Genomic DNA, 56644 nt, shown 5'->3' with positions numbered 1-56644 from the left:
GCGGCGCGGTCGGTGATCGAGCGGGCGGGCTGTGCCGGGTCGCGCAGCTTCGGGTCGGCGATGAGGCAGACGGTCAACTCGTCGGGCAGGGCCGCCACCAGGGGCCGGTAGGCCTGGATGTCGCCGCCGACGGGATGCACCAGGCACAGCACGTCCGGGCCGGCACCGCGCTGCCACACCTCGACGTCCACGACGGCGGACGCGCGTGTGCCGGTGTCGAGGTGGCCGAGGATCTCGTCGAGGCTCACCCGGTGGCTGAGCCGGGAGAGGTCGATGTCGGTGCCGAAGCGGCGTTTCACCTCGTCGATGAGTTCCAGGAGGGTGAGTGAGTCGGCGCCGAGGTCGTAGAGGGCGGCCTGCGGGTCGACGGTGTCCACGCCGAGGAGGTCGAGGAGGATCTCGGTGAGTTCGGCGGTGGGATCGGTGGGGACGGGCTGCGCGGACGGCTCCGAGTGCGCATCGGGCGCGGAGGGCGCCGAGGACACAGCTCGCTCGTCGGGTGCCTGTTCGTAGAAGTAGCAACTCTCCGACAGGGGTGTGGTGTTGACCATCAGGTGCGGCAACTGGAGATGCAGGGCCCGCTCGAAGACGGCCGCTCCGTCCTCGGGGGTGAGTGCCACCTTGAGGTGTTCCTGGTGGCGGGCGTCGGTGGTCAGGGCGTGCTGCGCCATGCCGACGTCCCGCCACGCGTCCCAACCGATGCTCATCCGGACGGTGGTGGCGTCGTCGCCAGAGGGAGCGTGGTGCGCGTAGGCGTCCAGGCAGGCGTTGGCCGCCGCGTAGTCGAACTGTCCGACGCCCCCGAACCGGGCCGCCATCGACGAGCAGTAGGCCGCGTAGTCCGGGTCGTGCTCGGCGATGAGCCGTTCGACGAGCAGGGCGGCGCGCAGCTTCACGACGGTGGCACGCCGTGCGGTGGCGGGGTCACGGCGGGCGAGGAGTCCCCCGGCGGCCGTTCCGGCGGCGTGGACGATGCCGGCGAGGCCGTCGAGGTGCGGGGCCAGCCGGTCGGCGACGGCGGTCAGGTCGTCCGTGGCGAGGTCGGCCGGGACCAGGGTGACGCGGTCCTGGTGCGGCCGTAGCGCGGGCGGTGTCTCGGTGCCTCGGGCGACCAGGACCACGCGGTTGCTGGGGTGTTCGAGGAGGCGGGCGGCGAGGGTGGCGCCGATGCCTCCGGTGCCGCCGAGCACCAGATGGGTGCCGGGTGCGGCCGAACGGACGGCGGCCGAGGGGGACTTGGGGACCTGGACCGATTGAAGGGTGCGCCGCCACCAGAAGCCGTCCCGCAGCGCGGTCGCCGGTTCGGTGGTCGTGTCGTCCAGGAGCAGGTCGGGGAGGTGTGCCGCCCAGTCGGCCGGGCGGGGTCCGGGCAGGTCGATCCAGCGCAGCGTCACGCCGAGTTCCTGCCGGGGCACTTCGAGGGCGGCGGCGAGCAGGCCCGCCTCGGGGGTGTGTACGGAACCGGTGACCGGCTGTGCGCCGTGGGACAGCAGCCAGGCGCGGGGCCTTACGGCGTCGGGGACGTCGGCCAGCGCGCGGGCGAGCGCGGCGACCGTGTCCAGGCAGGCGAACTGAGCTGCCTCCAGGGCGTGTTCGTCGAGGCTGCCGTCGAGAACGAGCGGCAGTGCGTGCAGCCAGTCGACGCCGGGTCCGGTTTCCCGGGTGAACTGCTCCAGCAGCGCCGCGAGTTGCCCGGAGTCGGCGGGATCGGCCTCGTAGCGGTCCTCGTCGAGACGAGTGAACGTCTCCCCGGCTCGCACGGTCACGACGCGGGCGTAGTGCCGTTCCAGGAACCGCCACGAGGTGTCGCCCATGTCCGCCGGTGCGACCACCACGGCGGTGCGCCGCGGCTCGTGCGTTCCGATACGGGCCCGCCGCAGGCGCGTCCACTGCGGCTGGTGCAGCCACTGGTCGGCGGGCAACCGCCGCGGCCCGACCGGCGGTTCGGGCTCGTCGGCCGGGGCCGCGATGGGCTGGCGCGGGAAGTCGTACTCCGCCGTCTCGAAGGCGGGTGGCGGAAAGTCCCAGGGTGCGGAGGCGGGGCCTTCGGGCCGGACGAGGGTGTGCCCGGACGTCCAGGCCTCGGCTCGGTCGTACGCGTCCCCGGCCTTCGCTGGCCCGGTCTGCGGCTGTGTGGCCACGACTTCCGGCGCTTCGAGCCACGCGACGGCGGAGGTGACGTCCGGGCAGACCGCCGCCGCCCGGTGCGCGAGCGCGGGCCGTCCAGCCTGGAGATGGCGCAGGACCTGCGGATAGGTCTCGGGGTGCGCCTTCAGGTAGGCGGCGATACGGCGGCCGTCCGCGCGTACGGCGGCCTCGGAGCCGGCGGACAGCACCAGGCACGGGACCAACTCGTCCACGTGGTCGGCGACTTGCTCGGCGTCCTCGTTCTCCAGCAGAAGATGGGCGTTGGTCCCGCCGATGCCGAAGCTGCTGACGGCGGCCACGCGGGGACGGTCCCGCGGCCAGGGTTCGGCCGTGACCGGGATACGGAAGGGGCCGTCGTCGATCTCCGGGTTGAGCCGGTCGAAGTCCGCCGTGGGCGGGACGATTCCGTGGTGCACGGCGAGCACGGCGCGGACCATGCCGACGACGCCCGCGGCGGCGCCCAGATGTCCGATCTGGCTCTTCACCGAGGACAGCGCCACGCGTGAGTCGTCGGTCAGGCCGTACGCCTGGCGCAGTGCGGCCGTCTCCACCGGGTCGCCGAGGCGGGTGCCGGTGCCGTGGGCCTCCACATAGCCGATGTCGGCGCCGGTGCGGCCGCTGCGGTGGAGGGCGGTGCGGAGCGCGGCGCGTTGTCCGGCGAGGGCTGGGGCGCTGTAACTGAGCTTGTCCGAACCGTCGTTGTTGATGCCCGAGCCGGTGATGACGGCGTAGACGGTGTCCCCGTCCCGGCGGGCGGCGGAGAGTGGCTTGAGGACCACGACGCCCGTTCCACTGGCCCCGACGGTGCCTGCGGCGTCCGCGCTGAAGGGCCGGCAGTGGCCGTCCGGCGAGAAGATGTGCTGAGGCCGGTAGGTGTAGCCGTCGGTCAGGTCGGTGTCGACGAGGACACCGCCGACGAGCATCACATCGGCGTCTCCCTGCCGGAGCAGCCCGGCGGCGACATGCACGCCGACGAGCGAACTGGAGCACGCGGACTGCACGGTGAACGCGGGTCCTGTCAGGCCGAGATGGTAGGCGGCCTTGGTGGCGAGGAAGTCCTTCTCGTGGTGCAGGGCGAGCCGGAAGGTGTCGGGCAGGGCGGTCCGGTCGGCCTCGCGCAGCATGTTCTGGAAGTAGGTGTTCTCCCCGCAGGCGGCCAGCAGTCCCACGCGGTCGGCCGACGGGTCTCCGATGCCGGCGTGGGCGAGTGCCTCGACGCAGTTCATCAGGAGCTGCCGCTGCTGGGGGTCCATGAGCCGGGCCTCGTGCGGGCTGATGGTGAAGCGGCCGGGATCGAAGTCGAGCATCCCCGCCAACTGGCTGCGGGCGCCGACCCGTTCGTCGGAGGTCGGGAAGTGCTCGATGCCCCGTCGGCCGGAGACGACCAGATCCCAGAAGGCGGCCAGGTCGGGGGCGCCGGGCAGCCGTACGGCCATCCCGACGACGGCGATGGGCTCGTCGGCCCGCTCCCCCGCCGGTAGGTGGGCGATCACGGCGGTCGCGCGCGGGCCCGCCGTCGTGCGTTCCTCGATGAGGCGGGCCAGGGCGCGGAGGCTGACGTGCTCGAACAACTCCGGCACGGTGAAGGCCAGTTCGCCTTCGCCGGCGCAGCGGAGCTGGAAGCGCATCAGGTCCAGGCTGGTGGCGCCCGCGTCGAAGTACCGCTGGTCCACGCCGATCGTCTTGCCGGTCACCGTCTCGAACAGCGCGGCCAGTCGCCCTTCGAGCGGTGTCAGGGGCGGGGCGGTCGCGCCGGCCGGGCGCAGTTCGCGGCCCTGGGCGGTGAGGGCCGCCTGGCGGTCCAGCTTGCCGCTGGGTGTGCGGGGCAGTTCGGTCAGGCGGCGGAAGCGGCCGATGCGCACATAGGCCGGCAGCAGTCGGGCCAGATGATCCGTGAGATCCGCCAGGTCGGGGTCGTCGCCCCGGCATTGCAGACACGCCACCAGCCGGCCGTCCTGCACCGCCGCGACCGCGTGGGTCACCCCTGGGTACAGCAGCAGCGCGGCCTCGACCTGTCCCAACTCCAGCCGGTGACCGCCGAGTTTGACCTGACTGTCGTCACGGCCCGCGTAGTGCAGCAGGCCCTGTGCGTCGAAGCGGGCCAGGTCGCCGGTGCGGTAGAAGGTGCCGAGGTCGGGGTCGTCGGTGAAGCGGTCGGCGTGCGGTGCGCTGTCGCCGACGTAGCAGCGGTGGGCCATGAGGCCGCCGATCCGCAGCTCGCCGGTGACACCGGGCGGGACCGGGTGTCCGCCTTCGTCGACGACGCGCAGGATGGCGTTCGAGACCGGCCGTCCGATCGCGGGGCGCAACGGCCAGGCGGCCGGATCGCCTCCGAGGCAGAGGCTGCTGACGACGTGCGTCTCGGTGGGGCCGTAGTGGTTGAACAGGCGGGCGTCCGGCAGGCCGTCGAACCAGCGGCGGATCGCGTCGGTGCACACCAACTGCTCGCCCGCCGTGATGACTTCACGCAGCCGGGACGGGAACTGCCCGGTGCGCACTCCGTGTTCGGCGAGGAGTTGCAGGGCGACGTACGGCAGGAAGATCCGCTCGACTCCCCCGGTCTCCAACTCCCTGAGCAGGGTGGGGACATCGTGCCGCCAGGCGGGTTGCACCAGGCGCAGGAGGCCGCCGGAGCAGAGGGTGGTGAAGATCTCCTGGAAGGAGACGTCGAAGGACAGCATGGAGAACTGCTGGGTGACGGCGGGCCCGGCCAGGCCGCCGTCGGTGCGCTGCCAAGTCAGCAGGTTGCACAGGGTCAGGTCGGAGACCTGGACGCCTTTGGGCGTGCCGGTGGAGCCGGACGTGAACAGGGTGTAGAGCGGGCGGAGGCCCTGGTGCGTGCGGAGTCGGGGTGCTGTGGCGGTGGGGCTGTCGGCGAGGGTGAGGAGATGCCGGGGCAGGGACGCGGGCGCGATCGCGTCGAGGATGTCTTCGTCCTCGGGTGCGACGAGCACGCACAGGGGGTCCGCCTGGTCGAGGACGTGCCGCAGCAGGTGCGGCGGGTAGGCCGGGTCGAGCGGTACGACGGTGAGGTTGAGGCGGGCAGCCGCCAGGAGCGCCACGATGTGTTCGGCGGAGGGCTGGAGGTAGAGCGCCACGGCCGCCGGGGTGGCGGGGTCCGCCGGGAGGCGGGGGGCGAGTGCGGTCGCCAACTGGGCTGCCTGGGCGTCGAGTTCGGCGTAGGTGAGGGTGGATTCGCCGGTGGTGACGGCCGGGGCGTGTGGGGTGTCGGCGGCCTGTCGGGCGAAGGCGTCGGCGACGGTGGTGAAGTCCGGTGTGCGCGTGGGGCCTCGGCCGTGGTCGGGCAGGGTGCGGCGGTAGTCGGCGACGAGTTCGTGCAGGGTGATGTCGGCGTCACCGGTCAGGTGGTCGAGGGTCTGGCGGAAGAGAAGGGTCGCGGCCTGGGCGCGTTCGGCGCCGATGTCGTCGCGGTACTCCCACCGGCAGTCGAACCCGCCCTCGTGTTCCACGACCGACAGCGTGAGCGCGCACTTGGCACCCAACGGCTCGGGCCACACCGGCCGCACCTCACAGCCGTCCAGGCGCAGTGCCGAGAAGTCGGTGTTCTCCAGGACGAAGAGGTAGTCGAACAAGGGGGTCCGCTCGCGGAAGGCGCCGTCCGCGAGGACGTCGGCGAGGGCGACCTCCTGGTCCTGGAGCACGGCGTGAACGGCATCGGCGTGGACGGCGAGTTGTGCGCCCAGGGAGCGGTTCGGGTCCGTCGGAAGGTCCAGGAGCACGGTGTTGGCGAACATGCCGACCGTGTCCGCGAATTCGGGCCGGGGCCGGTTCACCACCGGTGTGGCGACCAGCGGACGGCCTTGTCCGGTCACGCCGTACAGGCTGGCGGCGAACGCGGACACCAGCAACTGGAAGCGGGTCAGGCCGAGTTGTGCGGCGCGTCGGTCCAGTGCGCCGCGCCGGACCAGGTCGAGCGAGGTGCGCAGTAGGCGGGCCCGTGGCACGAGGGGGGCCGGCAGTGCAGGGGACGGTTCGCCGTCGCGACCGTAGTGCGAGCGCAGGCGTGCGCGGCGGCCCTCGTAGCCGGGGCTCGTGTGCCATGTGCGTTGCCAGCGGGCGAAGTCGAGGGGGGTGAGCGCGGGTGACGGCTGGGTTCCGGCGGCGGCGCGGGCGTCGGTCAGGTCGTGGAGGAGGAGGTTGAGGGACCAGCCGTCCACCGCGACGTGGTGGAGGTGCAGGAGCAGGAGTCCGCCGTCGGGCTGTGTCACCCAGGCGGCCCGCAGCATCCGCGCGTCGCCGAGGTCGAAGCGGTGCGCGAAGAAGCGGTCGGCGGTGTCCTGCCACTCCTCCCCCGGGCGGCCTTCGAGGTGTTGCCACGGGTCGTAGGGATCGCCGACCTGCTGGACCAGCCCCTCAGGGGTGGGGACCAGCCGGGTGCGCAGGGCCACATGCCGTTCCACCATGGCGCGCACCGCGCGGTGCAGGCCGGCCGTGTCGACGCTGCCCCGGACGCGGAAGGCGAGCGGCACGTCGTAGGCGCGGTCCTCGGGATTCCGCTGATGGAGCAGCCAGAGGCGTTCCTGCTCGCCGGTGGCCGGAGCCGACGGCTCACCGGAGGGGCCGGGCACGGGCGGGTGTTCGCCCACGCCCGCCCCAGGGGCGTGTACGGCGTCGGCGAGGGCGGCGAAGTCGGCCCGCAGGACGAGGTCGTGCGGGAGGTCGACGGCGAAGCGGCTGAGGATCTCGAAGCGGAAGCGCAGCGCCTTGAGGGAGTCACCACCACTCGCGGCCCAACGGTCGCCGGGGCGCAGGCCGTTGACGGCGAGGATGTCCTCCGCGACGGCCAGTACGCGCCGTTGCTCGGCGCTGACGGGCGCGTCGTCCTCGGGCGTGCCGCGCCACGGGGCACCGGCGTCGCGCAGGAGGGCCGCCCGGTCGACCTTGCCGTTGGCGTTGCGCGGCAACTCGGGGACGAGGTACGTGTGGTGGGGCCGCATGTACGAGGGCAGGGCGGCGGCGAGGTGGCGGTCGTAGGCGTCGTAGGAGAGGTCGTCGTCCGGGACGAGGAAGGCGAGCAGTTCGCTGCGGTCCGACGTGTCGCGGCGGGTGCAGACGTAGGCCTGGCGGACGGCGGGTTGGGCCAGGATCTGGCGCTCCACCTCGCCGGGTTCGATGCGGAAGCCGCGCACCTTGACCTGCCGGTCGGCCCGGCCGACGTAGGTGATCCGGCCTTCCGTGTCCTGGCGGACGAGGTCGCCGGTGCGGTACCAGCGCTGTTCGCCGCCGCTCTCCTCCCGCAGGCGTACGAAGCTGCGCCCTGTCTGTTCCGGGAGGTTGCGGTAGCCGCGGGCCAACGCCGGTCCGGACAGCAGGAGTTCGGCGACCTCGCCGGGCTCGGCGGTGCGGTCGTCCTCGGTGCGCAGGAGGGTGCCGGTGCCGGGGAGCGGGGTGCCGATGGGGATGGTGTCGCCGTCGACGTCGCGTGGGATGGGGCCGCAGAGCGCGAAGGTCGTCGCTTCCGTCGGGCCGTACACGTTGTGCAGGACGGTGGGGGCGGCGGGGTTGGTCGCGTACCAGCGGCGGATGATGCGGGCGTTGAGCTGTTCACCGCCGACGAGGACCTGTCCGATGGTGGCGAAGCAGTCGGGTACCTGCTCGACGACCGCGTTGAACAAGGCCGTTGTGATGAACAGCGTGTCGACGCGGCGCTCGGTGAGCGCTTCGGCGAGCCGGTGCGCGCTGTGGGCCTGGGTGTCGTCGAGCACGACGCAGACGCTGCCGGTCAGGAGCGGGACCCACACCTCGAAACTGAGCGCGTCGAAGGCGGGGTTGGCCAGGCAGGCCATGCGGGCGCCGGGCCGCAGGTCCAGGTATCCGGGGCGGGCCAGGCGCAGTATTCCGTCGTCGGTGACCTCGACGCCTTTGGGGTGTCCCGTGCTGCCGGAGGTGTAGAAGACGAAGGCCGTGGCGGTGTCGCCGGGGTGCACCGGCGGTACAGCGGGCAGGTCGGTGTCGTCAGCGCCGAGGAGCAGGTGGGAGTCCAACGCGGTGATGCGGCCCGGCAGTTGGGATGTTTGCCCTCGCTCGTGCACGACGGCGACGGCTCCCGAGTCGTCGAGGATGTGACGCTGCCGGTCGGGCGGGCTGAGCCGGTCGAGGGGGACGACGGTGGCTCCGGCGCGGCGGATGCCGAGCATGACGCAGATCAGCTGCCAGGAGCGGGGCAGGTGTACGGCGACCGCGTGACCGGGGCGAACTCCGGCCTCGTGCAGCCGGGTTGCCACTCGGCCGCTGAGCTGTTCGAGTTCCGCGTGGTCGAGGGTCCGGTTGCCGTCCTCGACGGCGACGGCGGAGGGGGTGCGGCGGGCCTGGGCCAGCACGGCCTCGGCGAGGGAGGCGGATCGCGAAGGGGCCGGGGAGATGCCGGAGGCGGGGCGGAGGTCCATCACGCCTCCCGTATGGAGAGGGTCGACTGCGCTTCGTGGTGGGCCAGTTCGGCGGCGAGCAGCGTGGCGACCTGGGCCGCTCCGGCGCCTTCCAGGATCTCCCAGTGGTCGCACTCCATCGTCTCGACGCGGTACTCGCCCTCGGCGCGGCGCCGCCAGAACGCGCGGACCTCGCCGTGGAAGGGCGTGTCGTCGCCGTCCGGGACGGCCTGGGCGAGGATCAGCCGGGCCAAGGAGGGCGCCGGGAGGTGTTCGCGGGCGGTGAGGCGGTTGTGGTTGTAGAGGTGGAAGTAGCGGTCGACCTGGGCGTCGTCGATGCCGGGGTACATCCCGTTGAACCTCACGAGTTTGTCGCGGAACTCGGCCGCGTCGACGGCGCCGATCTCCGCGCGGGCGGATGCGTCGTCGGTGGCCTGGGTGTCGAGGAGGACGACGCTGACGGCCCGGTGTCCGGCGCCCGCCAGCAGGCGTCCCATCTCGTGGGCGACGAGCCCGCCGTAGGACAGGCCGGTCAGGACCAGGGGTTCGTCGCCGAGCGGTTCGATGAGGCGGAGGTACTCCTCGGCCATGGCTTCGACGCTGGGCAGGAGGTCCTCGTCGGGGTTCACGCCCGGGGACTGGATGCCGTACAGGGCGACGGTGTCGGGCAGGAGGGTGGCCAGGGGCAGGTAGCAGAAGGCGGTGCCGCCCGCGGGGTGGACGCAGACCACGCGCGGGCCGCTGCCGTGGCGGAACTCGATGAGGCTGCCGGGGGCGGGGGCGGTGCGGTCCTCGCGGAGCAGGGCGGCCAGGGTCTCGATAGTGGGGCGGGTCATCACCTCGCCCACCGGGAGGCGGCGGCCGAAGGTCTCGGTGACAGCGTGGGCCATCTTGATGGCCGAGAGTGAAGTGCCGCCGATGTCGAAGAAGTTGTCGCTGACGCCGATGTCGGGGTGGAGCAGGATCTGCTGCCATATCCGGTACAGGCCGTGTTCGATGTGGTCGCGCGGGGCGGCCGTGTTGACCTGGGTGGAGGTCGACTCCTGGGCCAGGCGCAGGAGTTGGGGCCGGTCGAGTTTTCCGCTGCGGTTGAGCGGCAGGGTGTCGAGGTCGAGGAAGGCGGCGGGGATCATGTAGTCGGGCAGTCGGCGGGCGAGGGCGGTGCGCCAGTCGTGGGCGGTGCGGGTCGGCGCGGTGCCCCGGCCGATGCCGGCGATCAGGCGGGGCTGGCCCGTCGCGTCCCGGTCGACGAGGACGGCGGCCTCACGGACGCCGGGCAGGGACATGAGCGCGGCCTCGACCTCCGCGGGTTCGATGCGGAAGCCGCGGAGTTTGACCTGGTCGTCGGCGCGCCCCAGGTAGTGGGTCTGGCCGTCGGGCAGGCGCCGGGCGAGGTCTCCGGTGCGGTAGATCCGTTCGCCGGGCATGAACGGGTCGGCCAGGAACCGTTCCTTGGTGAGGTCGGGGCGGCCCAGATAGCCGCGGGCCAGCGAGGCCCCGCCGAGGTACACCTCCCCCGCCACGCCGGGCGGGACGGGTTCCATGCGGCTGTCGAGGATGTACATACGGGTCCCGGGCAGCGGACGCCCGATGGGGCACGACCGCTCCAGCGGGCCGGGGTCGTAGTAGGCGGTGCTGTAGAGCGTCGCCTCGGTGGGGCCGTAGCCGAAGCAGATCCGCAGGCCCGGGAGGTGCTGTGTCATGCGGTGCAGCGCGGCTTCGGTGAGGGACTCGACTCCCGTGAGCAGCTTGCGCAGCGGCAGTCCGCGCAGTCGTACGGCCGGGTCCTCGTCGATCCACTTGACGTAGGCGGGCGGCAGGAACGCCTGGGTCACGGCGTGTCCACGCATCCACGCCAGTAACGCCTCGGGGTCGCCGCGCAACTCCTCGGGGACGATGTGCAGTTCACCGCCGGTGGTCAGCGGCAGCAGCAGTTCATGGATCGAGGCGTCGAACCCGATGCTGGACCAGGCCGAACCGACCTCGCCGGGGGCGGTGGCCATGCGGGCGTGCCAGCCGGCGAAGAGGTTGAGGACACTGCGGTGCTCGACCGCGACGCCCTTGGGCCGTCCCGTGGACCCGGAGGTGAAGATCACGTAGGCGAGCCGGTCCGGCGCGTGATCGACACCTGTGGGTGGCCCGTGCCGGGTCGCCCCTTCGGCTTCTACGGCGCTCAGGTCGAGCCATTGCGGTGGGCGGTCCGCGCTGTCGTGGTCGCTCAGGACGACGGGGCAGGCCGCGTCCTCGACCATCGTCGCGAGGCGCGCGGCGGGCTGGCCCGGGTCGAGCGGAAGGTAGACGGCGCCGGCCTTCAGGATGCCCAGGATGCCGACGGCCAGGTCGCGGGACCGCTTCGCGTGCAGGCCGACGACGTCACCGGGGCGGACGGAGCGGGCGGTGAGGGCGTGCGCGAGGTGGTTGGCCCGGCGGTCGAGAGTCGCGTAGTCGAGCGAGTCGTCGCGGTCGACCACGGCGGTGTGTGCGGGGCGCTCGCGGGCCTGGGTCTCGAAGAGTTCGACGAGTCCGGTCGCGGTGGGCGGGAAGGGACCGGAGGGCGTCGGCTGCGGGACGGCACCGTGGTGCGGGGTGCTCGCGTTCGGGGCGGCGCAGTCGTCGGGGGCGATCGGCTGCGTGGCGTCGCCGTCCAGCAGCACCCGTCCGCGTTCCTGCGGCGTCATCAACTCCAGCGCCCTGACGTCCCGTTCGGGATGCCGGGCCATGTCCGTGACCAGATGCCGAAGATGTGCGGCCCAGCGTTCGGCCGTGTCGTGATCGAGGAGCGCCGCCGCATAGTCGAGGTGCCCGGATATGCGGCCGTCGGACTCGGTCGCCGAGACGGCGAGGTCGAACTTGGCCGGGGCGTGGGCGATCGGCAGTGGCTGGGCGTCCACTCCGGGCAGGTGCAGCAGGTCCCGGCGTTCGGGCACCCAGGCCATCATGGTCTGGAAGAGGGGCGTACGGGAGGCGCTGCGGGGCGGGTTGACCAGTTCGACGATGCGCTCGAAGGGCAGGTCCTGGTGCGCGAGGGCCTCGCGGACGGCGGCGCGGGTGCGGGTGAGGGCCTCGGACACGGTGAGGGAGCCGGACAGATCGATGCGCAACGGGAGGGAGTTGACGAGGAAGCCGATGAGCCCGGCCGCTCCGGGGCCGCGCCGGTTGGCGAAGGGGCTGCCGACAACGATGTCTTCCTGTCCGGAGAGACGCGACAGGAGAATCACCCAGCCTGCCAGTACGGCGACGAAGGAGGTCGCCCCGTGCCGCCTGGCCAGGCCCCGGAGTGCGGTGGTGGTCTCGGCGTCGAGGCTGAACTCGGCCCGCCCGCCCGCGTAGTGCTGTTCCGTCGGCCGTGGGCGGTCGGTGGGCAGTTCCAGGACGGGCGGCGCGTCGTCCAGCGCGCGGAGCCAGTACTCCTCCTGGTCGGCGAGCGCACCGTCGAGGACGGCCTGCTCCCGGGTCTGCGTGTGGTCGGCGAACTGCACCGCGAGCGGGGGCAGCGGGTCCGGGGCGCCGACCGCGAACGCCCCGTAGAGCACGCCCAGTTCGTCCATCATGACGTTCATCGAGGCGCCGTCGTAGATGCTGTGATGGAACGTCAGCAAGAGTGCGTGGCGTTCGGGGCCGAGGATGAGAAGGCGTCCGCGGCCGAGTGGCCCGGTGTCGAGGTCGAACGGCCTTTGTTCCTCGTTGAGTTGGCGGGCCGCCACCCCCGCCTCGGGGTCGTCGTCGGTGGTGAGGTCCTCGACGGTCAGCGCGAATCCCCCGCCCGGTGGGTCGATGTGCTGGCGTACGTCCCCCTCCGCGGCCACCAGCCTTGTCCGCAGCGTCTCGTGACGGTCAGTCAGGGCGTCAAAGGCGCGGGACAGCAGCACGGCATCGAGCCGGCCGGTCAGGGAGAAGGCGATCGTCTCGTTGTACGCGGTGTTCGCGCCCGGGAGTTGGGCCAGGAACCACAGTCGCCGCTGGCCGAAGGAGGCGGGCCGGATGCGGGGCGCTCGCTCGGCGCCGCCCGTGGCCGTCCCGGTGGACGCGCGTGGAGTGGGGACAGGGTGGGGGGTGGTGTGCACCGGCGATACCTGACCTTCCCATCGGTGTGGGGCGGGGTGACATCGAGCGCGCGGAGCCGGGATCACCGGACTGCCGTCGGCCGTGAAGGGGCGGGCTCGCCATCGAGCGCGCGTCGTGGTGGGGGGCGGGGCGCGGGCCGACGGCCGGGATGCGCGGGGCGCCGACACCGCGGAACCGTCACCTCGGGACGGGGCGACACGTCAGGTGGTTGACAGGGGGCGGGTCCACGGAGCGAAGAGGCCTGTGGCGGCCAGGCGATTCGATAATTCGATTCCTGAAATTACTGGCCAATTACCTGGTCACGTCTTTTTTCTGCACTCCCGGATTCCTTTCCGGGACTCCGTGACGTGGTCGTAATCATCAATCACGGGCTCAGGACATGTCAATACTCGACATTCCGCAACACCTCACAGAACACCCACATCGAAAAAGAGGCCCATGAAACTCCCATATGGGAATAATGGTTCCACAACCTCACACGTTTTCCCCTGGAGTTCGACGAAACACCATTGCGCGCAAAGAGTGCTCCATGTTCCGGCGGACCTCACCCGGTCAAGGGGTACCGGCCTGGGCTTCCTCTTGCGGTACGGCGTATCCGGGCACGGAAGGCCAGCGCACAGTCAGTACCACGGACTCGTCCTCCGCGGTCCAGGAGTGATCCACTCCGTGGCCCCAGACGACATAGTCGCCCTGTTCTTCCAACAGCACGCTTCGACCGGGGAACTCCAGACGGAAGCGACCTGAGATCAGGACCAGGAGAGCTGCGCGCACTTCGCCCTTCACCCACTGCGCCCGCTGTTCGCCACGCGGGTGTACGCCCCATTTGACCTCCACAGCATCACTGTGGAGGGGACTGCCTTCCTCCTTGAAGTGCCCTAGCAGCCACCCCCGGTCCAGTGCCGCGTCTTTGCCCGCATTACCCACGTACACGCCGTCTTCCATGCGCCGGAACGCTAGCAGCCAGCCATCGCGGCGGTGACAGGGTGCCAGGCACCTGTGCGCGCCTGCCGGAGTTCCCGCCGCATTCCGGCCGGCCTGGGCTCCTTCTCACCCGGATCAGTCGGCGCGATCCGCCTCGGCCTCGCGACTCCCATGCGGTGGCACCGTCCCTGGTCGGCGGACAGGACCTGCCCTGCTCACCGGATGGCGTCGACCAGCAGATTCCCGGCCACGGCCGCTCCATCGGTGCGGATTCTGGCGCCCAGAGCCTTGGCCCGAGCCTGTGTCTCAGGTGCCAGGGCCGTCTTGAACGCGACACTCAAGGACTCCGTCGTCGGAGTCGGACTGTCAAGTGCCGCACCGAGGTCCAGCGCTGCCACCTGACCGGCCCAGTAGGGGTTGTCCGCCAAGGGGAGAGGTACCACCACCTGCGGCGCACCCGCCCGGGCGGCCGTCTGTGTCGTGCCCGCACCGCCGTGGTGGACCACCGCGGCCACCCTCCCGAACAGACGCTGATGGCTGACCTCGCCGATGGCGAAGCAGTCGTCCCGGTCGTCGCCCAGGTCCAGGTCCGCCCAGCCACGTGAGACGAGTACGCGGTGACCCTGGGCGCGGATCGCCTCGACCGCCCTGCGGGCGATGTCGGGGGACGGGCGGATGCTGCCGAAACCCACGTAGACCGGCGGTGCGCCCGCGTCCAGGAACGCCACCAGGTCGGCCGGCAGCGGGCGTTCGTCCGGCAGCGTCCACGCGCCCGTCTGGATCACGTCGAGGCCCGGGGTCTCCCGCCACGGCCCCAGGACCGGATCCGCCGCCAGCCAGGGCCGGTCGGTGAAGACGTGATCACGGACGTTGTCCACCGGCGGCAGACCGAGGGCTGCCCGGTGGCCGTTGAGCGGCTCGGCGAACTGCGCGTTCACACTGGCGGCGTCCAGCTCCCACAGCGTCGGATTGTCGTTCGCCTCCGGCTCCGGCCAGCCCGGCCGCGGTGGCGGCGCGTGGTACGGCGACGGCAGATTGACCGCCGAATAGCTCGTGTACACGTAGGGGATGCCCGCGGCCTCGGCCACGGACCGCGCGGCGATCTGCGCCAGGCCCGCCACCACCATCGCGTCACATCCGTCGAGCGCCGCAGGGAAGATCTCGAACTGCGCGTCGAGCATCTCGGTCCGGTACCGGGCCAGATCCGCCGCCGACGGCAGAGTCGTCCCGCTCATCAACGCGCGCACCGGTGGCCCGACCGGCACCAGTCGCACCCCGAGACCTGCCAGCCGCTGGGCGAACTCCTCGTCGGGCGGGGCGCACATGCGCACCTCCACGCCGAGTTCCCGCAGCCGCACCGCGAGTGCGACCAGCGGTTCGACATCGCCCCGCGTCCCGTACGTGGACAGCAGCACCCGCATTCGGCGTCCTCTTTCGTTCGGTCTTCCCGTACGTTTCGGCCCGTGCCCGCCCGGGCTGCGAGCGGTCCTCGCCGACGGCGAGGGTTCGGCGGCAGCGGGTGCGCGGCAGCAGTGTACGTCGCGTGATCCAGAACGCGGCAGTAGTCCTCGGACGCGGGGGCACCGTGATCCGCGCGCGCCTCGTCCTCGCCCGGACGCACAAGCAAGTAGGCCCCGCCGTACCGGACTTGGCAGCGTTCTGCACCGGCCGGGCGCCCATTCCGGAGCGCCGTGCGGTGGTCGGTCCGCCGCCTGGTGAAGGGGGGTCCCCTTCGAACGTCGGTGACCGGCGGCCGGCTTCATCCCGCTCATGGGTCAACTCGGCTGTTTCGACGCCGACTTCTTCTTTGTCGGCAGCGACGAATACCCACGGGACACCTTGGGGACAATCTCGTCGATCAACGTTCGCTCCCTCTCCCACGGGGCCGTCCCAGATGGCTACGGTGAGCGCCGGCGTTCCTTCCAGACCGACGATGTGTGCGGCGTCGATCTTGGGCCGTCCCCACCCGTACGCGGCGAAGTGCGCAAGGTTCCCGATCGTCAACCCAACCTGAGAGCCCCTCAATGCATAGTTCGTCCGTGCCCATTCCCGACGTTTCGATCATCTTGCCCTGCGCCGGATTCGCGACGCGCTTCGGGGCGCCCTACTCGAAGGAGCTGCACTGCCTGGCTCCCGGGGTCACCGTGCTGGACCGCAGCCTGGAGACCGTCGTCGATCTGGCCAAGAGCGGACTCAACGTGCGCCTGGTCGTCGTGTTCGGTGCACACAAGCTGGACACGGTGAGTTATCTCGCGCGGTACGCCGAGACCTTTCAAATGGTCTTCGTCTACCAGGACCATGCGCTCGAACCCGATCTTGACGGCGCGATCCGTTCTGCCCTGCCGATGACGCAGGGGCCGGTGGCCCTTGTCCTGCCCGACATCGTTGTCTCCGGTGCGGGGAGTGCCGGCAGTCTCCTCGCCGCGTTGCGGCAGGCGGAGGTCACGGGTTGGAGCGTTGTGGCCGCCGAGGAGCGTGACCCCGACACCCTCCGGCAGATGGGGGCGCTGGCCGTGGTCGAGGGGGACGGCATCATGACGGTCCGGGCGGCCACCGACAAGCCATCGGATCCGTCGGGGTACAACGCGTTCTGGGGCATGGTGGCAGTCGCCGAAAAGGAGGCACACCGGTTGCCCGACGTGGCGAGCAAAGGTGCGGACAGCCCACTGCCCGGTGCGGCCGCCGTTCTCGTGGAGCGAATAGTCAACTACAACACCACCACGGCCTGACTCCCGGGGCGGCGGCGAACTCGTGCGTGGGCGGCGCCGCTTGCGCTCGGCTCTCCAAGGAGTGGACCGACGTGGCCCGATCCACGCGGGGGACGACCGTTTCATCGTGGGCGAGTGCATCGGGAGCACTGTTCGCTCGGGTTGCCGCCGCCGTGCGTCACGGCGGGGCGAGCACCGGGACAACGGCCGTGTGCTGACCCGCGCCAGATGACGGACAGCCCTGCGGGGTCGACCGGGCGGCTCCGCAGGGCATCGGTGGCGCAGCCGGGTGCTGCCCGCCCCTGGTCTTCGTGTCCCTGTCGGCCGCGTACGCGACATCCCCGACCCCCGGGACTCGCGCACCAAGCGGCTCGGCGACCCCCGCAATTCAGCACCGGTGACGCCGACGCCGCTCGACTCGGTCGGCCGGGAGCATCCGCCGTGCTGGGTGCGAACAGCACGGGTTCGTCGGGTCAGGCAACAACTCGTACCGTCGCCCCGGCGCCTTCAGCGCCGATGGGCCCGCGCGGGGTGATCGCCTCCTCGGCCGGACCAGCCTGACCAACCCACCCCATCACCGCGCCCGGCGATCACCGGGGTTTCCTGCCACGGTCGCAGCGATCCGTCACACCCTCGGGGCGTCCCCGCTCTCCATCCGGATGAGCCGCTCGTCCGGGATGACCGCCACGCCCAGGATCTCGATCATCGCCTCCGGCTGCCACAGCGCGGTCGTGCCGATGCCGGCCATCGCCGGGTAGACCGGGCCCGCGAGCTCGCGCCAGACCTTGCCGATCTCCTTGCCGTGGGCCTGGTAGTCGGGGATGTCGGTGAGGTAGATCGTCAGGCTCACCAGGTCCTCGGGGATGCCGCCGGCCGCCCGCAGTGTGGTGAGCACGTTGCCGAACGCCTGCCGGAACTGCTCGACGATGCCGCCGGGGACGATCCGCATGTCCGCGTCCAGGGCCGTCTGCCCGCCCAGGTAAAGCGTGTTGCCGCTCAGCGTGCCGTGCGAGTAGCCGCTCGGGGCGGGGAGCGAGGGCGGGTTCACCGGGATCGGAGTCATGGCTGGGTGCTCCTCGGGGTGGGTCGGACGGGCCGGAGGAAACCGGCGGATCAGCGGATCAGGTGGGTCTGGTGAGCCGGGTGAGACGGGTGGATCCAGCGGACCGACTGGCTGACGCGGCCAGCCTAACTCATCTATTGACTGTTTTCGACGGTCGTGAAAATGTCGCTATACAGCAGCCCGGTCACACGCACGGCCAAGCCACCGCCGCAGCCCGGCCGCCCCGGATGGCACAGTCCGCCTCCACCCCGAGGGAGACCACCCATGAAGCTCGCCACCGTGTCCCACGGAGGCCGCACCACGGCCGCCGTCCTCGACGGTGACCGCTGGCGGGCGCTGCCGGCCGACGACCTCTCCGCGCTGCTGGCGACCACGGCGACCGACCGCATCCCGGACCTCGCGGGGGCCGAACTCCCGGGCGCCACCGCCGTGTTGCCGCTGCCCACGCCACGCAAGGTCGTTTGCTGCGGTCTCAACTACGCCGACCACATCACCGAGATGGGTCGCGAACTGCCGGCCCACCCGACCCTCTTCGCCAAGTTCGCCGACACGCTGACCGGCCCCGAGGACGACCTGTTCCTGCCGCCCGGCGTCGACGTGGACTGGGAGGCGGAGCTCGCGGTCGTGGTCGGCGCCGAGATCCGGGACGCGGACCGGCATACGGCCGAACGGGCGATCGCCGGCTACACCATCGCCAACGACATCAGCGTGCGCGACTGGCAGAAGCGCACTTTGCAGTGGTTCCAGGGCAAGGCATGGGACCGCACCACCCCGATCGGACCGGTGGTCGTCACACCCGACGAACTCGACCCGGTCGCGGGCGTCGACGTGATCTGCCGGGTCGACGGCGTCGAGCGGCAGCGAGGAAACACGCGCACGCTGGTCTTCGACGCCGCCGACCTGCTCGCCTATGTCTCCACCTTCACCGTCCTGCGCCCCGGCGACCTCGTCCTCACCGGCACCCCCGGCGGCGTGGGGTCGGGCATGACCCCGCCGGTCTTCCTCGCCGACGGAGATCTCGTCGAGACGGAGATCCCCGGTATCGGCACCCTGCGCAACCGCTTCCGTCTCACCGACTCCAGGAGCTGATCATGGAACCCGATTTCTCCAAGTACGTCCTAGAGGGCGACAACTCGTCGTACGCCAACGCGTCAGGCCTGGTCGTCCCGGTCGTGACGCGCGGTGGTCTGGAGGTCGGCGCCACGGGTCAGTCGGCGGGCGCGACCCGGATCTCGGGCGTCTCCGCGCAGCACACGCCGGCCACCAGGCTGTGGTTCGGGAAGGTGAGCAACGAGTCGGGCTACCGCTCGGTGCCGCATCACCACGGCGAGGCGGAGACCGGGGGTTATGTCCTCTCGGGCCGGGCCCGGATCTATTTCGGTGAGCGCTTCGAGGACTATCTCGACCTCGCGGAGGGCGACTGGGTCTTCGTCCCGCCGTTCATGCCGCACGTCGAGTGCAACCTCGACCGCAACAACCCGCTGACCTGGATGACGACCCGTACGCCGGAGAACATCGTGGTCAACCTCGCCGAGGTGCCCGACGCCGAGCTGCGCGACTGGCTGGACCGGCCGTGACCGACTCCCGCGCCACCGGCGCCGGCCTCCGCACCGTCCCGACCTCGGCGGCCTTCACCGCCGCGATCACCCTGACGCCCGCCGAGCCCGAGCACTTCGACCTCGCCTTCACCGCGACCACCCAGCCCTGCCCGTGGCCGAAGGCCTACGGCGGTGACATGGTCGCGCAGGCCACCGCCGCCGCGATGCGCTCGGTCGAGGGCAAGACGCTGCACTCGATGCACTCCTACTTCCTGCGGCCGGTCGACATCGGCGCCGAAGTCCGTTATGAGGTCGAGCTGTTGCGCGACGGCCGCGGCTACGCCACCCGGCAGGTCCGCGGCTTCCAGAACGGCAAGCCCGTCTACACCTGCCTCGCCAACTTCGCGGCGGGCGAGCCGGGTGCCACCTTCGCCGCCGAGCCCCCGGCGGGCGTACCGGACCCCACCGAACTGCCCAGCTCCGCCGCGTACTTGCGCGACACCACCGCACCCCGGGGCACGATGACCGAGGCATCCGAGGAGTACTGGAGCGGCGGCCGCAGCTTCGACATGCGGCACGTCCCCGGGCCCGTCTACCTCACGGTCGAGGGCGAGCGCGTCCCCCAACAGGCGCTGTGGGTAAGGCCGTTCGACGCGCTGCGTCCCGTCGAGGGCCTCACCGACGAGCAGCGCGACCTCGCCGCGCTCGCCTACGTCTGCGACTACACGATCCTCGAACCCGTCCTGCGGATGCTGGATCTGCCGTGGGCGCTCCCGGGACTCGTCACCGCGAGCCTCGACCACGCGATGTGGTTCCACCGGCCCGCCCCGGTGGACGGCTGGCTCCTCTACGCCCAGGAGGCCGTCGCCGCCGACGCCGGTCGCGGTCTCGCCGTAGGGCGCTTCTTCACTCCCGCCGGTACGCACCTGGCCACGGTCGTCCAGGAAGGCCTGATCCGCAGCTCTTGACTCCCGCGCAGCTCCTGCTCCCTGCACGGCCCGCCGCCGGCCTGCGGAAAGGAACCTCCCGATGGACCAGCTGGACCAGATGGGTCTCTCGCCCTCCGCCTATCCGGACACGTTCGCCCGCGACCACCTTCCGCCGCGCGCCCAGTGGCCGGTCCTGGAGTTCACCACCGACGAACTCCGCTACCCCGAACGCCTCAACGCCGGCGCCGAGTTGATCGACGTCCCCACCGCCACGTTCGGCGCCGAGCGCCCGGCCCTGCGCACCCCGGAGGGCGAGGTGTGGACCTACGGCGAACTCCTGCGCCGCGCCAACCAGATCGCCCACGTCCTCACCGACGACCTCGGCCTGGTCCCCGGCAACCGGGTGCTGCTCCGCTCCCCCAACAACCCCTGGGTCGTGGCGTGTTGGCTCGGCGCCCTCAAGGCCGGAGGCATCGTCGTCACCACCATGGCGGCGCTGCGGGCCCGTGAACTCACCCCGGTGGTGGAGAAGACCCGCCCGGCCGTCGCCCTGGTCGACCACCGGTTCACGGCGGACGTGGAGGCCGTACGCGACGACGTCCTGCCGGACCTCAGGATCGTGGCGTACGGCGGTGCGGCGGCCGACGACCTGACGCGTCAAGTGGATTCGAAGCCGGGGGAGTTCACCGCGGTCGACACGGCCGCCGACGACGTGGCCCTCTTCGGGCCGACCTCGGGCAGCACCGGCGTACCGAAGATCACCACGCACTTCCACCGGGACATCCTGTCGATCGACAACACCTTCGGCCGGCACACGCTCCGCCTGCGGCCGGACGATCTGGTGTCGTGCACCGCGCCGCTCGCGTTCACGTTCGGCCTCGGCATCCTGGTCGTCTGCGCCCTGCGGGCGGGTGCGTGCGCACTGCTCACCGAGGCCGTGGCGCCGGAGCCGCTCGCGGAGCTGGTCGCCGAGGCGGGGGTGACCGTGCTGGCCACCGCGCCGACGGCGTACCGGCAGATCCTCAAGGCCGGGAAGGCGGACCGGCTGCACGGTCTGCGCGGCGCGGTGAGCGCCGGGGAGCACATACCGGAGGAGGTGCGGGAGCAGCTCCGGGCGGAGACCGGGATCAAGGTCATCGACGGCATCGGTGCCACGGAGATGATCCACATCTTCATCTCCGCCGCAGGTGACGACATCCGGCCCGGCGCGACGGGACGGCCGGTGCCCGGTTACCGGGCCACCATTCTCGACCTCGACGGCGAGGAGGTCGGCCCCGGTGTGGAGGGGCGGCTCGCGGTGATCGGCCCGGTCGGCTGCCGCTACCTGGACGACCGGCGCCAGGAGAACTACGTGGTGGGCGGCTGGAACGTCACCGGGGACACCTTCGTGCGCGACGAGGACGGCTACTTCTACTACCGCACCCGCACGGACAACATGATCGTGTCCTCCGGCTACAACATCGGCGGTCCGGAGGTCGAGTCCGCGATCAACACCCACCCGGACGTCGTCGAGTCGGCCGTGGTGGCCAAACCCGACCCCGAACGCGGCTCCGTCGTCTGCGCGTTCGTCGTCCTGACCGCGGGAGTCGTCGGTGACGACGCGAAGGCCAAGGACATCCAGGATCACGTGAAGGCGCAGCTCGCGCCGTACAAGTACCCCCGGGCGGTGCGCTTCTGTGACGCGCTGCCCCGCAACACCAGTGGAAAGCTTCAGCACTTCCTGCTGCGTCGGCTCGTCGAGAGCGAAGAGGAGAGCCAGGCATGAGGATCGCGATCGTGGGCGGCGGGCCTGGTGGGCTGTACCTCGCCTCTCTGATGAAGCAGCTCGACGCCGCGCATGAGATCACCGTGTGGGAGCGCAACGCCCCCGACGACACCTTCGGCTTCGGCGTGGTCTTCTCCGACGAGACCCTGGGCGGGATCGAGAACGCGGACACCGTCGTGCACGACGCGATGGAGAGCCGGTTCGCCCGCTGGACCGACATCGACATCGAGTTCGACGGGCACCCCTTCACGGTCGGCGGCCAGGGCTTCGCGGCGATGGCCCGCAAGGACCTGCTGCACATCCTCCAGGAGCGGGCCGCCGAACTCGGTGTCACCGTGCACTACCGCACCCTCGCCCCGGACGTGGACGAACTCCGCGCGTCCTACGACCTGGTGGTCGCCGCGGACGGCATCAACTCGGCGGTGCGCACCAAGTACGCCGACGCGTTCGTGCCCTCCTTGGACGAGCGGACGAACAGGTACATGTGGCTGGGCACGGACCGGGTCTTCGAGGCGTTCCAGTTCATCGTCAAGCAGACCGAGTTCGGGACCATGCAGATCCACGGCTACCCCTACTCCGACTCCGGTTCGACCTTCATCGTGGAGATGACCGAGGACGTATGGCGCAAGGCGGGCCTGGACGCGACGGAGGGCACCCGGTTCCCGCCCGGAGCGAGCGACGAGCGGTCGGTGGAACGGGTCCGCGAGATCTTCGCCGGGGAACTCGCCGGGCACAACCTCCTTACCAACAACTCCCGTTGGCTCAACTTCACGACGGTCCGCAATGAGCGCTGGCACCACCACAACGTCGTCCTGCTGGGCGACGCGGCCCACACCGCGCACTTCTCCATCGGCTCCGGCACCAAGCTGGCCATGGAGGACGCCCTCGCGCTGGCCGCGTGTCTGCACGAACACCCCACCGTGCACGAGGCGTTGACGGCGTACGAGACCGAGCGCCGCCCGGTGGTGGAGTCCACGCAACGCGCCGCCCAGGCCTCGCTGGAGTGGTTCGAGAACATCGGGCGCTACGCCGACCAGGACCCCGCGCAGTTCTGCTTCAACCTGCTCACGCGCTCCCGCCGGATCACCTTCGACAACCTCAAGGACCGCGACCCGGGCTTCGCCGACCTGATCGAGCGCGGCTTCGCGGACGCCCAGGGCTCTGCCGAGGCCGTCCCGGCGATGTTCCAGCCGTTCACCGTCGGCGGGCTGGAGCTGAAGAACCGGATCATCGTCTCGCCGATGGACATGTACTCGGCCGTCGACGGAGTCCCGGACGACTTCCACGTCGTCCATCTCGGTTCCAAGGCGCTCGGCGGGGCCGGCCTGGTGATGACCGAGATGGTCTGTGTCTCCCCCGAGGCCCGCATCACCCCGGGCTGCACGGGCCTGTGGAACGACACACAGCGCGACGCGTGGACCCGGGTCACCGACTTCGTGCACGAGCGCAGCACCGCCAAGATCGGTCTCCAGCTGGGCCATTCGGGCCGCAAGGGCTCAACTCGCCTGATGTGGGAGGGCATTGACGAGCCCCTCGCCGAGGGCAACTGGGAGGTCATGGGCCCGTCCCCGCTGCCGTACGGCACGGGCTGCCACCAGCCGCGCGAGATGACACGGGCCGACATGGACGCGGTGGTCGCCGACTTCGTGGCCGCCGCCCGGCGCGGCGCCGACGCAGGGTTCGACCTGCTCGAAGTGCACGCCGCCCACGGCTACTTGCTCTCCTCGTTCCTCTCCCCCGTCGCCAACCACCGCACCGACGAGTACGGCGGCGACCTCGCGAACCGGCTGCGTTTCCCGCTGGAGGTCTTCGACGCCGTACGGTCCGCGTTCCCCGCCGACCGCCCGGTGACGGTCCGGATCTCGGCCACGGACTGGGTCCCGGACGGGAACACCGAGCACGACGCGGTGGAGATCGCGCGGGCGTTCGTCGCGCACGGCGCGGCGGCCGTCGACGTGTCCTCCGGGCAGGTCACCCAGGACGAGAAGCCGGCGTACGGCCGCTCCTACCAGACCCCGTTCGCCGACCGCATCCGGCACGAGGTGGCCGCTCCGGCGGGCGCGGCCGTGATCGCCGTAGGAGCGATCTCGTCGTACGACGACGTCAACTCGATCCTGCTGGCCGGGCGGGCCGATCTGTGCGCGCTGGGCCGTACGCATCTGTACAACCCGCAGTGGACGCTACAGGCGGCGGCCGAGCAGGAGTACCGGGGTGCGGGTGCCGACTGGCCGGTGCAGTTCGCGGCCGGGCGCCGCAAGCCGCCGACCTCGCGGACCGACGCGGTCCGGCCGCGTCTCGCGCTGCTGCGGGAGACCCCGAAGGACGCCGTGCATCTGCGGTGGACTCCGGGCGGGGCGGCGGAATGAGCGGGCCCGTCGGCGTGCACCGGGCCCGTGTGGAGTGGATCGACACCGACGCGGCCGGGATCTACCACAACACCACCGTGGTCCGGTTCGCGGAGGCGGCGGAGGCCGAGCTGATGCGCGCGTACGACATCCCGGGCTACTTCCCGGTGGCGCCGAGGGTGCGCTACGAGGTGGAGTTCGAGGCGTCGGTCCGATTCGGCCAGGAGGTCGAGACGCGGGTGGAGCTGATCCGCCTCGGCCGGTCGTCGATGACCTTCGGCTTCGAGGTGTGGCGGACCGCCGGTGACGGCGAGCCGAACTGCCGTGCCGCCCGGGGCAGTTATGTCACCGTGCACGTCCCCGACAAGGAGAAGGGCGGCAGCGCGCCCTGGCCTGCCGCCTGGCGTGCGGCACTGGACAGCCGGGCGGGATCGGACGCCGGACATGCGCACTGAAATACTACGATCGTGACGGCGAGCGACCTCGAAGACGACACCCCGGGCCAGCCGGCCCCGCCGCGATCCCTGATCGTGACGGTGTACGGCCTCTACGCGCGCGAGGTCGGCGGCTGGATCGGTGTGAGTACCCTGATCCGGCTGCTCGCCGAGCTGGACGTCGACGCCCAGGCGGTCCGCTCGTCGATCTCCCGGCTCAAGCGCCGCGAGATCCTGGTGTCCGAGCGCCGGGACGGCCGCGCGGGGTACGCGCTCTCGCCGTACGCCCGTGCCGTCCTGGAGACCGGTGACCGGCGCATCTTCGAACGCCATGCTGTCACCGACGACGGCTGGGTCATCGCCGTCTTCTCGGTGCCGGAGAGCGAGCGCCAGCACCGGTACCAACTCCGTTCCCGGCTGGCCTGGCTGGGCTTCGGCACGGTCTCGTCCGGGGTCTGGATCGCCCCGGCCCACGCCCTCGACGACACCCGCGACCATCTGCTCCAGCACGGCCTGGAGCAGTACGTCGACCTCTTCCGCGCCGACTACGTGGCTTTCGGCGACCCGGCCCAACAGGTGGGCCGCTGGTGGGACTTGGCCGCGCTCCAGAAGCTCTACGACGACTTCGTCACCGAGTTCACGCCGATGGCGGCGCGCTGGACCGGGACCGGCGCCAGGGTGTCGGACCGGGAGGCGTTCGTCGACTACGTCCATGTCCTGACCGCCTGGCGCCGGTTGCCCTACCTCGACCCGGGCCTGCCCGCCGCCCTCCTCCCCGCCACCTGGTCCGGCACGACGGCGGCCGACCTCTTCTCCGCGCTCCGCGCCCGGCTGGCGGACCCGGCGCACGCGTTCGCCCGGAGTCTGCTGGACGATCCCGCGTGAGCGGGCGGGGTCACTTGGCGAAGGCATGGCGGAACTTGGCGATGGTCTCGGGCGAGGCGCCGTTCGCGCCGCACGGCGGGACGACGCCGTCCTTGGCGCCCAGGATGTAGTGCTCGCCCTCCGAGAACGTCAGTGTCTCCGGGACCGTGGTGTCGGCGACGAGCACGACCGTCTCGGCGCCGCCGCCCTTGAACCACTCGTCGACGTGGAACGTGACCGCCGCGTCCTTGACGGAGGTGACCGTGCCCGCGAAGAGGGTCGGGTACGCGCCCAGTGTCTCGGGGGTCGGCTCCATGCACTTGGCGGAACCGCCCGCGGCGGTGAGGCGCAGCGCACCGGCCGGGGCCGAGGTACTCGTCGCGGCCGAACGGCCGTTGCCTTCACCGTTGTTGGCCATGATTCCTCCCGCGACGCCGCCGCCGAGGACGAGCAGCGCGCCGGCCGCCGCGAGTCCGACAAGGTGACGGCGTCCCCATCCCGCGGTGGTCGCGGCGACGGCGGCGGTCGCCGACTGAAGTGCGGTGTCGGTGTGCAAGGTGGCCTCCACAAGGCGGTCGATGTCGGGCGGCGGAGCAAGGCGGGTCCGTGCCGGGTCCGCGGACTTCAGCCGGGCCAGCAACTCGTCGTCATTCACTGACTGCTCCTTCCTTCATCCCCTGTGTGTCCGGGCCGTCCGGCATCCTTTCGCTCCAGCTGTGCGGCGAGTCGCGCCTTCGCCCGGTGGAGCCGGATACTCACCGCGTTCGCGGTCAGCCCGGTCGCCTCCGCGATCTGCCGGGGCGCCAGCCCCTCCCAGGCCCACAGCCGCACCACCTCGCGGTCCAGTGCCCCGAGGGCGTCGAGGGCGGCATGCAGCTCGCTGTGATCGGCGTCCGCCGCCGGAGCGTCCACCTGGGTCCGGATCAACCGCTCCACCAGCCGGAGCCTGCGGCCGTCGGCTCGGCGGGCGTTCGCGAGACACCCGCGCGCCACGCCGTAGCACCACGGCAGCACGTCAGCGGGATCAGGCACCGGGTCCGCCCCGAGCCCTGGCACGTCGTCGATCCGGCGCCACAGCACGAGCATCGTCTCCGACAGGACGTCCTCGACCAGGTCGGCGCCCGTGCGGCGCAGCAGATACCGGTGCAGCGGTTCCACCACCAGGCGCGCCAGTCCTTCGAAGCGCGCCCGCCGCATCCGGCGCGCTTCCTGTTCCGTCATGGATTCCACACCCCGTACTGTCCGGCAGCGGCCGGTTCCTTTCAGCGTCCGGCGCGGACAAGGCGGTTGGTCACAGGGGGCTGGGCCAGCTTGAGCGCGCGTTCCCCTGTGGTCGCTGGCCGCGTAGGGGCGACAGCACGAGGAATCAGCTCAGCGTTTCGGTAAGAGCGTCGGCGGACAGGCGGTGCCATGCGTGGGCGCAACCGTCGGAACAGAAGCGTTCCCGTCGGCGCCCGTCGGCGACGGCCAGCACCGCGATCAGCAGCCGGAATGACTTGAGGCGCTCGTCGTGGGGAGTGAGGCCGGCGATCTTCCCGAGTTGCTCGTCGATCCGCCCTCGTGCGATCAGAACCGCCGGTGTGTGCGTGGCGCGAAGTCCGGCACGTCGGATACCTTCCCGGCCGTCCTCGGTGGTGGCGCGGGCCTGAAGGCAGAAGTGCGACAGGAGGCGCAGGGTGGTGGACTGCTCTTCGGCGGAGAGGCTCTCGAACCACTCGATGCCCTGTGACATCGGCCGAAGGTCCTGGACGAGTTCGTTGAGGGTGACGTGCGGATCGGCCATGCGCATACCCCCGTTGCGCTCGGATCGCCGTCGTCCATGATGCCGCGATGTGGAAAGCCCCGAACCCGCCCTCACCGCTTCGGATCTGCACGTGGTGATGTGCTGTGCGATGTGCACCTTTACCTGTACGCCGTGCTGAGCTGCGCTGTTGATGGGGAGTCGAACCCCGCGTTGCTCTTCACGCACCAGGAGTGGGCTGGAAAACCGCCGGCCCTCGGTGTGTGCACGCCTCCGAAGCGGCTACCCGCTCCACATCGTCGCTGTCTGCCGGACTGCTCAGTCCAGCAGATCCACCTCCCAGTTCGTGCGCTGGATCCGCACATCGACCTCGCGGATCTCCCGCGCGAGAACATCGGCCTGACCGCGCAGTTCCGCGACCGGAAGCGCGGAGAGCATCATCAGCTCGGATCGGAGTTGCCGACCGTATCCCCGCTCGCCGCTACCGGCCGCCGCGTCCGCCGCCGCAGTGACCACAGAGTGACGCAACCGCAGGACATCCCGGCGGGCGAGAGCATCGGTGAGCGTGCCGTCGGCGCCCATGTCCACGGTGGCATTGGTCCGGTTGATCCGCCGGATCAACGATTCCAGATCGCCCAGCACCTCACCGACCTCGGCCAACAACTGAGCGGCGTCCTCGGCGGGTACCTCACCCTCCTGATACCGCGCACTGCTGACGACGCGTGCTCTCAACTGCTCCACACGGCGCGTCGCTTCCGCACGTTCTGCCAGTGCCTCGGCAAGCTTCACTGCGTCCCCTCCCCTCCATGAGTTCGCACGAGTATACGAGTGCGAACCAGCTCGTCCGCACCTGGATTTCGCTCCGAAGGAGCCCTGACCAGCCACGGGAGTGAGAGCGGACAGCCGCCCGGAGCGCCACGAAAGAGAGTCCGGCGCGACGGGACGACGATCCACGCCGACATCTTGTTTCAATCTACATCTAAGTACATAATGGCGTTATGCATAAGCGGGTTATGAATCCGGCGCCCCCCGAGACCTCGCCGGAGGAGCTGATCATCGCTGTCGAGCGGATGGTCCGTTACGTCCGTCGGAGCGCCGTCACCGGTGGTCTGAGCATGGCCGCCTCCGCCGTGCTCGGGCGCCTCGGGCGTGAGGGACCGTGCCGTCTGACCGACCTGGCCCGGGCCGAGGGCGTCTCCCAGCCGAACATGACGCAGCTCGTCACCCGGCTGGAGCGCGCCGGTCTGGTCCGGCGCACCGCGGACAGCAGCGACGGCCGGGGCGTCCTCGTGGAGGCGACCGGAGCGGGCCTTGAGGTCTCCCGGCAGCGGCGCGCCGAACGCGCCCACGCCCTCGACCTGCTCATCGAGGAACTGAGCGAGCCGGAACAAGAGGCGGTGCGGATCGCCCTCCCGGCCCTCGCCCGCGCGATCCAGGACCGTCACGACCGGGCCTGACGTCGCCGCATCCCCCTTCAACTCCCTGGAGGACAAGCACACATGAGCGCACCAAACGGATCTGCGGCCGGCCCGTTCCGGCAGCCCAAGGCTGTCTGGGCCGTCGCGTTCGCCTGTGTCATCTCGTTCATGGGCATCGGGCTCGTCGACCCGATCCTGCCCGCCCTGGCCAAGAGCCTGCGTGCCACGCCGAGCCAGGTCTCCCTGCTGTTCAGCAGCTATCTGATCGTGACGGCGGTGGCGATGCTGTTCGTGGGCTGGTTCTCCAGCCGCTTCGGCGCCAAGCGCACCCTCGTCACCGGCCTCGCGGTCATCGTGGTCTTCGCCGCCTTGGCCGGCACCTCTGGTTCCATCAACGGAATCGTCGGCTTCCGCGCCGGCTGGGGCCTCGGCAACGCCCTGTTCATCGCCACCTCCCTGGCCGTCATCGTCGCGTCGGCCAGCGGCGGGTTCGGCGGCGCGATCATCCTGTACGAGACGGCACTCGGCCTCGGGATCGCCGTAGGGCCGCTGCTCGGCGGCGAGTTGGGCGGCATCAGCTGGCGCGGCCCGTTCTTCGGCGTCGCGGTCCTCATGGCCGTAGCCCTGATCGCCACGGTCCTGTTCGTGCCGGATCTGCCCAAGCCCGCGCGGGTCACCTCGCCCCTCGCCCCACTGAAGGCGCTGCGCCACCGGGGTCTGCTGACGATGGGCGTCATGGCGCTCCTCTACAACTGGGGCTTCTTCACGATGCTCGGCTACGCCCCGTACCCCATGGAGCTGGACGCCCACCGGCTCGGTCTCGTGTTCACCGGGTGGGGTCTGCTCGTGGCCGCGTTCAGCGTGTTCTTCGCCCCGCGCCTCCAGGCCCGGTTCGGCACCGCGCCCGTCCTCTACGTCAATCTCGTCGGCCTCGCCGTGGTGATGGCGGTGATAGCGGCGGGTGTCGCCACGCCGACCGTGGTCATCGTGGCGGTCATCGTCAGCGGCGCGTTCATCGGCATCAACAACACCCTGACCACGCAGGCCGTCATGCTGGTCTCGCCGGTGGACCGCCCGGTCGCCTCCTCCGCGTACGGCTTCCTGCGCTTCATCGGCGGCGGCCTCGCCCCGTACGTGGCGGGCAAGCTCGCCGACGCCACCGATCTGAGCGTGCCCTTCTATCTGGGCGCCGCCACCTTCCTGCTCGCCGTCCCGGTGCTGGCCAGCGGCGACGGACTGCTCCGGCAGGCCGAACAGCACGGCGGCGAGGGCGAGTCCGTCGCCCCGACGCTGATCCCCGTGGGCCGCGCCGCCCGGGACACCACACCTCCCGTCATCGTCGCCGTGGCCGCCCACGAACGGGCCGCCGCCATCGTCGACGCCGCGGCCCGGCTCGCCCGCGACACGCACAGCCCGCTGGAGGTCGTACATGTCCAACTGACCGCCGTGGTCGAGGAACAGGCCTCCGACACGGAGACCCAACACGAGGCCCGCGCCGCCGTCACCGCCCACCTCGACCGCCTCGCAGGACAGGGCGTCATCGCGAGCGGCCAGATCCTCACCACCGTCGGCGACCACACCGCCGCGGGCCGCGTCCTGGCCCGGCACGCCGCCGACACCGGCGCCCGCGCGATCGCCGTAGGCCGCTCACCGCACGGCCCTCTCACCCAGTTCGCGGAAGGCAGCTTCACCACCGCCCTCACCCACGCGGCCACCTGCACGGTCGTCCTCGTCGCCCCCGACACCGCACCCCGCCCCCTGACGTCGGCGACCCTGCCTGCCCTGCGCGACGGGGCGGCCTGAGCGACACCCCGCCCGGGCAGCGACCAACGGGCCCGCCACACACACTCCTTCGGTGTCCCCGAGACCGCGCGGTCGCCCGGCGACCAGCGGTGCCTCGCCACGATCTGCCGGGGAACTGACCGCCGTGAGCCGTCGTCCGAATGGCCGCCCGAGTCTGAACGCAGCATGAGAATGTGTGTGAGCCCCGCAGACCTGGGCAGACGCGGCCGATATGAGCACCCTGGAGCGGAGCACGGCGGACGACGTCACGGAACAGAGCCCTGATGTGCGGGCGGCGGCGCCGCTCGAACCCGTGTCGAGGACACGGGGCAGAGGCGGCGGGCGGGGCTTTTCGTCGGTGCCGCGCGGTGGTGGGCGGGTGGCGGGGCTCGACGGGCTGCGGACGGTCGCCGTGGTGCTGGTGATCGTCTATCACGTGCGGCCGGAGCTGATCCCGGGTGGCTCGATCGGCGTGGACGTCTTCTTCACGATCAGCGGTTTCGTCATCACGCGGGTGCTGGTCGGCGAGTACGCCCGTACCGGTGGCATCGGACTGTGGTCGTTCTACAAGCGCCGCTGGCAGCGGCTGATGCCGGCCCTGCTGGTGATGTGCGCGGTGACCGCCCTGCTGTCGGTGGCGTTCGCGCTGCCGTTGTTCCGCGGGGCCTGGGTCGCGGCGGCGCTGGCGGCGGGGTCGGTGGTCAATCTCGTACGGGCCGGGAATTCCGGGACGTACTCGGATCTCACCGCGCCGCTCAGCCACACCTGGTCCCTGGGCGTGGAGGAGCAGTTCTACTTCGCCTGGCCGCTTCTGCTGCTCGTCCTGCTGCGGCGCGCGACCGCTCGCGCCGTCCTCGCCTGGGTCGGGGTGCTGTGCGTCCTGCCGGTGCTCTGGCGGACGGTGCTGTGGGATCCGTCGGCCGCGCACCGGATCTACAACGGCCCCGACACCCGCGCCGATCAACTCCTCGTCGGCGCACTGCTGGCCCTCGTCCTGGCCCGGCTCCGCGCCGACGACCCCCGCCTCGCTGCGCTGCGCCGCTGGGCGGGCCGCCTGTGCTGGCCCGCCCTCGCGCTGCTGGGGCTGATTGCCTGGCAGGTCCCGATCACCGAGGTGAGCGCATGGAACCCCGTCTGGTACACGGTCGGTTTCCTGGCTGCCGCCCTGCTGACGGCCTGCGTCGTCGCCGCGCTGGAACTGTGCCCCCGCTCCTGGCCGACCCGCCTGCTGTCCCTCTCGACGCCGGTCTGGATCGGACGCAACCTCAGCTACGGGATGTACCTGTGGCACTACCCCGTCATCCGTCTGCTGCACGACCTCGGTGTGGTCGGCGACGCCCTGCTCCCCGCGGGTCTCGCGGCCACGTTCGCCGCGGCCCTCGCCTCGTACGCCCTCGTCGAACGGCCTCTGCTACGACGCGGCCGACCGTCCCGCACCGTGAAGGCGGACCTCGCCGCGACGGCCGTCCGGCCTATGCAGGGTCCGCCGCCGCAGTACTTGGCGCTTCCGTCCCCGTACTGCCGAACCTGATCCCCTTGGCCTCCTTGCCGATCGCGCTCAGCACAATCACCAGTGCCAGCGCGGGAGTCACGGTCCACGCCATCGCCACCGGATAGCCGTGGTGCTCGGCGATGGCTTCCTGGATCGGGAGGTTGAGGGCGGCGATCAGGTTGCCGAGCTGGTAGGTGACCCCGGGATAGAAACCCCGGATCGTGTCCGGGCTCATCTCGGTCAGGTGCGCGGGGATGACACCCCACGCGCCCTGGACGCACAGCTGCATCAGGAAGGACGAGAGCATCAGCCAGCCCACGGCGGTGGACAGCACGAAGAACGGAACCACGACCAGGCCGGCCGCCGCCGCGATCATGATCGTACGGCGGCGCCCCAGCCGTTCCGAGTACGCCCCGAGGACCATGCCGCCGATGATGGCGCCGATGTTGTAGACCACGGCGATCGCGATCGAGGTGTCCGGGGACAGGCCCAGGCCCTTCTTCACGAAGGTCGGGTAGATGTCCTGAGTGCCGTGCGACATCCAGTTGAAGGCGGTCATCAGCGCCACCAGGTACACGAACCGCCGCAGTACGGCGGGGTTCTTGAACACCTGGTAGGGCGGGGTGCGGTTGAGTTTGACGCTCTTCTCCCACACCTCGCTCTCCTCCACCCGGGAGCGCACCCACAGCGAGACCAGCGCGGGCACCAGGCTGAAGGCGAACAACCCCCGCCAGCCGAAGGCGGGTTCGATGACGAAGAACGCCACGGCCGCGAGCAGATAGCCCAGCGAGTAGCCGCTCTGCAGCAGGCCCGACCAGAAACCGCGCCGGTCGGCCGGAATCTTCTCCATCGCGAGCGCCGCGCCCAGACCCCACTCGCCGCCCATGCCGATTCCGTACAGCAGACGCAGCACCAGCAGCACGGTGTAGTTCGGGGCGAAGGCGCAGGCGAAGCCGATGACCGAGTAGAAGGCGACGTCGACCATGAGGGGGGTGCGGCGGCCCTTGCGGTCGGCCCACAGGCCGAAGAGGAGGGCGCCGACCGGTCGCATCATGAGGGTGGCCGTGGTGAGGAAGGCCATGTCGGTGAGGGAGACATGGAAGTCGTCGGCGATCTCGCTGTAGACGAGGACGACGAGGAAGTAGTCGAAGGCGTCCATCGCCCAGCCCAAGTAGGCGGCGACGAAGGCGTTGCGCTGATCCCTGGTGAGTCCCGCTGCCTGCTCCCGGACGGTGTTCAGCATCCCGGCCCTCCCTCGGTCCGCAGGTCAGGCTAGGTGCGCACGGCGGGGCGGGCAACGCAAGGACAGGCAAAACACCCGCCACAACCAGCCAAAGGAGCACCCTGTTCACGGGCCCCACGCCAAGTCCTCACAGACGGCGCCGCCCAGGAGGGTTGAGCCCGATGCGCCCGCCGGCAGCGAGCGCGTCAAGGCACCATACGGACAAGGTCAGTTGCCGCGCCGCTCGGCTACGAAGCTGTGGTCCCCGGCGCCCAGTCCCGACACCGTGACCGTCCCGTCCACCACGCCCACGTCACGGCTCGACGCCCGCCGGCCGTCCCAGAGCGTCTGCCGGCCGCGGCTCACCCGCAGACCGCGTGCGTCGCCGGGAAGGACGACCACGCCCTCGGTGTGCCGGGGCACCCGGACGGTGAGCCGGAAGACACGGGCACCGTTCTCCCACTCGACACCCAAGGGGCCCTGCGGGGTGGGGAGTTGGCCCGTCGCCCAGTCGACCCCGGCGGGCTGCGGGCGTACCTCCCAGGTGGCGAATCCGGGTGAGGTCGGGCGGGCGCCCAGCAGGTTGTTGGTCAGCGCCGGCAGGACACCGGTGGACCAGCCGTGGGCCATGCTGGTGTACGCGTCCTCGTACAGGGACCCGTTGGGGCCGATGCCCTCCCAGTGGGTGATGCCGGGGTCGTTCTTGTCCATCCAGCCGTACGTACGCCGGATCTGGTCGAGCGCGGACTCGCCCTGGCCGCTCAGGAAGCGGGCCTCGATCTCCGGGTAGGAGGTGAAGGCGTAGACCCGCTGGGAGGCCTGGTCGAAGAGGGTGTCGTTGTCCATGAAGGCGTTGCCGTACGGCCGTTTCGTCGTCGCGTCGAGATGCGCGAGCGCGGAGGCGGCGCGGGCCGGGTCGGCGATACCGGTGACGACGGCGAGGGAGTTGCCGTCCTGCGCGTGCCGTACCGCGCCCGTCCCGGAGTCGAGGTAGGCGCCCGCATCCGCGTCCCACAGCAGGGAGTTGACGGCCTGCGCGACCTTGTCGGCCCGCGTGCTCCAGCGTGCGGCGTCGGCCTTCTGCCCGAGCAGGCGGGCCAACTGGGCGGCGTTCCGCAGGGCTTGGACGTAGAGCGCGTTGTGGTAGGTGACGCGGCCCGTGCGGCCCAGGAAGGCGTAGTCGCCGTAGCCGCCGGTGCCGTTGAGGCCCTTGCTCAGCAGGCCGGCGTCGTCCGTGACGCTCGGGTACCAAGTGTCCAGCACCTTGAGCAGGTTGGGGTAGTAGCGGGTCGCGTACTGCCGGTCCCCGGTGTAGAGGACGTAGTCCCAGCTGCACGTGACCCAGTACAGGGGATAGTCGAAGAGCGGCAAGGTGTAGTTGCCGATGGAGGCGGGCGGGATCCAGCCGTCGGCGCGCTGGTGGTCGGCGAGATCGGCCAGGACGTTGCGGGCGGCGTCCGCCGCGTCGTCGTGGGTGAGGTAGAGGGTGCGCGCGGAGACCGCGAGGTCGCCGACGTACGGGTCGCGGTCGCGCTTGGCACCGTCCTGGAGGACCAACTTCCCTTCCAGCGTGACGCTCCACGCGTTGCGGGGGTCTACGTCGTCCTGACGGAAGGTGTCGGTGACGAGTTCGTTGGTGTACGCGGCGCCGTACCAGTAACGATTCAACTCGTCGTCGGAGCACAGGAACCAGCCGCCATAGGTGCTCGGCGTGCCGACGTAGGCGGTGAACTCGAGTGCCACGGAGTCGATTTCGACCATGCCCCAGGGCTGGGCGGCGGGGCTGTCCGCGGCGAGCGCGTCGAGGCTGATCTTGAGGTAGCGGAATCCGTGCAGGCCGTCCGCGAAGACCTTGTCTCCGGCCTGGAAGCCTTTGTGGTCGGTCCAGTTGGCTCCCTTGGCCGGCACCGCGAACTGGTCCGTGCCCTGTCCCGCGCCGCCCGCCTGGTCGGAGCGGGTGAAGTCCGAGCGGTCGGTGAGGAATTGGCGGGTCTCGGAGAACGCGACGCGTACGCCCGGGGAGTTGGCGGAGGCCGAGGTGAACTTGATCCGCGGGTAGCCGACGACGACCTTGCCGAAGTCCACGGTGACGCTCGGCACGGGTATCGGTTCGACCGGCGCGGGCCAGACCTCGTTGACGCGGGTGAAGTTGCCGTGCGAGGTGTCCTGCGCGTGCGTCACCGTGATGCGGACGCGGTCGGTGCTGACCTTCTCCGCGAACGGGACGGCCTTTTGCACCGCGTCGTTGCCGGTGACCGTGGCGGCGGTGTGCCAGTCGCCGCCCGTCCACACGTCGACGGTCCAGTCGGTCGGGACGCCGTCGCTGTTGGAGATCACGGTGATGCCCTGAAGGGCCGTGACCTGGGGCGTGGTGATGGTGAGGACGTCGGGGAAGACGCCGAGCGTGTCGTCGTTCCAGAAGGTGTCCGGGTTGCCGTCGATCGCGTTGGAGGCGTCGTAGGTGCGCGGCTGTCCGTCGTTGCCGTTGTTGCCCGCGTGCGCCGACGAGGCCTCGGCCGTGGTGCCGGCGGGCCAGGCCGGAGCCGCCGCGGGCTGCGGGCGCCGCAGGACGGATCTCGCCCCGCCCGGCTTCAGCAGCCCGTCGGCGTTCTTCACGTCCCCGGTCGTCGTGACGATCCGCACCGGGCGGACCGTACGCGAGGACGGCCCCTGCACGTACCGGTGCCAACCCTTGGAGCGGAGCGGTGAGTTGCCGTTGCCGGAAGCGGAGTCTCCCGCTGCGGGAAGCGCCACCGCCGAGGGAAGTCCGGTGGAGAGGGACACCGCCGTGAGTCCCGCGGCACCCGCAGCGGCCAGGGTCGTGCGACGGGAGATGCCCTTGTCCGGTGTGCTGTTCGACGACATGCTGTCCCCTTGAGCGGCAGTGGATTGAATCGTTTCACTCGGCAGCTGCGTGGTGACGGTATCTCGAACACCGGATGCCCGTACAGCGTTGGGACAGAAGTAGGGGCGGGAGCCGAACTGATCCGCCGGGCTCTCCGCACCCGCCCGGGGCTCATCGCCCGCCGGGCCGGGCGCCCGACCTGTGCCTTCGCCGTGACCGACCAGCACCCTCGACAAGCGCTCCGGCTTGCGACCCTTACGACTTCAGGCCGATGTGGCCCACGGGGCGGGCGGGATTCAATGGCGCATATGTCCAACGAGGTCGCATGCCCGCAGTGCCATCAAGCCTTCGACACCGGCGCTTTCGGTGATTCAGGCGATCCCGGTGACTCCAGCGAGGTACGCCCGGTCGATCCCGGCGTGGTGCGCCGGTGACCAACTCCCCGAACAGGTAAAGGAAGATGCCCGAACTACAGTTGCTCCGCGCCGAGCACGCCCCGGCGGTGCTGGCCTTCGAGTCCGCGAACCGCGCCTACTTCGCCACCACGATCTCCGACCGCGGCGACGCCTACTTCGACCAGTTCACCGCCGGGTTCGAGGCGCTGCTGGCCGAGCAGGAGGCCGGCGTCTGCGCCTTCTACGTGCTCGTCGGCGAGGACGGTTCGGTCCTCGGCAGATTCAACCTGTACGACATCGGCGAGGAGCACACGGCGGACCTCGGCTACCGGGTGGCGCAGCACGTGGCCGGTCAGGGCGTGGCGACGTCAACGGTCAAGGAACTGTGCCGACTTGCGGCGACGCGGCACGCCCTGCGCACGCTCAGAGCGGCCACCTCCCACGACAACATCGCATCCCAGAAGGTGCTGACCAAGGCGGGCTTCACGCCGGTCGGCCCCGCCGACCCGTCCGACATCGGCGGCAAGCACGGCATGTGGTACCAGCGCGATGTGCAGGCCGGGAAGCGCGATGCGTAGGCCGGGAGCGGTCACCCCGGTGACCAAGTCACCGATGCCGAGCCCGAGTCGACGGGCCCGGCGATGCGCTGTGGGCACGGGGGCGACACCACCCGTGCCCTGACGATCCGTACGGCCGCGCGGTCGGTCAGCCCGCGGCGAGGAGTTCGAGCGTGTCGATCACGCGGTTGGAGAAGCCCCACTCGTTGTCGTACCAGGCGACGACCTTGATGTGGCGGCCGTCGACGCGGGTGAGCGCGGAGTCGAAGATCGACGAGGCCGGGTTGCCGGTGATGTCGGAGGAGACCAGCGGGTCGTCGGAGTACTCGAGGACGCCCGCGAGGGGGCCCTCTGCGGCGGTGCGGTAGGCCGCGAGCACGTCCTCGCGGGTCACGTCGCGGGCGACGGTGGTGTTGAGTTCGACGATCGAGCCCACCGGGACGGGCACGCGGATCGAGTCGCCCGACAGCTTGCCGTCGAGGTTCGGCAGCACATGGCCGATCGCCTTGGCCGCGCCCGTCGTGGTCGGCACGATGTTGACCGCGGCGGCACGGGCCCGGCGCGCGTCGCGGTGCGGGCCGTCCTGGAGGTTCTGCTCCTGCGTGTAGGCGTGCACGGTGGTCATGAACCCGTGCTCGATACCGGCGAGTTCGTCGAGCACCGCGGCGAGGGGTGCCAGCGCGTTGGTGGTGCAGGAGGCGTTCGAGACGATGGTGTGCGTGGCCGGGTCGTAGGCGTCGGTGTTGACCCCGTACGCGAGTGTGACGTCGGCGCCGTCGGAGGGCGCGCTGACGAGGACCTTGCGCGCGCCCGCGTCGAGGTGGGCCCGGGCGGCCTTGGCGGAGGTGAAACGGCCGGTGGCCTCAAGCACGAGGTCCACCTCGAGCTCGGCCCACGGCAGGTCCGCCGGCTCGCGCTCGGCGAGGACCTTGATGCGGCGGCCGTCGACGACGAGGGTGTCCCCGTCGACGGTCACCGGACGGCCGAGCCGGCCGGACGTCGTGTCGAAGGCGAGCAGCCGGGCCAGCGTCGCGGGCTCCGTCAGGTCGTTGACGGCGACGACCTCCAGGTCGCTGTCGCGCTCCAGCAGGGCGCGCAGCACATTGCGTCCGATGCGGCCGAATCCGTTGATGGCAATGCGAGTCATGAGTGATGTCCCTTCGGTATGCCACCAGGCTCGCGCACGGCGTCCGGGCCGGACAGTGGCGTGATCGCCATGGTTCAAAAGGATCCCGCCACGCCGTGGGACAGGTGGGACAGAGCGCGGCTACTCCCCCTGGGCGAAGGTCCGCCGGTACTCGCTCGGCGTCGTGCCCAGGAGTCGGTGGAAGTGCAGGCGCAGGTTCGCGCCGGTGCCGAGGCCGACGTCGGCGGCGATCTGCTCGACGCTGCGCTCGGAGCGTTCGAGCAGTTCGCGGGCCATGTCGACGCGGGCGCGCATGACCCACTGCATCGGGGTGTAGCCGGTCTCGTCGACGAAGCGGCGCGAGAAGGTGCGCGGTGAGACGGCGGCCTGCCGGGCCAGTGTCTCCAGGGTGAGAGGTTCGCCGAGCCGGTGCAGCGCCCACTCGCGGGTGGCGGCGAACCGTTCACCGAGCGGCTCGGGCACGCTGCGCGGCACGTACTGGGCCTGGCCGCCGCTCCGGTAGGGGGCCGCGACCAGGCGCCGGGCCGCGTGGTTGGAGGCGGCCACTCCGAGGTCGCCGCGCAGGATGTGCAGGCACAGGTCGATGCCGGAGGCGGCGCCGGCCGAGGTGAGCACGCTGCCCTCGTCGACGAACAGGACGTTCTCGTCGACCCGGACGAGCGGGTACTTCGTGGCGAGCGCCCGCGTGTAGTGCCAGTGCGTCGTGGCGCGCTTTCCGTCGAGCAGCCCGGTGGCGGCGAGCGCGAAGGCGCCGGTCGAGATCGCGGCGAGCCGCGCGCCCCGCTCGTGCGCGGCGATCAGGGCGTCGAGCACGGCCTGCGGCGGGTCCTCCCGGTCCGGAAACCGGTAGCCGGGCAGGAACACGATGTCGGCCCAGGTCAGCGCGTCGAGACCGTCGGCGACGTGGTACGAGAGCCCGTCTCCCCCGGTCACCAGTCCCGGGGCCGCGCCGCACAGCCGCACCTCGTACGGCATGCTCGCCCGCGTCGTGAAGACCTGCGCGGGGATGCCGACGTCGAGCGGCTTGGCGCCTTCGAGCACGAGGACGGCGACACGACGCAGACGGGCGGTGGACACGGGGACAGCCTACGCAGGACGCCCGGGGTGCCGTACCGCCCCGCCGCAGGTCAGACCTTCCACGAGCGCAATTGGTCGGCCACGGCGAGCACCCCGACACGAGTGTCGCGGATCTTGCGCACGAGGTCGGAGAGGGCGCCGTAGGGCGGGTCGATGCCCTCGCCGGACTGGCCCATGTACTGCGCGGCGACGAACGCGGCGTAGAGGCTGTTGCGGTGCGGCAGCGGTTCCAGGCGCACGATGGTGTGCATGAGCGCGGCGGCCCGCCAGGCGGCGTCCGGGTCGGCCGCGGCGAGGGTCGGCAGCTTCGTCCTGTGCCGGGATACGGCGGCCACGAGCGCGGAGTAGTCCGACACGGACATGTCCTCGTGGCCGAGGGCGGCCTCCTGGACGTCGAGCAGCCAGGAGACGTCGATGTACAGCTGCATCAGGCGGCCGCGGCCCCGCCACGCTCGGAAGGCGGCACCTCGTCGGGAAACGCGTCGTCGAACTCCCCGCGCAACCGCTCGGCCCACGCGGACGCCCCCGCGACGAACCGACCGCGCTGCATCTCGCGCACGCCGAGGTCGTGCAGATACTGCTTGAGGCTCTTCCCCTCAGCCGCGGCGGCGGCCCGCACTCCCTCGAGTTCCTCTTCGGTGAAGGACACATTCAGCGATGGCATAAGGCGATGGTACCTAGTTGGTGCCGCCGGGGGGAGGGGTGGGGCGGCGGAGGGGTTCCGGCGGGGGCGGGGGTCGGCCGTCTGCGCCCGGTGAGGGGTACGAGGGGTGCCCGTTCGCGACCGGCGAGGGGAACGAGGAGTGTCCCTTCGGGTCCGGCGAAAGAAGCACGGCGCTGTGTGCCCGGTCCGGTGGCGAGGTACTCCGGCCCAACGCACCGAACCGCCCACCCGCCTCCGACCAGGGGCCCCAGGGGCATCCGCCCCAGCCGCCGCCTAGGCTGCGGGGATGATCTCTCGCGACTACCTCTCCGAACTCTTCTCCCTCGACGGCAAGGTCGCCGTGGTGACAGGCGGCAGCTCCGGCATCGGGCGGGCGGCTGCCGGGGCGCTCGCGCGGGCCGGGGCGAGTGTCGTCGTCGTGGCGCGCAGGGAGCGGGAACTGGCCGCCACGGTCGACGAGTTGACGGCTGAGGGCTGCCGGGCCGCGTGGGTGAGTGCCGATCTGGGGACACGGGACGGCGTCCGGGCGGCGGCGGACGCGGCGGCCGAGGTGTTCGGGGAGCCGGACATTCTCGTGAACAGTGCCGGCATCAACCTGCGCCCGCCGCTGGGTGAGTTGAGCGAGGACGTGTGGGATACCACGATGTCCCTGAACCTGGAGGCCCCCCACCTGCTGAGCCGGCGCTTCGGCCCCGGCATGGCCGAGCGCGGCTTCGGCCGGATCATCCACATCACCTCCCAGCAGGCACACCGCGCGTTCGCGCAGAGCGGCGCGTACGGCGTCTCCAAGGGCGCGTTGGAGTCCCTGGCCCGCTCCCAGGCCGAGGCGTGGTCCCCGCACGGCGTCACCTGCAACACCCTGGTCCCGGGTTTCGTAATGACCCCGCTCAACGAACGGCTGTCCTCCGACCCGGAGATGGTGGCGTCCCTGGCCGCCCGAACCCTGATCGGCCGCAACGGCCTCGCCGAGGACTTCGCCGGTGCGACGGTCTTCCTGGCGAGCCGCGCCTCCGCGTACGTCACCGGGCAGTCGATGTTCGTGGACGGTGGATTCTCCGCGCACTGAGGCCAGTTGGGAACGGCATGGTCGTAGAAGGCGCGCCGCGGGACTGCAAGGCAATGAGGTTCGCGGTCCGGGCCCCCGGCGGTACGGTCACCGGGACGCGGGAACTGGTTCGCTACACCACGGGAGAACCGACGTGACAGACGCAGGCTTCGACGCGGCCGGATTAGACACCGGCAAGCCCCAATCGGCCCGTATGTACGACTACTTCCTCGGCGGCAAGGACAACTACCCCGTGGACGCGGCCGCCGCCGAGAAGGTCATCTCGTTGTTCCCCGCCGTCCGGGAGATGGCGAGGGTGAACCGCGACTTCATGCACCGCGCCTCCCGGTCGCTGGCCGAGCGGGGAATCCGCCAGTTCCTGGACATAGGCACCGGGATACCGACCCGGCCGAACCTCCACCAGGTGGTCCAGGGCATCAACCCCAGCGCCCGCGTGGTCTACGCGGACAACGACCCGATCGTCCTCCGGCACGCCGAGGCGCTCCTCCACAGCACACCGGAGGGCAGCACCAGCTACATCCAGGCCGATGTGCGCGAGCCGGGAAAGATCCTCGCGGCGGCCAAGGACACCCTGGACTTCGCGCAGCCCGTCGCCCTGTCCCTGGTAGCGCTTCTGCACCTGGTCGCCGACGAGGACGATCCCCGACGCATCGTCGCCGAACTCCTCGACTCCCTTGCCCCCGGCAGCTATCTGGCTCTCTCCCACGCGACCGGGGACTTCGATCCGGAGACCTGGCAGCGCGTCGTCGAGGTCTACCGCCAGGGCGGCACCACCGCACAGGTACGGTCGCGCGACGAATTCGCCGGTTTCTTCACGGGACTTGAGCTCATCGCCCCCGGCATAGCACTCGCCGCGGACTGGCACCCCGAGCCGGGTGGACAACCCGGGCGGAGCGACCGGATCCCGTTGTACGTCGGGGTGGCCCGGAAGCCGTAGGACTACTCGGCCCGGTGCGAGGAGCCGTTCCCGGCGGGCCTGCGGAGCAGCCACTGCCCGAACGTCCGGCGGGGCGGCCGTACCACCACACGGCCGTGTGCCTTCAGCCCGACCAGTTCCACGCGCAGGAGGACCGGTGTGTCCGGACTCACCGGCGTCCGGCGGTACTTGACCCCGCTGTGCACGAGTTGCAGACCATCGGTGTCGACCACGACACCCGGCCTCGTGATCAGCGTCAGGGTCTTTCCCGTCATGCCCACTTCGATCCGCAGGGTGTCGTGCGTGATCACCGCGTCGGTGAAGTCGAGGGTCACCTCGCAGTAGGTCACGGCGAGTTCGAGCTTGCGCGGTACCACCCAGCGGCCCACGCGCTCGATCGGGCCGCTGTGGACCTGCTCGATCCTGACCACGTCCTTGGCCGCCGCTCCCGTGCCGCCGACCGTCGCCGACACGGGCGGAAGGTCGGCGGTGAGCCCGGCCAGTTGACCCAACGTCCGTGCCGACAGGGCGACTTCCAGCCGCTCGTCCAGCTCGTCCGCGGTCAGCAGGCCGTCCCCCGCCGCGACCCGCAGCAGCTCCACCACCCGGTCCCGGTCCGCATGCGAGGCCCGCAGCTCGGGCGACGGGCCGGAGCCGCTGCCGGATTCCCTCCCGGTGGGCGAAATCTCTCCCGACATGCTTCCGTCCCGCTCCTGTCCGACGACACCACGCACGCGGTCGGCGGCGCGAGCAGAAGACTAACGCCGTATCCCGGCACGTGTCCGGGCCGGTCGACCCAACTGCCGTGGCCCTACGGCGAGAACGGCGGGCGCGGTGATCTCGTCGATCACCGCGCCCGCCGTGGAAGGGAGTTCGTCACGCCGGAACGGGGTCCGGCTCCTGTGAGGGGGTGTTCGCGCCCGGTCGCGCGGGGTTGAGAAGGCGCTCGGCGAGGGGGGCGAAGATCAGGCCCAGGGCGGTCCAGAGGATCAACTGCGCCGCGAGTGAGTAGAAGCGGAAGGTGTAGAGCACGTCCGCCGGGAAGCCCGGATAGACGATGTTGCCCTTGGAGTCCTTCAGCGGGAGCGGCGTCTCGGTGGCCTGGTTGCCGAAGTTGGCCTTGTTGTATGAGAGATGGCCCAGCTGCGGCAGGAGCAGCATCACGATCCCGATCGCGACGACGAACGCGGCGCCCGCGAGCAGGGTCGCGTTCCAGTTGCCGTAGCGCTTCTGAAGGTGCTTGCCGAGGTAGACGGCGCCCGCGAGGAGGGCGACCGAGCAGACGACCATGATCAAGTAGAGGGCGCTGCGCTGCTTGATGGTCTCTTCGTGGCCGATCGCGGGCGGGTTCGCCGGGTACTTCAGGAACGGCACGAGGTACATGCCGAGGAAGCCGCCGCCGGCGACGAGGAGGGCGAGGTTGCGGGCCCTGATGCCTCCCGTGCGGCCGAGGCAGACCGTGTACGCGACGGCGAACAGGGCGCCCATCGCCATGCCGAAGAAGACCATGCCGACGCCGATGCCGACGTTGGCCTGGATCGTGCGGCTGAACAGGTCCGGCTCCACCGCCTCGACGGGGAGGCCGGCCGACTTGTCCAGGGCGCTCTGCGCGGCGTCACGGCCGCTCTCGTAGTCGATGGCCTTCGCGATCTGCGGCTCGGCGAATATCCGCGCGAACACGAACGCGAGCAGGCCCGCCACCGCGCCGGCGAGTATGCCGCGCAGGATGAGCTTCTTTTCCATGTCGAGTTGTCCGAACGTCCAGGTGCCGGCGGAGTGTCAGTGGCAGGGGAAGCCCAGGAAGTGCCGGGCGTCGTGGACGAACTCGTGGACGTGCGTGTCGTTGCCGAACACCGACACCGCACCCTGGTCCACACCGATGAAGTAGTAGATCGCCAGCGCGACCAGAGCCGTGCCGACCAGCCAGAGAATCGACTTGGACACCGGCAGGACGACCGGCGTGGACACCGGACGGGATGTGGAAATGCTGCTCACAGTGAGCCCTCCTTCGGGATCGTGCGTCCCTTGCGTGTACGGGCGAGTGAGGGCTCAGTGTCTGACTCGCCAGCCACCTCGCGGCGGCGGGCTCACAGTGGCGCGACCGTGCTGGAATCTCACCAGCTTCCTTATGCCTTCACTACAGGGGGAGAGTACGGCGCGTCTCTCCGCACCGTCAATCAGGCCTCTTCCCTTTGAGGCTCCGACTGCCGCCGCGGCCACGGCTGTTGTCGGGCGCCCGTGACCCGAATCGCGGTGCTCACCGCTTGCTCGTGAGCCGCAGGTCGATCTCCTGTTCCTGGTCTCCCGAGGCCGTGCCCCGCTCGTCCACGGCGAAGGTGACGTTCAGGGCTTCGCGGAGCTGGTCGACGGCGACGTAGCCGCCCTGGATCGTGGCGGAGACCGAACCTTCCAAGGGGAGGGGGTCGGTGGGGATCCACTCCTGTGTCGGCTCGAACTCCGCGGTCCATACGGCGGTGTGGTCGCCCGGCTGTTCCTGGGGGACGTCGTCGGCGGGCCGGTCGGTGGGGAACGCGGTCCGCAGCACGCCGAAGACGGTCGCGGCGTCCTCCTTGGACGCTCCGGTGAGGGACACGGTGACCATGGGGATCACTCTCCTTGAGGTGGTGCGGCGGGGGCGGGTCAGCGGCCGAGGGCGCGAGCCAGTTGCTGCTTGTTCATCGACGAACGGCCCTCGATGCCGCGCTTCTTCGCCTCCGCGTACAGCTGGTCCTTCGTCGGTCCCTGCGCCCCGCGATGGGAGCGCTCACCGCCGCGCTGCGAGGCGGACTTGGGGTCGCGGGTGGACGTCCTGCTCGCCGTCGCGGACTCACCGGCGCGGGCCCGCTCCTTGTTCACGGTGCGCGCGGCGATCTCCTTCGCCCTGCCCTTGGAGACGCCTCGCTTCTCGGCACCTTCCTTGATGTGCTCGTACTGACGCTCTCGCTTCGGGCTGGAACCTCGCGGCATGATGCTCTCCTTTTCTCTTCGCTCGGGAACGGCATCCGACGTGCTCGGCCGTTTTCCGGCGGTTTCCCAGGTACCCGTCGGAGGCCATTTCTCACTCGGGCCCCCCGACACGGGTCGCTCCCATCTGATGCGCGGCCCGTTCGGTGTGCGAGCAGACGGCCACCGAACGGATGAGGGTGCGCACCGCGTCGGCCGTCGGTGCGGCGGGCCGGGGTCACACGGGTGGCGTACTCGCGTGGCGGGGCGGCGGGCGGACACCTAGTAATGGACTGGATCAGCTTGTTCATCGCACTTCGGGGGGCGATAGCAGCATCAGCCTCTTCATGGAGCCGAGCATGACCACCCGCTCTTTCTCGCCCAGCCCGGACCAACCCGAGATATCTCACGGCGCCGCACCCCATCCGCTCGCGTCCTCCGACGCGGGACCGGCCGACGGAGCGCCGCCGACGTCACGTCCGTCGCAGGAGGCTCCCGCCCGGTCCGGCCCCGAGGGCGAGTACGCCGATCCGATGCACGGCCTGCTGCACGCCGCCGTCGCCGACCGGCCGCTGGAGGAGGTGCTCCAGCTCATCACCATGCTGGAGCAGTCACCGAAGTACGCGCAGGCCACCGTCGACGCCCTCCGGGCGGTCGGGGTGGACCGGTCCGTGGAGGACGTCACGCGCCTGGTGACCCTGCTGACCCGGCCACCGCGCAACCCCGACAGCGCCGACGAGGCGATCCGCGCGGCGGCCGAGCACCGTCCCGTGGAGGACGTCACCCGGCTGATGGCCCTGCTGCACCGGCCCCCGCTGGAGCCGCACTGCGGCGAGGAGGCGCTCCGGGCCGCGGCCGGCCGTCCCGTCGAGGAACTCGTCCAGCTCATCGGCCGCCTGGCCGAGGATCAGGACGCGACCGCCCGGGCCACGAGCCGGTCCGTCGCCGCGACCGCCGCGGACTACGAGTCGCTCGGCCGTGACCGGCCGGCGGCGAGCGCCCCGGAGCCGGAGGCCGATGACCGCCCCGCGCGTCAGCACCGTCCGCGCCGTCCGCGTGCGACGGCACGGCGCACCGCTCCCCCGGTCTGGCCACGGCTGATCGCGGCGGTGGCGCTCCTGCTGTGCGGGCTGTCGTACTTCCCGCTGCACCGTGACGGAGCCTCCGCCGCCGCCTACGGCTGCGTGCTCGGGGTCTCGGTCCTGTGCGTCCTGCTGGCACCGGCGCTGGTGCTCCTGGGCGGTCCGACCGTGCTCGGCGTGTCCGTGGTGGTGCCGGCCGTGCTGGCCGCCCTTCAGTTGTTCGACGGGCGGTTCCACTCCTCACGCGTCTCCGAGGCGCTGCGGATCACCGCCGCGCCGTCCTGGTTCGCCGGGCTGATGGCCGTACTGGCCGCGCTCGCGGCGCTCACGGCCCTGCTGGCGCTGCTGGCGTCGCGGAGGTTCGGCAGGCAGGTGGACCTCGCCGGGCTGCCTGATCCTCGGGCGCTGGCCGACGCGGGCCGGTCGCCCCAGTAGGGCCTACGCCGTTCAGTGAGCGGTGGCGCCGGAGCCGATCCCGGCGTCACCGCTCGCGGACGGCACGCTCGACGCCGGTGCCTCGGGGCTGGAGGCGGCGCTGTGGCTCGGGGTGGCACCGGAACCGTGGCTGGTCCTCGGCTCCGGGCTCGCGGACGGCGATGCGGTACTGCCCGCATACGATCCCGCGCTGCTCGACGTGAGCGGCGTGGGCGTCGGGCTGTGCGTGGGGGCATGCGTTCCGGTCGAGCCTCCGCCGAACGACGTGCCCGTGCCGGACTCGTTCCTGACCGCGGCCGCCAGCGGCTTGCCCATGATGAGCTCCCCCGCGGTCACCGTGACCATCCCCAGGGCGAAGATCAGTCCTGTCGCCAGGGCGTACTTCTTCCAGCCGATGGACTTCCAGAACGAACCGGTGCGGTGGCCGCCCACCGTTTCCGACGCGCTCTCGGAGGAGTCGGGGGAATCGGCGGGCGATGTCGCCGTATCGCCCGAGGAGTCGCCCCCGAACGCCGCCCGCGCGTCCGCGCGGTGCATCGCCCGCTCCTCGCTCGGTGTGAGCGCCATCGCCACCGACGGGACTCTTCTCCGGATTCCCTCTCCCGTCCGCCGGAACGCGTGCTGGAAGACCGCGGCGCCGGTGGTCGCGCTGGCGCTGACCACGGCGGCGCCGACGATCGTCCCGGTCACCCCCAGCAGGGACGCCAGTACCGCGCCCACCACGGTGGCGAGCGCGCTCGCCACCACCTGGACAGCGGTCAGATCGAGCACCTTGCGCTTCGGCTCCCGTTTCTTTTCGTCCTTCTTGTCATCCTTTGTGTGACTCTCCATCAACGTCCTTCAATATCCTGTGACAGTCCCGGAGCACGACAGCCGTCGAAGAGGCATGTGCAAGGTGTCGACTGCCCTGTCGGCGCTGTTTCACCTCAACTGGAGGGAACAGGACCGGACTTCACCGGTTCCGTCATGTCGACGACTGCTCCCGGAGCGCGTTCGTGAAGGGCGTGACCGGCCGCTCCAGGGGGTCGCCGTCCACGACGATGTCGACCGCCTCGTTGTAGAAGGCGAGGAGGTCCTTGACGGCGCCGACCGCGGGCAGGGGCTGCGGATAGCTCCAGACGATGTTCGGCGGGACGGCGGGGACACTGTCCTCGCTCCGCCACGACCAGTAGGTGGCGGTGCCCTTGTAGGGGCAGCCGGTGCTGTGGTCGGTCGGCTCGAACAGGTCCAGGCGGACGTCCTCGCGCGGGAGGTAGTACCGGGTCGGCAGGCCGGTCTCGAAGACCAGGACCGGGCGGTGGCTGTCGGCGACGACCGTGCCGTTGATCTCCACCCGGACGTGACGGCTGCTGGGGATGGCGTCCACGCGCTTGTGCGGGTCACGGGGGTGGATGAAGATCTCTTCCTCTTCCTCGTACCAGTGGTCGAGCCCCCGGCCGACCCGCCGGAACCACTCGAACGCGATGTGCCCGGCCAGGTCGTCGGCGGGGTAGGTCCAGGCCGCGTTCTCCGTCGACTCCCCGTCGATCAGGAGGTCGTAGAAGATCCGGGAGCCGGTGTGCGCGCCGGTCGGCGGGTTCTTCGCCGGGCGGAGGAGGTCCTCGCGGACCTCGTCGTGCGGGAAGGCGTAGAGCGGTACGGGGAGGCCGGGTTCCCAGACCAGGACGGGGTGGCGGCTGTCCACGACGGTGGTGTCGTTCTTCCGGCCGCGCACCCAGCGCGGGCTGGGCTCCCAGAGGAGTCCCTCGGGGGTGGTCCTGACGTCCTGTGCGGTGGGGAACGTGCTCATGACGATTGCTCCCTGGCGGGTGGGGCGGCCCGGGTGGCCGCTGTGGCCGATCGTCGCGTGCCCGTTGCTTCCGACGGTGGTTTCCCGCCAGGTGTCGGCGGCGGGAGTCCACTGGACGGGTGCAGACCCCCGCCACCACGCCGACGGGCTTCGGGCCCTCACGTCAGTTGCCCGCACCCACCCCACCAGTGCGTCAGCCGATGGGCTCCGGCAGCGGCCGCACGTCGTAGGCGAGGCCGATGACGTCCCCGCCCGCCGGATCGGCCAGCTCCACGCGCCATCCGTCGGCGAACTGATCGACGCCCGCGGCCATGGGAATGGTGCCGGAGATCAGCACGGTCCCCGGCACCAGGTCACCACGGGAGCGCAGCACGTCCACCCAGTAGCCCGGGGTGAGCAGTTCGGCGAGCGTGCCGGCCTGGATCTCGGTCTCGGTGCCGCCGTGGCTGACCCAGGCCCGCAGGGTGAGTTCGTCGATACGGGACTCCACGTCGGCCAGCCGCCAGGCGCGGCGGGCCAGGACATCGGGGCCCGCGTTCTTGCTCCACGCCACCCCGTGCACCTCCAGGTCACGGTCGGTGTGATCACATGCGGCGGTCAGCAGCAGCTCCCCGTCCGCCGCGACGACCAACGCCCACTCGGCCTCGCCGGAGGTGCGGCCGTGCTGGACCGCGACGCGCTCGGTCTGCTGGGCGAGGTACGGGGAGACCGGGTACAGCGCGGGCGTCACGGACGGTCCCGGCACACCCAGTTCGGCCAGCTCCGCGACGTGCGCGGCGACATCGTCCTGGCTGCGCCCGGCGTATCCGGCGTTGAGAACCTGGACGACGTCGACCTCGCGCGTCGATCCGTCGGGCAGTTCGAAGGTCAGCACGGCCATGAGGGCACTCCCAGTGATCGGGGAAGGGGGAAGGGGGCACGGAGAGCGAACCCCTGCGGATCCTGATTTCTCCGCGGTTAACTTCCGGCGCGGGGCTTGCGCATACGACCTGTATACAAGAAGTATGCCGGAAGGTCGATGTCTCCGAGCAAGGATGGGCACCATGCACGACACCCCGAAGAGCGACACCGGCGCCGCGGAGAGGCGCTCCGGCGTCCGCCGCGCCTTCGTCGCGAGCCTCACCGGCACGGCCCTGGAGTGGTACGACTTCGCCGTCTACTCCGCCGCCGCGGCGCTGGTCTTCGGCGATCTGTTCTTCCCGTCGGAGGACCCGCTCACCGGCACGCTCCTGGCGTTCTCCACCTACGCCGTCGGCTACGTCTCCCGCCCCCTCGGCGGCTTCGTCTTCGGCCGGCTCGGTGATGTGATCGGCCGCAAGAAGGTGCTGATCGCCACACTCGTCCTGATCGGCGTGGCCACGTTCGCGATCGGCCTGCTGCCCGCCTACGGCACGATCGGCGTGGCCGCGCCGATCGCGCTGGTCGTGCTGCGCTTCGCCCAGGGCGTCGGCGTGGGCGGCGAGTGGGGCGGCGCCGTCCTGCTGTCCAGCGAGTTCGGCGACCCGCGCCGCCGGGGCTTCTACGCCTCCGCCGCCCAGGTCGGCCCGCCCGCGGGCAACCTGCTGGCCAACGGTGTGCTCGCCGCCCTCGGCGCGCTGCTCACCGAGTCGCAGTTCGAGTCGTGGGGCTGGCGGGTGGCGTTCCTGCTGTCCGGCGTCCTGGTCGGCTTCGGCCTGTGGATCCGGGCCAAGCTGGAGGAGACCCCGGTCTTCAAGGCGATGGAGGCCGAGCAGTCCCGCCCCCGGACCCCGATCCGCGAGGTCTTCACCACCCAGCCCCGCGCGCTGACCGCCGCGATCCTGTGCCGGGTCGGCCCGGACGTGCTGTACGCGATGTTCACGGTCTTCGTGCTGACGTACGCCACCCAGGAACTCGACATGTCGCGCGGCTCCGCCCTCGCGGCCGTCCTCATCGGCTCCTCGGTCCAGGTCTTCCTGATGCCCCTGGCCAGCGCCCTCTCCGACCGCGTCAACAGGCGCCTGCTGTACGGCGTCTCGGCGATCGCCGCCGCCGTGTGGCCGTTCGTGTTCTTCCCGATGGCGTCCGGCGGCTCATGGCTGCCGCTCGCCGCCGGAGTCCTGGTCGCCCTGGTCATCCACTGCTGTCTCTACGGCCCGCAGGCCGCCTTCATCGCCGAACAGTTCTCGCCCCGGCTGCGCTACACCGGCTCCTCACTCGCCTACACCCTGGCCGGCCTCATCGGCGGCGCGATCGCCCCGCTGCTCTTCACCACCCTGCTGAGCGCCTACGACAGCTGGGTGCCGCTCGCCCTCTACATCGCCCTCGCCTCCGCGATCTCCCTGGCCGGCGTCCTCCTGGGGCGCAACCCCGAGGCAGCCGTCGACGAGGACGCACAGCTCGCCGCGCCGAAGACCCCGGTCGCGGCCGACCTCCCCCTGTCCCACTGACCACGGCCCCCGACAAGGAGGCACCGCCCATGCGGATCGCCCTCAGCCAGCTCACCACCGGCCCCGACCCCGACAAGAACCTGCGCCTCATAGACGAGTGGACCCGTCGCGCGGCAGACGCCGGAGCCCGTGCCGTCGTCTTCCCCGAGGCGTCGATGGCCTGCTTCGGCACACCCCTCGCCCCGCTCGCCCAGCCCCTCGACGGCCCCTGGGCCGACGGCGTCCGCGAGATCGCCCGCACGACCGGCACGGTCGTCGTGGCCGGCATGTTCACCCCGGCCGACGGAGGACGGGTCGCCAACACCCTGCTCGCCACCGGCCCCGGCGTCGAGGAGTCGTACGACAAGATCCATCTCTACGACGCCTTCGGGTTCCGGGAGTCCGAGACCGTCGCCCCGGGTTCCCGCACCGCCGTGATCGACGTGGACGGTGTCCGGCTGGGGCTGGCCACCTGCTACGACGTCCGCTTCCCGGAGCTGTTCCGGGCACACGCCGACGCCGGGGCGGTGGGCACCCTGCTCGCGGCGTCCTGGGGCGCGGGGCCCGGGAAGCTCGACCAGTGGGAGCTGCTGGTGCGGGCCCGCGCGCTGGACGCGACCGTGTGGGTCGCCGCCGTGGGCCAGGCCGATCCCGGCACCGGTCCCGGTCCGGTGCCGACGGGTGTCGGACACAGCCTGGTGGTGGGCCCCGACGGGACCGTACGGGCCGCTCTCGGCGCCGAGCCGGAGCTGCTGGTGACGGACCTGGACGTCGACGAGGTCGGCGCGGTCCGCGAGAAGACGTCCGTGCTGGCGAACCGGCGGCCGGAGGTGTGGGGATGAGCGGGCCCGAGCTGGAGTTCCACCGCCCCGACGGGCCCTGGCGCGCTCCGGCCGGTGCCGGGCCCGGTGTCGAGGAGTGCGTGCTGGCGGAGGACCCCGAGAGCGGCCGGCGCACCGCGCTCGTCCGGTGGGCGCCGGGCACGGACACCTCGGCGGCGGGCGTGGCCCTGCACGACGTGTGGGAGGAGGTCTACCTAGTCGAGGGCGCGCTGCACGACCTGACCCTGGACCGGACGTTCACCGCGGGCATGTACGCCTGTCGCCCACCGGGTATGCCGCACGGGCCGTGGACCGCGCCGGACGGTGTGACGATGCTCGTGATCACCTATCCCGGAGCCTGACGGGACGCCTCAGCCGTCGAGGAGCACCTTGAGGGTCGACTGGAGGTGGTGGTCGATGGCCGCGCACGCGGCTTCCGCGTCACCGGCGGCGAGGGCGTCGACGATCGCCTCGTGCTCGTCGAGCACCGCTTTCTGCCGGCCCTGCTGGTTGAAGACGGCCACGACCCCGGCCCGGACCTGGCGGCTGCGCAGGCCGTCGTAGTGCCGGTCCAGGAGGGTGTTGCCGACGGCCGACACCAGCAAGGCGTGGAAGCGGTGGTCCACGGCGATGAACTCCCGGGTCTCCTCCTCGCCGGTGAGCGCGCGCTGCTCGTCCAGGAGGGCGCGCAGCTCGTCCAGGGGGACCCGCCCGGCCGCGACGAGGCGCTCGGCCGCGTACCGCTCGACCATGCCGCGCAGCTCCATCAGCTCGCGCACCTCGCGGCCCGTCAGCGGTGCCACGCGGGCTCCGCGCTTGGGGACGAGTTCGACCAGGTCCTCCGCGGCGAGCATCAGGAGCGCCTCGCGGATGGGGGTGCGGGAGACACCGATACGATCGGCGAGGTCCTGCTCCGACAGGAAGGCCCCCTGCATCTCGGGGTCGGTCAGCACCGTGTCCTTGAGATACGCGTAGGCCTTCTCCCGACCGGACGCCACGGCAACCCCCAGACATCGCATACAGTTTGTATACCGACGCTACCACGGGGGTTTCCGCACCACACGGGTCCGTCGGCAGGCCCACTCCCCCGGCACCGACCGTGAGCGCTCCGGTCTGTGGATAGAGTTCAGAGAACTGGACTCCGATCAGGGTTCTTTGACGTAACGGCCTGACGCACGGCACACGGCCACGCCAGGCAGAGTGTGCAACACACCGAAAGTGAAGAATTGATCATGAGTAACGTCTACTTCGACATCACCATCGACGGCGCTCCCGCGGGCCGCATCGTCTTCAACCTCTTCGACGAGGTCGTCCCGAAGACCGCGCGCAACTTCCGTGAGCTGGCCACAGGGCAGAACGGTTTCGGCTACGCGGGCTCCGGCTTCCACCGCGTCATCCCCCAGTTCATGCTCCAGGGCGGTGACTTCACCAACCACAACGGCACCGGTGGCAAGAGCATCTACGGTGAGAAGTTCGCGGACGAGAACTTCACGCTGAAGCACGACCGCCCGTACCTCCTGTCGATGGCGAACGCCGGCCGCAACACCAACGGTTCGCAGTTCTTCATCACGACCGTCGTCACCTCGTGGCTCGACGGCAAGCACGTCGTCTTCGGCGAGGCCGTCGAGGGCCAGGAGATCATCGACAAGATCGAGTCCCTGGGCTCGGACTCGGGCGCCACCAAGGCGAAGATCGAGATCGCCGCGTCCGGCGTCGTCGACGCCTGACCTCCACCCGTAGCGGGTCGGGAACGGTACCGCGGGCCCCGGGGACGGAACGTCGTCCCCGGGGCCCGCGGTGTCGCAATCCTGAAAAGAAGCTGTCACACACGGACCGGAATCCCCCGCCCGGCCGTCGCGGTTGGCATTGTCACGACCCCGTTGCGAGGCCGGGCCTCGTGCGACGAAGGAGTGACCATGACCGTTGACCTGACCACGACGGACCTGCGGGCCTTCACCGAGGACTGGCTGGAGTGGTACCGCGGGCAGGAGGAACGGCTCGCCGCTCCGCACGGTTTCCTCGCGATCACCGGCCTGCACTGGCTGGACGAGCGCCCGCAGCGCTTCCCGGACGCGCCCGGAGCCTGGTGGACCGACGTCGACGGGGTCGCCGTGGCGCTCGACGACGGCGAGGAACTCGTCGTGGCGGGAGAGACCGTGCGCGGTGAGCACCGCTTCGGTGTGCTGCCCGAGCGGGGCGGTGTCGACGCGGTCTGGGGCGATGCCGTGATCGAGGTGGCGAAGCGCGGCGGGAGCGACATCGTGCGGCCCCGGCACCCGGACGCGCCGCTGCGCACCGCGTTCGCCGGTACGCCCGCCTACGCGCCCGATCCCCGCTGGGTGGTCCAGGGGCGTTACACGGCGTTCGACGCGCCGCGTCCGACCACCGTGGGCGCCGCGGTCGAGGGGCTGGAGCATGTGTACGACGCGCCGGGCCGTGTCGAGTTCGAGCTGGACGGGCAGTCGCTGGCCCTCACCGCGTTCCCGGGGCGTGGGCCGGGCGGCCTGATGGTGCTCTTCACGGACGCCACCTCCGGGGTGACCACGTACGCCGCGAACCGCTCCCTCACGCTCCCCGCGCCGGCCGCCGACGGCACGGTCGTCCTGGACTTCAACCGCGCGACGAACCTGCCGTGCGCCTACACCGACCTCGCGACCTGCCCGCTGCCGCCGGCGGAGAACCGGCTGCCGGTGTCCGTCGAGGCCGGACAGAAGATCCCCCGTGAGCGGGGCGGAGCGGCCTGATCCACGCCCCTGACATCACCGGGCCGGCACCGGCGCCTGATCGGCGCCGCCGGCCCGGTTCGGCGTTCGGTCCCCGGCTCCGAACCCGACAACCATGCGTGCCTCTCAGTCGTCCCCTTTAGTGCGCGCAGGTTTACGCGCGGTCGCACCCCCCACAGAGTCCGCGCACGGACGGTGCGCAGGAAAGAGGCCGCATGCTCCGTATTCACTTCACGTCGCACGATCTGCAGAGCGTCCGGGTCGCCCGCCAGCCCCACGCTCTCTGGGAACTCGTCTGCGGTGTCTGCCGGTTGGACACCCGGCAGGGGGCACTCGAGTTCGGACACTGGCGCCGGTCCGTCCGTGAGGGGCTCGCGAGGGACCCGCGGGCCCGGCGGGCGCTGCTGCCGCTCCAGACCCTGATTCCGCCGGTGGGCTACATCCCCGACTTCCTCACCCCGTCGGTCACGGGCGGCGGGCTGGCCGTCGGGCTCGAAGAGGTGCGGTCCACGTCCCGCACCCGGCTGACCCGTGAGCTGTCCCGGCTCGCGGAGTCGCGTCCGCTGCCGTCCTGGGTGTCCAGCCTCAACCGGCCGGGCGTCAAGGCGCTGGGAACGCTGACGCGGGCGCTGGAGCTGTCCTGCAAGACGCTGCTGGAACCGTACTGGCCGCGCATCCAGACGGCGATCGGCAACGATGTCGAGCTGCGTTCACGGGCGCTCCTCGACGGCGGCACGTCCGCTCTCCTGGACGCGCTGCGCCCGCACGCCCGCTGGAACGCTCCGGTACTGGAGGTGAACTATCCCGTCGACCGCGAGCTGTACCTGGAAGGGCGCGGTCTGCTGCTCGTCCCGTCGTACTTCTGCTGGCGCAGGCCCACCGCGTTAGCGGACCCGACGTTAGGCCCCGTGCTCGTCTACCCGGTCGCCAAGCAACCGTTGGAGGTCGCCCGCGCCAGCAAGGACGGCCTGGAACGGCTGCTGGGCCGTACCCGTACGGTCGTCCTGGCGCATCTCGCCAATCACGGGGCGCGCACCACGTCCGAGGTCGCCTCGGCCGCCAACATCGCGCTGCCCAGCGCCAGTTACCAGCTCGGCGTGCTGCGCGACGGGGGCCTGGTGGCCAGCCACCGGGAGGGCCAGTTCGTACGCCACTCGGCAACAACCCTGGGGCTGCGGCTGCTTGACCGGTGAACGACGGAGGCAACGACGAAGTGGCGCCGCGCACACCTCGGCCGGCGCCACTTCGAACCGCTTCGAATTCATTGCCGTCCCATGGCCCTCCCGGTCATCGTGTGAGCAGATCGCGCACGAACACCACCAACTGGACGGCCGGCGTGAGCCGTTGCCGGTGACGGACCTGACCAGTCCACCACGCCGGCGGCGTGTCGACGCCGTGAGGCATGGCGCGACCGGGCGCGGTGGCCACCGTGGACAGGGGGACGGTGGCCATCGCGCCCTCGGCGTGTCCTGCGCGGGTCAGCCCGCTCGGCGCCGGTCCGCCACGGCGCGGTGGGTGAGGGGCTCGCGCAGGGCCAGGTGCTCGCGCAGGGTCGTGCCGGTGTACTCGGTGCGGTAGACGCCGCGTTCCTGGAGTGCGGGGACGAGCAGGTCGACGATGTCGTCGAGGCCGTCGGGGATCAGGTACGGCGTGACGTTGAAGCCGTCGATCGCGCCGTGCCGTACGAAGTGGGCGAACTTGTCCGCCAGCCCCTCAGGGGTGCCGACATGGCCACGCTGGGGGCCGAGCGCGATGACGGTCTCACGCAGGGACCAGCGGTTCGCGTCGGCCTTCTCGCGCCATTCGGCGACGACGTGACGGGGGTCGGCGATCCGCCGTGCCCCGAAGGAGCCGTCGTTCTCGGCGACCACCGGGTCCTCCTTGGGCAGCGGCCCGTCGGCGTCGCGGCCGGAGAGGTCGATGCCCCACAGGAGTCCCGCGATGCCCAACGCCGTTGCGGGGGTGACCTGTTGGAGGCGTATCCAGCGCTTCTTCTCCAGGGCCTCCTCTTCCGTGGCGCCGATGATGATCTCGGTGCCGGGGAGGATGCGCAGGTCGTCGTCGGGTCGGCCGACGGCCCGCAGCCGGCGCCGCAGGTCGTCGGCGAAGGCGAGCGCGTCGTCGAAGTCGTTGCCGTGCGCGGAGAAGATGACGTCGGCGTTGCGCGCGGCGAAGTCCCGTCCCTCGCCGGAGTCCCCGGCCTGGAAGATCACCGGGTGCCCCTGGCTGCTGCGCGGCAGGGTGGGTGCGAGGTCGACGTCGAACTGCGGTCCCTGGTGCCGGACTTGGCGTACGGCGCCGGGTGCCGCCCAGGCCGGGGCACCGGCCGAGCCGGAGACGGCCGAGTCCTGCCAGCTGTCCCAGAGCGCGCGGGCGACGGTGAGGAACTCCTCGGCGCGCCGGTAGCGGTCGGCGTGGTCGAGGAAGCCGCCGCGCCGGAAGTTGGCGCCGGTCCAGGCGTTGTCGGTGGTCACCACGTTCCAGCCCGCGCGGCCCTCGGAGAGCAGGTCGAGGCCGGACAGGCGGCGGGCGAGGTCGGCGGGTTCGTTGAAGGTGGTGTTGGACGTGCTGACCAGGCCGATGCGGTCCGTCACGGCGGCCAGCGCGGCGAGTTGGGTGATGGCGTCGGGCCGTCCGGCGATGTCGAGGTCATGGATCTGTCCGTCGACCTCCCGCAGCCGCAGCCCCTCCCCGAGGAAGAACGCGTCGAACAGGCCGCGTTCGGCGGTCTGCGCGACGCGCCGGAAGTTGGCGGGGTCGATCTGGGAGCCGCTCGCCGGATCGGACCAGACGGTCCAGTGGTTGACGCCCTGGAAGAAGACACCGAAGTGCAGTTGGGCGTCGGGGCGGGGCACGTCGAGGGGGTCGGTGCGGGTCATCGGGCGTCCCTAAGAATGTTGGCGGTCCGGGAGGACCGGGTGTGGCTGATCGGGCGTTGCCGTTGATGGCTCCGGAGGAATGGCCGCCTGGTCCTCC

46 protein-coding genes and 1 riboswitch (1 of these 47 cut by a window edge) are annotated in these 56644 nt (G+C 71.1%); of the genes, 21 read left to right on the top strand and 25 right to left on the bottom strand.

Features of this window, described 5'->3' with window-relative positions:
• The 4 genes from ACIRB1_RS35840 to ACIRB1_RS35825 form a co-directional block, all read right to left on the bottom strand.
• Nucleotides 1–8555, bottom strand: the 5' portion of a protein-coding gene (locus ACIRB1_RS35840) for an amino acid adenylation domain-containing protein (protein ID WP_403468425.1). It extends 583 nt beyond the left edge of the window; 8555 of the gene's 9138 nt are visible here — the first part of the coding sequence; the start codon lies at nucleotides 8553–8555; its stop codon lies off the left edge, out of view.
• Entirely contained in the window at nucleotides 8555–12598 is a 4044-nt protein-coding gene (locus ACIRB1_RS35835) for an amino acid adenylation domain-containing protein (RefSeq protein ID WP_403468424.1), read from the bottom strand. The genes ACIRB1_RS35840 and ACIRB1_RS35835 overlap by 1 nt, the downstream gene beginning before the upstream one ends.
• A gap of 553 nt (nucleotides 12599–13151) precedes the next feature.
• Nucleotides 13152–13541 (bottom strand): signal peptidase I, encoded by a 390-nt coding sequence (locus ACIRB1_RS35830; protein ID WP_403468423.1) that lies wholly within the window; start codon nucleotides 13539–13541, stop codon nucleotides 13152–13154.
• A 194-nt stretch (nucleotides 13542–13735) separates the two neighbouring features.
• Nucleotides 13736–14941 carry a glycosyltransferase gene (locus ACIRB1_RS35825; RefSeq protein WP_403468422.1) on the bottom strand — a complete coding sequence of 402 codons (1206 nt, stop codon included), beginning with the start codon at nucleotides 14939–14941 and terminating at the stop codon, nucleotides 13736–13738.
• 618 nt (nucleotides 14942–15559) lie between these two features.
• On the opposite strand from ACIRB1_RS35825, the gene ACIRB1_RS35820 reads away from it, so the two are divergent.
• Nucleotides 15560–16249, top strand: coding sequence for a hypothetical protein (locus ACIRB1_RS35820; protein ID WP_403468421.1), 690 nt, complete (start codon nucleotides 15560–15562; stop codon nucleotides 16247–16249).
• 604 nt (nucleotides 16250–16853) lie between these two features.
• Here the strand turns inward: ACIRB1_RS35820 and ACIRB1_RS35815 are convergent.
• Nucleotides 16854–17291 carry a RidA family protein gene (locus tag ACIRB1_RS35815; protein WP_403468420.1) on the bottom strand — a complete coding sequence of 146 codons (438 nt, stop codon included), beginning with the start codon at nucleotides 17289–17291 and terminating at the stop codon, nucleotides 16854–16856.
• Nucleotides 17292–17555: 264 nt separating this feature from the next.
• Here ACIRB1_RS35815 and ACIRB1_RS35810 point away from each other — a divergent pair, with 264 nt between their 5' ends.
• From ACIRB1_RS35810 to ACIRB1_RS35780, 7 genes are all read left to right on the top strand, one after another.
• Nucleotides 17556–18380 (top strand): fumarylacetoacetate hydrolase family protein, encoded by an 825-nt coding sequence (locus ACIRB1_RS35810; protein ID WP_403468419.1) that lies wholly within the window; start codon nucleotides 17556–17558, stop codon nucleotides 18378–18380.
• Between the two features lie 2 nt (nucleotides 18381–18382).
• Nucleotides 18383–18868, top strand: a complete 486-nt coding sequence (locus ACIRB1_RS35805; RefSeq protein ID WP_352178631.1) for a cupin domain-containing protein — start codon at nucleotides 18383–18385, stop codon at nucleotides 18866–18868.
• Nucleotides 18865–19797 carry an acyl-CoA thioesterase gene (locus tag ACIRB1_RS35800; RefSeq protein ID WP_403468418.1) on the top strand — a complete coding sequence of 311 codons (933 nt, stop codon included), beginning with the start codon at nucleotides 18865–18867 and terminating at the stop codon, nucleotides 19795–19797. The genes ACIRB1_RS35805 and ACIRB1_RS35800 overlap by 4 nt, the downstream gene beginning before the upstream one ends.
• 61 nt (nucleotides 19798–19858) lie before the next feature.
• Nucleotides 19859–21523 (top strand): AMP-binding protein, encoded by a 1665-nt coding sequence (locus tag ACIRB1_RS35795; RefSeq protein WP_403468417.1) that lies wholly within the window; start codon nucleotides 19859–19861, stop codon nucleotides 21521–21523.
• Nucleotides 21520–23889 (top strand): bifunctional salicylyl-CoA 5-hydroxylase/oxidoreductase, encoded by a 2370-nt coding sequence (locus tag ACIRB1_RS35790; RefSeq protein WP_403468416.1) that lies wholly within the window; start codon nucleotides 21520–21522, stop codon nucleotides 23887–23889. Before ACIRB1_RS35795 ends, ACIRB1_RS35790 begins: the two co-directional genes overlap by 4 nt.
• Entirely contained in the window at nucleotides 23886–24323 is a 438-nt protein-coding gene (locus tag ACIRB1_RS35785; RefSeq protein WP_403468415.1) for an acyl-CoA thioesterase, read from the top strand. Before ACIRB1_RS35790 ends, ACIRB1_RS35785 begins: the two co-directional genes overlap by 4 nt.
• 12 nt (nucleotides 24324–24335) lie before the next feature.
• Nucleotides 24336–25187, top strand: coding sequence for a PaaX family transcriptional regulator C-terminal domain-containing protein (locus tag ACIRB1_RS35780; RefSeq protein ID WP_403468414.1), 852 nt, complete (start codon nucleotides 24336–24338; stop codon nucleotides 25185–25187).
• Between the two features lie 10 nt (nucleotides 25188–25197).
• On the opposite strand, the gene ACIRB1_RS35775 is transcribed toward ACIRB1_RS35780, so the two are convergent.
• The 4 genes from ACIRB1_RS35775 to ACIRB1_RS35760 form a co-directional block, all read right to left on the bottom strand.
• A complete protein-coding gene (locus tag ACIRB1_RS35775; RefSeq protein WP_403468413.1) occupies nucleotides 25198–25821 on the bottom strand; it encodes a hypothetical protein in 624 nt (207 codons plus the stop codon).
• Nucleotides 25818–26387: a sigma-70 family RNA polymerase sigma factor gene (locus tag ACIRB1_RS35770; protein ID WP_352178624.1), complete on the bottom strand. Its 570-nt coding sequence runs from the start codon at nucleotides 26385–26387 to the stop codon at nucleotides 25818–25820. The genes ACIRB1_RS35775 and ACIRB1_RS35770 overlap by 4 nt, the downstream gene beginning before the upstream one ends.
• A gap of 145 nt (nucleotides 26388–26532) precedes the next feature.
• Nucleotides 26533–26949, bottom strand: coding sequence for a DUF5958 family protein (locus tag ACIRB1_RS35765; RefSeq protein WP_403468412.1), 417 nt, complete (start codon nucleotides 26947–26949; stop codon nucleotides 26533–26535).
• Nucleotides 26950–27225: 276 nt separating this feature from the next.
• Entirely contained in the window at nucleotides 27226–27696 is a 471-nt protein-coding gene (locus tag ACIRB1_RS35760; RefSeq protein WP_403468411.1) for a DIP1984 family protein, read from the bottom strand.
• Between the two features lie 209 nt (nucleotides 27697–27905).
• Here ACIRB1_RS35760 and ACIRB1_RS35755 point away from each other — a divergent pair, with 209 nt between their 5' ends.
• The 3 genes from ACIRB1_RS35755 (at nucleotide 27906) to ACIRB1_RS35745 (ending at nucleotide 31638) form a co-directional block, all read left to right on the top strand.
• Complete coding sequence (locus ACIRB1_RS35755; protein ID WP_403468410.1) at nucleotides 27906–28364, top strand: MarR family winged helix-turn-helix transcriptional regulator; 459 nt, start codon at nucleotides 27906–27908, stop codon at nucleotides 28362–28364.
• A 42-nt stretch (nucleotides 28365–28406) separates the two neighbouring features.
• Entirely contained in the window at nucleotides 28407–30128 is a 1722-nt protein-coding gene (locus tag ACIRB1_RS35750) for an MFS transporter (RefSeq protein ID WP_403468409.1), read from the top strand.
• A 211-nt stretch (nucleotides 30129–30339) separates the two neighbouring features.
• Nucleotides 30340–31638, top strand: a complete 1299-nt coding sequence (locus tag ACIRB1_RS35745) for an acyltransferase family protein (protein WP_403468408.1) — start codon at nucleotides 30340–30342, stop codon at nucleotides 31636–31638.
• On the opposite strand, the gene ACIRB1_RS35740 is transcribed toward ACIRB1_RS35745, so the two are convergent.
• Together ACIRB1_RS35740 and ACIRB1_RS35735 are read right to left on the bottom strand one after the other, a co-directional pair.
• A complete protein-coding gene (locus tag ACIRB1_RS35740) occupies nucleotides 31580–32842 on the bottom strand; it encodes an MFS transporter (protein ID WP_403468407.1) in 1263 nt (420 codons plus the stop codon). The two genes, ACIRB1_RS35745 and ACIRB1_RS35740, sit on opposite strands and share 59 nt — an antisense overlap.
• Before the next feature lie 207 nt (nucleotides 32843–33049).
• Complete coding sequence (locus ACIRB1_RS35735; protein ID WP_403468406.1) at nucleotides 33050–35686, bottom strand: alpha-L-rhamnosidase C-terminal domain-containing protein; 2637 nt, start codon at nucleotides 35684–35686, stop codon at nucleotides 33050–33052.
• A 440-nt stretch (nucleotides 35687–36126) separates the two neighbouring features.
• Here ACIRB1_RS35735 and ACIRB1_RS35730 point away from each other — a divergent pair, with 440 nt between their 5' ends.
• Nucleotides 36127–36639: a GNAT family N-acetyltransferase gene (locus ACIRB1_RS35730; protein WP_403468405.1), complete on the top strand. Its 513-nt coding sequence runs from the start codon at nucleotides 36127–36129 to the stop codon at nucleotides 36637–36639.
• Between the two features lie 127 nt (nucleotides 36640–36766).
• On the opposite strand, the gene gap is transcribed toward ACIRB1_RS35730, so the two are convergent.
• From gap to ACIRB1_RS35710, 4 genes are all read right to left on the bottom strand, one after another.
• Nucleotides 36767–37765 carry a type I glyceraldehyde-3-phosphate dehydrogenase gene (gap, locus tag ACIRB1_RS35725; RefSeq protein ID WP_352178615.1) on the bottom strand — a complete coding sequence of 333 codons (999 nt, stop codon included), beginning with the start codon at nucleotides 37763–37765 and terminating at the stop codon, nucleotides 36767–36769.
• Nucleotides 37766–37885: 120 nt separating this feature from the next.
• Nucleotides 37886–38842: a GlxA family transcriptional regulator gene (locus ACIRB1_RS35720; RefSeq protein ID WP_403468404.1), complete on the bottom strand. Its 957-nt coding sequence runs from the start codon at nucleotides 38840–38842 to the stop codon at nucleotides 37886–37888.
• A gap of 50 nt (nucleotides 38843–38892) precedes the next feature.
• On the bottom strand, nucleotides 38893–39270 hold the full coding sequence (locus ACIRB1_RS35715; RefSeq protein ID WP_352178613.1) for a toxin Doc: 378 nt from the start codon (nucleotides 39268–39270) through the stop codon (nucleotides 38893–38895).
• Nucleotides 39270–39506, bottom strand: a complete 237-nt coding sequence (locus ACIRB1_RS35710) for a hypothetical protein (RefSeq protein WP_328931106.1) — start codon at nucleotides 39504–39506, stop codon at nucleotides 39270–39272. Before ACIRB1_RS35710 ends, ACIRB1_RS35715 begins: the two co-directional genes overlap by 1 nt.
• Before the next feature lie 286 nt (nucleotides 39507–39792).
• On the opposite strand from ACIRB1_RS35710, the gene ACIRB1_RS35705 reads away from it, so the two are divergent.
• The gene (locus ACIRB1_RS35705) at nucleotides 39793–40572 is read left to right on the top strand and encodes an SDR family NAD(P)-dependent oxidoreductase (protein ID WP_403468403.1); all 780 of its coding nucleotides are present in this window, start codon (nucleotides 39793–39795) and stop codon (nucleotides 40570–40572) included.
• Nucleotides 40573–40705: 133 nt separating this feature from the next.
• On the top strand, nucleotides 40706–41509 hold the full coding sequence (locus ACIRB1_RS35700) for an SAM-dependent methyltransferase (protein ID WP_403468402.1): 804 nt from the start codon (nucleotides 40706–40708) through the stop codon (nucleotides 41507–41509).
• A 2-nt stretch (nucleotides 41510–41511) separates the two neighbouring features.
• On the opposite strand, the gene ACIRB1_RS35695 is transcribed toward ACIRB1_RS35700, so the two are convergent.
• The 5 genes from ACIRB1_RS35695 to ACIRB1_RS35675 form a co-directional block, all read right to left on the bottom strand.
• Nucleotides 41512–42186, bottom strand: a complete 675-nt coding sequence (locus ACIRB1_RS35695) for a DUF1707 domain-containing protein (protein WP_403468401.1) — start codon at nucleotides 42184–42186, stop codon at nucleotides 41512–41514.
• Between the two features lie 178 nt (nucleotides 42187–42364).
• Entirely contained in the window at nucleotides 42365–43231 is an 867-nt protein-coding gene (locus ACIRB1_RS35690; RefSeq protein WP_403468400.1) for a CbtA family protein, read from the bottom strand.
• A 36-nt stretch (nucleotides 43232–43267) separates the two neighbouring features.
• Complete coding sequence (locus tag ACIRB1_RS35685; protein ID WP_403468399.1) at nucleotides 43268–43483, bottom strand: CbtB domain-containing protein; 216 nt, start codon at nucleotides 43481–43483, stop codon at nucleotides 43268–43270.
• Between the two features lie 33 nt (nucleotides 43484–43516).
• Nucleotides 43517–43678: riboswitch (cobalamin riboswitch) on the bottom strand.
• A 67-nt stretch (nucleotides 43679–43745) separates the two neighbouring features.
• Nucleotides 43746–44090 carry a hypothetical protein gene (locus ACIRB1_RS35680; protein WP_352178608.1) on the bottom strand — a complete coding sequence of 115 codons (345 nt, stop codon included), beginning with the start codon at nucleotides 44088–44090 and terminating at the stop codon, nucleotides 43746–43748.
• Between the two features lie 38 nt (nucleotides 44091–44128).
• Nucleotides 44129–44455 (bottom strand): plasmid stabilization protein, encoded by a 327-nt coding sequence (locus tag ACIRB1_RS35675; protein WP_352178607.1) that lies wholly within the window; start codon nucleotides 44453–44455, stop codon nucleotides 44129–44131.
• Between the two features lie 509 nt (nucleotides 44456–44964).
• On the opposite strand from ACIRB1_RS35675, the gene ACIRB1_RS35670 reads away from it, so the two are divergent.
• On the top strand, nucleotides 44965–45948 hold the full coding sequence (locus tag ACIRB1_RS35670) for a hypothetical protein (protein ID WP_403468398.1): 984 nt from the start codon (nucleotides 44965–44967) through the stop codon (nucleotides 45946–45948).
• Between the two features lie 12 nt (nucleotides 45949–45960).
• Here the strand turns inward: ACIRB1_RS35670 and ACIRB1_RS35665 are convergent, their stop codons facing one another.
• The 3 genes from ACIRB1_RS35665 to ACIRB1_RS35655 form a co-directional block, all read right to left on the bottom strand.
• Nucleotides 45961–46779, bottom strand: a complete 819-nt coding sequence (locus ACIRB1_RS35665) for a hypothetical protein (RefSeq protein ID WP_403468397.1) — start codon at nucleotides 46777–46779, stop codon at nucleotides 45961–45963.
• Between the two features lie 133 nt (nucleotides 46780–46912).
• The gene (locus tag ACIRB1_RS35660; protein WP_403468396.1) at nucleotides 46913–47737 is read right to left on the bottom strand and encodes a DUF427 domain-containing protein; all 825 of its coding nucleotides are present in this window, start codon (nucleotides 47735–47737) and stop codon (nucleotides 46913–46915) included.
• 193 nt (nucleotides 47738–47930) lie between these two features.
• On the bottom strand, nucleotides 47931–48617 hold the full coding sequence (locus tag ACIRB1_RS35655) for a DUF2848 domain-containing protein (RefSeq protein WP_403468395.1): 687 nt from the start codon (nucleotides 48615–48617) through the stop codon (nucleotides 47931–47933).
• A gap of 163 nt (nucleotides 48618–48780) precedes the next feature.
• Here ACIRB1_RS35655 and ACIRB1_RS35650 point away from each other — a divergent pair, with 163 nt between their 5' ends.
• Genes ACIRB1_RS35650 through ACIRB1_RS35640 form a run of 3 tightly spaced genes read left to right on the top strand, consistent with a single transcriptional unit; the run spans nucleotide 48781 to nucleotide 51307 of the window.
• Nucleotides 48781–50145, top strand: coding sequence for an MFS transporter (locus tag ACIRB1_RS35650; protein ID WP_403468394.1), 1365 nt, complete (start codon nucleotides 48781–48783; stop codon nucleotides 50143–50145).
• A gap of 29 nt (nucleotides 50146–50174) precedes the next feature.
• Complete coding sequence (locus tag ACIRB1_RS35645; RefSeq protein ID WP_403468393.1) at nucleotides 50175–50966, top strand: carbon-nitrogen hydrolase family protein; 792 nt, start codon at nucleotides 50175–50177, stop codon at nucleotides 50964–50966.
• Nucleotides 50963–51307, top strand: a complete 345-nt coding sequence (locus ACIRB1_RS35640) for a cupin domain-containing protein (protein ID WP_403468392.1) — start codon at nucleotides 50963–50965, stop codon at nucleotides 51305–51307. The genes ACIRB1_RS35645 and ACIRB1_RS35640 overlap by 4 nt, the downstream gene beginning before the upstream one ends.
• A 9-nt stretch (nucleotides 51308–51316) precedes the next feature.
• Here ACIRB1_RS35640 and ACIRB1_RS35635 read toward each other — a convergent pair whose 3' ends face one another.
• Nucleotides 51317–51943 (bottom strand): GntR family transcriptional regulator, encoded by a 627-nt coding sequence (locus ACIRB1_RS35635; protein WP_352178954.1) that lies wholly within the window; start codon nucleotides 51941–51943, stop codon nucleotides 51317–51319.
• 234 nt (nucleotides 51944–52177) lie between these two features.
• Between ACIRB1_RS35635 and ACIRB1_RS35630 the strand changes: the two genes are divergently transcribed.
• From ACIRB1_RS35630 to ACIRB1_RS35620, 3 genes are all read left to right on the top strand, one after another.
• Nucleotides 52178–52672, top strand: a complete 495-nt coding sequence (locus ACIRB1_RS35630) for a peptidylprolyl isomerase (protein ID WP_352178599.1) — start codon at nucleotides 52178–52180, stop codon at nucleotides 52670–52672.
• Between the two features lie 189 nt (nucleotides 52673–52861).
• Nucleotides 52862–53689 (top strand): DUF1684 domain-containing protein, encoded by an 828-nt coding sequence (locus ACIRB1_RS35625; protein ID WP_403468391.1) that lies wholly within the window; start codon nucleotides 52862–52864, stop codon nucleotides 53687–53689.
• 194 nt (nucleotides 53690–53883) lie between these two features.
• On the top strand, nucleotides 53884–54861 hold the full coding sequence (locus ACIRB1_RS35620) for a winged helix-turn-helix domain-containing protein (RefSeq protein WP_352178597.1): 978 nt from the start codon (nucleotides 53884–53886) through the stop codon (nucleotides 54859–54861).
• 285 nt (nucleotides 54862–55146) lie between these two features.
• Here ACIRB1_RS35620 and ACIRB1_RS35615 read toward each other — a convergent pair whose 3' ends face one another.
• Nucleotides 55147–56547 carry an NtaA/DmoA family FMN-dependent monooxygenase gene (locus ACIRB1_RS35615; RefSeq protein ID WP_403468390.1) on the bottom strand — a complete coding sequence of 467 codons (1401 nt, stop codon included), beginning with the start codon at nucleotides 56545–56547 and terminating at the stop codon, nucleotides 55147–55149.
• Nucleotides 56548–56644: the final 97 nt, after the last annotated feature.

The sequence above is a fragment of the Streptomyces sp. NPDC096013 genome (assembly GCF_044763565.1).
Classification (GTDB): Bacteria; Actinomycetota; Actinomycetes; order Streptomycetales; family Streptomycetaceae; genus Streptomyces.
Note: the sequence above shows the minus strand (reverse complement) of the source record. Positions and strands in the feature narration are given on the sequence as shown.

Coding starts and splice junctions, on each gene's coding strand:
- ACIRB1_RS35830 (WP_403468423.1), bottom strand. CDS start 13,541: ATGGAAGACGGCGTGTACGTGGGTAATGCGGGCAAAGACGCGGCACTG.
- ACIRB1_RS35825 (WP_403468422.1), bottom strand. CDS start 14,941: ATGCGGGTGCTGCTGTCCACGTACGGGACGCGGGGCGATGTCGAACCG.
- ACIRB1_RS35815 (WP_403468420.1), bottom strand. CDS start 17,291: ATGACTCCGATCCCGGTGAACCCGCCCTCGCTCCCCGCCCCGAGCGGC.
- ACIRB1_RS35810 (WP_403468419.1), top strand. CDS start 17,556: ATGAAGCTCGCCACCGTGTCCCACGGAGGCCGCACCACGGCCGCCGTC.
- ACIRB1_RS35805 (WP_352178631.1), top strand. CDS start 18,383: ATGGAACCCGATTTCTCCAAGTACGTCCTAGAGGGCGACAACTCGTCG.
- ACIRB1_RS35795 (WP_403468417.1), top strand. CDS start 19,859: ATGGACCAGCTGGACCAGATGGGTCTCTCGCCCTCCGCCTATCCGGAC.
- ACIRB1_RS35790 (WP_403468416.1), top strand. CDS start 21,520: ATGAGGATCGCGATCGTGGGCGGCGGGCCTGGTGGGCTGTACCTCGCC.
- ACIRB1_RS35785 (WP_403468415.1), top strand. CDS start 23,886: ATGAGCGGGCCCGTCGGCGTGCACCGGGCCCGTGTGGAGTGGATCGAC.
- ACIRB1_RS35770 (WP_352178624.1), bottom strand. CDS start 26,387: ATGACGGAACAGGAAGCGCGCCGGATGCGGCGGGCGCGCTTCGAAGGA.
- ACIRB1_RS35765 (WP_403468412.1), bottom strand. CDS start 26,949: ATGGCCGATCCGCACGTCACCCTCAACGAACTCGTCCAGGACCTTCGG.
- ACIRB1_RS35755 (WP_403468410.1), top strand. CDS start 27,906: ATGCATAAGCGGGTTATGAATCCGGCGCCCCCCGAGACCTCGCCGGAG.
- ACIRB1_RS35750 (WP_403468409.1), top strand. CDS start 28,407: ATGAGCGCACCAAACGGATCTGCGGCCGGCCCGTTCCGGCAGCCCAAG.
- ACIRB1_RS35745 (WP_403468408.1), top strand. CDS start 30,340: ATGAGCACCCTGGAGCGGAGCACGGCGGACGACGTCACGGAACAGAGC.
- ACIRB1_RS35740 (WP_403468407.1), bottom strand. CDS start 32,842: ATGCTGAACACCGTCCGGGAGCAGGCAGCGGGACTCACCAGGGATCAG.
- ACIRB1_RS35735 (WP_403468406.1), bottom strand. CDS start 35,686: ATGTCGTCGAACAGCACACCGGACAAGGGCATCTCCCGTCGCACGACC.
- ACIRB1_RS35730 (WP_403468405.1), top strand. CDS start 36,127: ATGCCCGAACTACAGTTGCTCCGCGCCGAGCACGCCCCGGCGGTGCTG.
- gap (WP_352178615.1), bottom strand. CDS start 37,765: ATGACTCGCATTGCCATCAACGGATTCGGCCGCATCGGACGCAATGTG.
- ACIRB1_RS35715 (WP_352178613.1), bottom strand. CDS start 39,270: ATGCAGCTGTACATCGACGTCTCCTGGCTGCTCGACGTCCAGGAGGCC.
- ACIRB1_RS35710 (WP_328931106.1), bottom strand. CDS start 39,506: ATGCCATCGCTGAATGTGTCCTTCACCGAAGAGGAACTCGAGGGAGTG.
- ACIRB1_RS35705 (WP_403468403.1), top strand. CDS start 39,793: ATGATCTCTCGCGACTACCTCTCCGAACTCTTCTCCCTCGACGGCAAG.
- ACIRB1_RS35695 (WP_403468401.1), bottom strand. CDS start 42,186: ATGTCGGGAGAGATTTCGCCCACCGGGAGGGAATCCGGCAGCGGCTCC.
- ACIRB1_RS35690 (WP_403468400.1), bottom strand. CDS start 43,231: ATGGAAAAGAAGCTCATCCTGCGCGGCATACTCGCCGGCGCGGTGGCG.
- ACIRB1_RS35680 (WP_352178608.1), bottom strand. CDS start 44,090: ATGGTCACCGTGTCCCTCACCGGAGCGTCCAAGGAGGACGCCGCGACC.
- ACIRB1_RS35675 (WP_352178607.1), bottom strand. CDS start 44,455: ATGCCGCGAGGTTCCAGCCCGAAGCGAGAGCGTCAGTACGAGCACATC.
- ACIRB1_RS35670 (WP_403468398.1), top strand. CDS start 44,965: ATGCACGGCCTGCTGCACGCCGCCGTCGCCGACCGGCCGCTGGAGGAG.
- ACIRB1_RS35665 (WP_403468397.1), bottom strand. CDS start 46,779: ATGGAGAGTCACACAAAGGATGACAAGAAGGACGAAAAGAAACGGGAG.
- ACIRB1_RS35660 (WP_403468396.1), bottom strand. CDS start 47,737: ATGAGCACGTTCCCCACCGCACAGGACGTCAGGACCACCCCCGAGGGA.
- ACIRB1_RS35655 (WP_403468395.1), bottom strand. CDS start 48,617: ATGGCCGTGCTGACCTTCGAACTGCCCGACGGATCGACGCGCGAGGTC.
- ACIRB1_RS35650 (WP_403468394.1), top strand. CDS start 48,781: ATGCACGACACCCCGAAGAGCGACACCGGCGCCGCGGAGAGGCGCTCC.
- ACIRB1_RS35645 (WP_403468393.1), top strand. CDS start 50,175: ATGCGGATCGCCCTCAGCCAGCTCACCACCGGCCCCGACCCCGACAAG.
- ACIRB1_RS35640 (WP_403468392.1), top strand. CDS start 50,963: ATGAGCGGGCCCGAGCTGGAGTTCCACCGCCCCGACGGGCCCTGGCGC.
- ACIRB1_RS35630 (WP_352178599.1), top strand. CDS start 52,178: ATGAGTAACGTCTACTTCGACATCACCATCGACGGCGCTCCCGCGGGC.
- ACIRB1_RS35625 (WP_403468391.1), top strand. CDS start 52,862: ATGACCGTTGACCTGACCACGACGGACCTGCGGGCCTTCACCGAGGAC.
- ACIRB1_RS35620 (WP_352178597.1), top strand. CDS start 53,884: ATGCTCCGTATTCACTTCACGTCGCACGATCTGCAGAGCGTCCGGGTC.
- ACIRB1_RS35615 (WP_403468390.1), bottom strand. CDS start 56,547: ATGACCCGCACCGACCCCCTCGACGTGCCCCGCCCCGACGCCCAACTG.